This is a genomic window from Marinobacter sp., assembly GCF_041595835.1.
Lineage (GTDB): Bacteria > Pseudomonadota > Gammaproteobacteria > Pseudomonadales > Oleiphilaceae > Marinobacter.
On the sequence record NZ_JBFHJO010000006.1, the window covers coordinates 1 to 56,869 of the forward strand.

General features: G+C 53.6%; 59 protein-coding genes and 1 other RNA gene (1 of these 60 cut by a window edge). 40 read left to right on the plus strand and 20 right to left on the minus strand.

Annotated features, from left to right (window positions below; translation table 11 throughout):
* Positions 1–251, plus strand: a 251-nt coding sequence (locus ABYA77_RS03940; protein WP_407070180.1) for an FFLEELY motif protein, incomplete at its 5' end; no start/stop codon positions are given.
* A gap of 6 nt (positions 252–257) precedes the next feature.
* Here ABYA77_RS03940 and ABYA77_RS03945 read toward each other — a convergent pair.
* Complete coding sequence (locus tag ABYA77_RS03945; RefSeq protein ID WP_372964641.1) at positions 258–536, minus strand: polyhydroxyalkanoic acid system family protein; 279 nt, start codon at positions 534–536, stop codon at positions 258–260.
* 116 nt (positions 537–652) lie between these two features.
* On the opposite strand from ABYA77_RS03945, the gene ubiE reads away from it, so the two are divergent.
* The 9 genes from ubiE (at position 653) to ABYA77_RS03990 (ending at position 6,719) form a co-directional block, all read left to right on the plus strand.
* On the plus strand, positions 653–1,435 hold the full coding sequence (gene ubiE / locus ABYA77_RS03950; RefSeq protein WP_372964642.1) for a bifunctional demethylmenaquinone methyltransferase/2-methoxy-6-polyprenyl-1,4-benzoquinol methylase UbiE: 783 nt from the start codon (positions 653–655) through the stop codon (positions 1,433–1,435).
* Positions 1,435–2,076 (plus strand): SCP2 domain-containing protein, encoded by a 642-nt coding sequence (locus ABYA77_RS03955; protein WP_372964643.1) that lies wholly within the window; start codon positions 1,435–1,437, stop codon positions 2,074–2,076. The genes ubiE and ABYA77_RS03955 overlap by 1 nt, the downstream gene beginning before the upstream one ends.
* Complete coding sequence (ubiB, locus tag ABYA77_RS03960; protein ID WP_372964644.1) at positions 2,073–3,716, plus strand: ubiquinone biosynthesis regulatory protein kinase UbiB; 1,644 nt, start codon at positions 2,073–2,075, stop codon at positions 3,714–3,716. The genes ABYA77_RS03955 and ubiB overlap by 4 nt, the downstream gene beginning before the upstream one ends.
* 25 nt (positions 3,717–3,741) lie before the next feature.
* Positions 3,742–4,158: a phosphoribosyl-AMP cyclohydrolase gene (hisI, locus tag ABYA77_RS03965; protein ID WP_372964645.1), complete on the plus strand. Its 417-nt coding sequence runs from the start codon at positions 3,742–3,744 to the stop codon at positions 4,156–4,158.
* Between the two features lie 12 nt (positions 4,159–4,170).
* Positions 4,171–4,500: a phosphoribosyl-ATP diphosphatase gene (locus ABYA77_RS03970; protein ID WP_372964646.1), complete on the plus strand. Its 330-nt coding sequence runs from the start codon at positions 4,171–4,173 to the stop codon at positions 4,498–4,500.
* A gap of 86 nt (positions 4,501–4,586) precedes the next feature.
* A complete protein-coding gene (gene tatA / locus ABYA77_RS03975) occupies positions 4,587–4,814 on the plus strand; it encodes a Sec-independent protein translocase subunit TatA (protein ID WP_372964647.1) in 228 nt (75 codons plus the stop codon).
* Between the two features lie 11 nt (positions 4,815–4,825).
* The gene (gene tatB / locus ABYA77_RS03980) at positions 4,826–5,221 is read left to right on the plus strand and encodes a Sec-independent protein translocase protein TatB (RefSeq protein WP_372964648.1); all 396 of its coding nucleotides are present in this window, start codon (positions 4,826–4,828) and stop codon (positions 5,219–5,221) included.
* A complete protein-coding gene (gene tatC, locus ABYA77_RS03985; RefSeq protein WP_372964649.1) occupies positions 5,218–6,003 on the plus strand; it encodes a twin-arginine translocase subunit TatC in 786 nt (261 codons plus the stop codon). Before tatB ends, tatC begins: the two co-directional genes overlap by 4 nt.
* Positions 6,000–6,719, plus strand: a complete 720-nt coding sequence (locus tag ABYA77_RS03990) for a 16S rRNA (uracil(1498)-N(3))-methyltransferase (RefSeq protein WP_372964650.1) — start codon at positions 6,000–6,002, stop codon at positions 6,717–6,719. Before tatC ends, ABYA77_RS03990 begins: the two co-directional genes overlap by 4 nt.
* On the opposite strand, the gene ABYA77_RS03995 is transcribed toward ABYA77_RS03990, so the two are convergent.
* From ABYA77_RS03995 to ABYA77_RS04015, 5 genes are all read right to left on the minus strand, one after another.
* Positions 6,716–7,630, minus strand: coding sequence for a DUF808 domain-containing protein (locus ABYA77_RS03995; RefSeq protein WP_372964651.1), 915 nt, complete (start codon positions 7,628–7,630; stop codon positions 6,716–6,718). The genes ABYA77_RS03990 and ABYA77_RS03995 overlap by 4 nt on opposite strands.
* A gap of 69 nt (positions 7,631–7,699) precedes the next feature.
* Positions 7,700–8,923 carry an FAD-dependent monooxygenase gene (locus tag ABYA77_RS04000; protein ID WP_372964652.1) on the minus strand — a complete coding sequence of 408 codons (1,224 nt, stop codon included), beginning with the start codon at positions 8,921–8,923 and terminating at the stop codon, positions 7,700–7,702.
* Positions 8,913–10,199: a 2-octaprenyl-6-methoxyphenyl hydroxylase gene (gene ubiH, locus ABYA77_RS04005; protein ID WP_372964653.1), complete on the minus strand. Its 1,287-nt coding sequence runs from the start codon at positions 10,197–10,199 to the stop codon at positions 8,913–8,915. The genes ABYA77_RS04000 and ubiH overlap by 11 nt, the downstream gene beginning before the upstream one ends.
* 4 nt (positions 10,200–10,203) lie before the next feature.
* Complete coding sequence (gene pepP / locus ABYA77_RS04010) at positions 10,204–11,523, minus strand: Xaa-Pro aminopeptidase (protein ID WP_372964654.1); 1,320 nt, start codon at positions 11,521–11,523, stop codon at positions 10,204–10,206.
* 12 nt (positions 11,524–11,535) lie between these two features.
* Positions 11,536–12,135 (minus strand): UPF0149 family protein, encoded by a 600-nt coding sequence (locus ABYA77_RS04015; RefSeq protein WP_372964655.1) that lies wholly within the window; start codon positions 12,133–12,135, stop codon positions 11,536–11,538.
* Between the two features lie 182 nt (positions 12,136–12,317).
* Here ABYA77_RS04015 and ABYA77_RS04020 point away from each other — a divergent pair, with 182 nt between their 5' ends.
* On the plus strand, positions 12,318–12,899 hold the full coding sequence (locus ABYA77_RS04020; RefSeq protein WP_372964656.1) for a DUF2796 domain-containing protein: 582 nt from the start codon (positions 12,318–12,320) through the stop codon (positions 12,897–12,899).
* A gap of 2 nt (positions 12,900–12,901) precedes the next feature.
* Here ABYA77_RS04020 and ABYA77_RS04025 read toward each other — a convergent pair whose 3' ends face one another.
* Positions 12,902–13,417 carry a DUF3299 domain-containing protein gene (locus ABYA77_RS04025; protein WP_372964657.1) on the minus strand — a complete coding sequence of 172 codons (516 nt, stop codon included), beginning with the start codon at positions 13,415–13,417 and terminating at the stop codon, positions 12,902–12,904.
* A gap of 69 nt (positions 13,418–13,486) precedes the next feature.
* Here ABYA77_RS04025 and ABYA77_RS04030 point away from each other — a divergent pair, with 69 nt between their 5' ends.
* The 6 genes from ABYA77_RS04030 to ABYA77_RS04055 all read left to right on the plus strand — a co-directional run bounded on the left by ABYA77_RS04030 (position 13,487) and on the right by ABYA77_RS04055 (position 16,925).
* Complete coding sequence (locus ABYA77_RS04030) at positions 13,487–14,188, plus strand: ABC transporter ATP-binding protein (protein ID WP_372964658.1); 702 nt, start codon at positions 13,487–13,489, stop codon at positions 14,186–14,188.
* Positions 14,185–15,456 (plus strand): ABC transporter permease, encoded by a 1,272-nt coding sequence (locus ABYA77_RS04035; RefSeq protein ID WP_372964659.1) that lies wholly within the window; start codon positions 14,185–14,187, stop codon positions 15,454–15,456. The genes ABYA77_RS04030 and ABYA77_RS04035 overlap by 4 nt, the downstream gene beginning before the upstream one ends.
* A 124-nt stretch (positions 15,457–15,580) precedes the next feature.
* Positions 15,581–15,787 (plus strand): TIGR02449 family protein, encoded by a 207-nt coding sequence (locus ABYA77_RS04040; protein ID WP_372964660.1) that lies wholly within the window; start codon positions 15,581–15,583, stop codon positions 15,785–15,787.
* Positions 15,787–16,083, plus strand: coding sequence for a cell division protein ZapA (locus ABYA77_RS04045; RefSeq protein WP_372964661.1), 297 nt, complete (start codon positions 15,787–15,789; stop codon positions 16,081–16,083). Before ABYA77_RS04040 ends, ABYA77_RS04045 begins: the two co-directional genes overlap by 1 nt.
* Positions 16,084–16,144: 61 nt before the next feature.
* A non-coding RNA gene (ssrS, locus tag ABYA77_RS04050) (6S RNA) lies at positions 16,145–16,324 on the plus strand.
* Positions 16,325–16,328: 4 nt separating this feature from the next.
* Positions 16,329–16,925 (plus strand): 5-formyltetrahydrofolate cyclo-ligase, encoded by a 597-nt coding sequence (locus ABYA77_RS04055; protein ID WP_372964662.1) that lies wholly within the window; start codon positions 16,329–16,331, stop codon positions 16,923–16,925.
* On the opposite strand, the gene ABYA77_RS04060 is transcribed toward ABYA77_RS04055, so the two are convergent.
* Both ABYA77_RS04060 and ilvA read right to left on the minus strand, forming a co-directional pair.
* On the minus strand, positions 16,907–17,074 hold the full coding sequence (locus tag ABYA77_RS04060) for a hypothetical protein (protein WP_372964663.1): 168 nt from the start codon (positions 17,072–17,074) through the stop codon (positions 16,907–16,909). The two genes, ABYA77_RS04055 and ABYA77_RS04060, sit on opposite strands and share 19 nt — an antisense overlap.
* A 228-nt stretch (positions 17,075–17,302) precedes the next feature.
* Positions 17,303–18,853 (minus strand): threonine ammonia-lyase, biosynthetic, encoded by a 1,551-nt coding sequence (ilvA, locus tag ABYA77_RS04065; RefSeq protein ID WP_372964740.1) that lies wholly within the window; start codon positions 18,851–18,853, stop codon positions 17,303–17,305.
* A gap of 111 nt (positions 18,854–18,964) precedes the next feature.
* Between ilvA and rpiA the strand changes: the two genes are divergently transcribed.
* The 3 genes from rpiA (at position 18,965) to ppa (ending at position 21,660) form a co-directional block, all read left to right on the plus strand.
* Positions 18,965–19,645: a ribose-5-phosphate isomerase RpiA gene (gene rpiA / locus ABYA77_RS04070; RefSeq protein WP_372964664.1), complete on the plus strand. Its 681-nt coding sequence runs from the start codon at positions 18,965–18,967 to the stop codon at positions 19,643–19,645.
* A gap of 141 nt (positions 19,646–19,786) precedes the next feature.
* Positions 19,787–20,926 (plus strand): acyl-CoA dehydrogenase family protein, encoded by a 1,140-nt coding sequence (locus ABYA77_RS04075; RefSeq protein ID WP_372964665.1) that lies wholly within the window; start codon positions 19,787–19,789, stop codon positions 20,924–20,926.
* 206 nt (positions 20,927–21,132) lie between these two features.
* On the plus strand, positions 21,133–21,660 hold the full coding sequence (gene ppa / locus ABYA77_RS04080) for an inorganic diphosphatase (protein ID WP_372964666.1): 528 nt from the start codon (positions 21,133–21,135) through the stop codon (positions 21,658–21,660).
* 79 nt (positions 21,661–21,739) lie between these two features.
* Here ppa and ABYA77_RS04085 read toward each other — a convergent pair whose 3' ends face one another.
* Both ABYA77_RS04085 and ABYA77_RS04090 read right to left on the minus strand, forming a co-directional pair.
* Positions 21,740–22,792, minus strand: coding sequence for a DUF2333 family protein (locus tag ABYA77_RS04085; protein WP_372964667.1), 1,053 nt, complete (start codon positions 22,790–22,792; stop codon positions 21,740–21,742).
* A 7-nt stretch (positions 22,793–22,799) separates the two neighbouring features.
* Positions 22,800–24,800 carry an EAL domain-containing protein gene (locus tag ABYA77_RS04090; protein ID WP_372964668.1) on the minus strand — a complete coding sequence of 667 codons (2,001 nt, stop codon included), beginning with the start codon at positions 24,798–24,800 and terminating at the stop codon, positions 22,800–22,802.
* Between the two features lie 211 nt (positions 24,801–25,011).
* On the opposite strand from ABYA77_RS04090, the gene ABYA77_RS04095 reads away from it, so the two are divergent.
* The 12 genes from ABYA77_RS04095 to ABYA77_RS04150 all read left to right on the plus strand — a co-directional run bounded on the left by ABYA77_RS04095 (position 25,012) and on the right by ABYA77_RS04150 (position 38,627).
* The gene (locus ABYA77_RS04095; protein WP_372964669.1) at positions 25,012–26,622 is read left to right on the plus strand and encodes a diguanylate cyclase; all 1,611 of its coding nucleotides are present in this window, start codon (positions 25,012–25,014) and stop codon (positions 26,620–26,622) included.
* A 260-nt stretch (positions 26,623–26,882) separates the two neighbouring features.
* Positions 26,883–27,323, plus strand: a complete 441-nt coding sequence (gene aroQ / locus ABYA77_RS04100) for a type II 3-dehydroquinate dehydratase (protein WP_372964670.1) — start codon at positions 26,883–26,885, stop codon at positions 27,321–27,323.
* A gap of 27 nt (positions 27,324–27,350) precedes the next feature.
* Positions 27,351–27,812 (plus strand): acetyl-CoA carboxylase biotin carboxyl carrier protein, encoded by a 462-nt coding sequence (accB, locus tag ABYA77_RS04105; protein ID WP_372964671.1) that lies wholly within the window; start codon positions 27,351–27,353, stop codon positions 27,810–27,812.
* Positions 27,813–27,830: 18 nt separating this feature from the next.
* On the plus strand, positions 27,831–29,177 hold the full coding sequence (gene accC, locus ABYA77_RS04110) for an acetyl-CoA carboxylase biotin carboxylase subunit (RefSeq protein WP_372964672.1): 1,347 nt from the start codon (positions 27,831–27,833) through the stop codon (positions 29,175–29,177).
* A gap of 2 nt (positions 29,178–29,179) precedes the next feature.
* Positions 29,180–30,076, plus strand: coding sequence for a 50S ribosomal protein L11 methyltransferase (gene prmA, locus ABYA77_RS04115; RefSeq protein WP_372964673.1), 897 nt, complete (start codon positions 29,180–29,182; stop codon positions 30,074–30,076).
* Positions 30,077–30,149: 73 nt separating this feature from the next.
* A complete protein-coding gene (locus ABYA77_RS04120) occupies positions 30,150–31,382 on the plus strand; it encodes a DUF3426 domain-containing protein (RefSeq protein ID WP_372964674.1) in 1,233 nt (410 codons plus the stop codon).
* A 198-nt stretch (positions 31,383–31,580) separates the two neighbouring features.
* Positions 31,581–32,579, plus strand: coding sequence for a tRNA dihydrouridine synthase DusB (gene dusB, locus ABYA77_RS04125; protein ID WP_372964675.1), 999 nt, complete (start codon positions 31,581–31,583; stop codon positions 32,577–32,579).
* A complete protein-coding gene (fis, locus tag ABYA77_RS04130) occupies positions 32,576–32,893 on the plus strand; it encodes a DNA-binding transcriptional regulator Fis (RefSeq protein WP_372964676.1) in 318 nt (105 codons plus the stop codon). The genes dusB and fis overlap by 4 nt, the downstream gene beginning before the upstream one ends.
* Positions 32,894–32,994: 101 nt before the next feature.
* Positions 32,995–34,575 carry a bifunctional phosphoribosylaminoimidazolecarboxamide formyltransferase/IMP cyclohydrolase gene (gene purH / locus ABYA77_RS04135; RefSeq protein ID WP_372964677.1) on the plus strand — a complete coding sequence of 527 codons (1,581 nt, stop codon included), beginning with the start codon at positions 32,995–32,997 and terminating at the stop codon, positions 34,573–34,575.
* Between the two features lie 21 nt (positions 34,576–34,596).
* A complete protein-coding gene (purD, locus tag ABYA77_RS04140; RefSeq protein WP_372964678.1) occupies positions 34,597–35,883 on the plus strand; it encodes a phosphoribosylamine--glycine ligase in 1,287 nt (428 codons plus the stop codon).
* A 114-nt stretch (positions 35,884–35,997) separates the two neighbouring features.
* Entirely contained in the window at positions 35,998–36,966 is a 969-nt protein-coding gene (locus ABYA77_RS04145; RefSeq protein ID WP_372964679.1) for an alpha/beta fold hydrolase, read from the plus strand.
* Between the two features lie 80 nt (positions 36,967–37,046).
* Positions 37,047–38,627 carry a cation:proton antiporter gene (locus tag ABYA77_RS04150; RefSeq protein ID WP_372964680.1) on the plus strand — a complete coding sequence of 527 codons (1,581 nt, stop codon included), beginning with the start codon at positions 37,047–37,049 and terminating at the stop codon, positions 38,625–38,627.
* A gap of 12 nt (positions 38,628–38,639) precedes the next feature.
* Here ABYA77_RS04150 and ABYA77_RS04155 read toward each other — a convergent pair whose 3' ends face one another.
* Entirely contained in the window at positions 38,640–40,466 is a 1,827-nt protein-coding gene (locus ABYA77_RS04155; RefSeq protein ID WP_372964681.1) for an SLC13 family permease, read from the minus strand.
* Between the two features lie 342 nt (positions 40,467–40,808).
* On the opposite strand from ABYA77_RS04155, the gene ABYA77_RS04160 reads away from it, so the two are divergent.
* Both ABYA77_RS04160 and ABYA77_RS04165 read left to right on the plus strand, forming a co-directional pair.
* Entirely contained in the window at positions 40,809–42,203 is a 1,395-nt protein-coding gene (locus ABYA77_RS04160) for a sigma 54-interacting transcriptional regulator (protein WP_372964682.1), read from the plus strand.
* Entirely contained in the window at positions 42,200–43,261 is a 1,062-nt protein-coding gene (locus ABYA77_RS04165; protein WP_372964683.1) for a transporter, read from the plus strand. The genes ABYA77_RS04160 and ABYA77_RS04165 overlap by 4 nt, the downstream gene beginning before the upstream one ends.
* Before the next feature lie 25 nt (positions 43,262–43,286).
* On the opposite strand, the gene ABYA77_RS04170 is transcribed toward ABYA77_RS04165, so the two are convergent.
* From ABYA77_RS04170 to ABYA77_RS04190, 5 genes are all read right to left on the minus strand, one after another.
* The gene (locus ABYA77_RS04170; RefSeq protein ID WP_372964684.1) at positions 43,287–43,778 is read right to left on the minus strand and encodes a hypothetical protein; all 492 of its coding nucleotides are present in this window, start codon (positions 43,776–43,778) and stop codon (positions 43,287–43,289) included.
* A 4-nt stretch (positions 43,779–43,782) separates the two neighbouring features.
* Positions 43,783–44,475: a C39 family peptidase gene (locus ABYA77_RS04175; protein WP_372964685.1), complete on the minus strand. Its 693-nt coding sequence runs from the start codon at positions 44,473–44,475 to the stop codon at positions 43,783–43,785.
* A gap of 13 nt (positions 44,476–44,488) precedes the next feature.
* Positions 44,489–44,842, minus strand: coding sequence for a hypothetical protein (locus tag ABYA77_RS04180; protein WP_372964686.1), 354 nt, complete (start codon positions 44,840–44,842; stop codon positions 44,489–44,491).
* Between the two features lie 53 nt (positions 44,843–44,895).
* Positions 44,896–45,777, minus strand: a complete 882-nt coding sequence (locus ABYA77_RS04185; protein WP_372964687.1) for a dentin sialophosphoprotein — start codon at positions 45,775–45,777, stop codon at positions 44,896–44,898.
* Positions 45,778–46,180: 403 nt separating this feature from the next.
* Positions 46,181–47,770 (minus strand): isocitrate lyase, encoded by a 1,590-nt coding sequence (locus ABYA77_RS04190; protein ID WP_372964688.1) that lies wholly within the window; start codon positions 47,768–47,770, stop codon positions 46,181–46,183.
* 306 nt (positions 47,771–48,076) lie between these two features.
* Between ABYA77_RS04190 and ABYA77_RS04195 the strand changes: the two genes are divergently transcribed.
* The 3 genes from ABYA77_RS04195 to ABYA77_RS04205 are packed head-to-tail and all read left to right on the plus strand — an operon-like array spanning position 48,077 to position 50,314.
* Positions 48,077–49,564 (plus strand): DUF1538 domain-containing protein, encoded by a 1,488-nt coding sequence (locus ABYA77_RS04195; protein WP_372964689.1) that lies wholly within the window; start codon positions 48,077–48,079, stop codon positions 49,562–49,564.
* Complete coding sequence (locus ABYA77_RS04200) at positions 49,561–49,911, plus strand: P-II family nitrogen regulator (RefSeq protein ID WP_372964690.1); 351 nt, start codon at positions 49,561–49,563, stop codon at positions 49,909–49,911. The genes ABYA77_RS04195 and ABYA77_RS04200 overlap by 4 nt, the downstream gene beginning before the upstream one ends.
* 13 nt (positions 49,912–49,924) lie before the next feature.
* A complete protein-coding gene (locus ABYA77_RS04205) occupies positions 49,925–50,314 on the plus strand; it encodes a CBS domain-containing protein (RefSeq protein ID WP_372964691.1) in 390 nt (129 codons plus the stop codon).
* A gap of 25 nt (positions 50,315–50,339) precedes the next feature.
* Here ABYA77_RS04205 and ABYA77_RS04210 read toward each other — a convergent pair whose 3' ends face one another.
* Entirely contained in the window at positions 50,340–52,289 is a 1,950-nt protein-coding gene (locus ABYA77_RS04210) for a CASTOR/POLLUX-related putative ion channel (protein ID WP_372964692.1), read from the minus strand.
* A 23-nt stretch (positions 52,290–52,312) separates the two neighbouring features.
* Positions 52,313–54,055, minus strand: a complete 1,743-nt coding sequence (gene dauA, locus ABYA77_RS04215; protein WP_372964693.1) for a C4-dicarboxylic acid transporter DauA — start codon at positions 54,053–54,055, stop codon at positions 52,313–52,315.
* A 98-nt stretch (positions 54,056–54,153) separates the two neighbouring features.
* Here dauA and ABYA77_RS04220 point away from each other — a divergent pair, with 98 nt between their 5' ends.
* Genes ABYA77_RS04220 through ABYA77_RS04230 form a run of 3 tightly spaced genes read left to right on the plus strand, consistent with a single transcriptional unit; the run spans position 54,154 to position 56,108 of the window.
* Positions 54,154–54,342 carry a CopG family transcriptional regulator gene (locus tag ABYA77_RS04220; protein ID WP_372964694.1) on the plus strand — a complete coding sequence of 63 codons (189 nt, stop codon included), beginning with the start codon at positions 54,154–54,156 and terminating at the stop codon, positions 54,340–54,342.
* 12 nt (positions 54,343–54,354) lie between these two features.
* Complete coding sequence (locus ABYA77_RS04225; RefSeq protein WP_372964695.1) at positions 54,355–55,374, plus strand: ChaN family lipoprotein; 1,020 nt, start codon at positions 54,355–54,357, stop codon at positions 55,372–55,374.
* A 26-nt stretch (positions 55,375–55,400) separates the two neighbouring features.
* A complete protein-coding gene (locus ABYA77_RS04230) occupies positions 55,401–56,108 on the plus strand; it encodes an SIMPL domain-containing protein (protein ID WP_372964696.1) in 708 nt (235 codons plus the stop codon).
* 4 nt (positions 56,109–56,112) lie between these two features.
* Here the strand turns inward: ABYA77_RS04230 and ABYA77_RS04235 are convergent, their stop codons facing one another.
* Positions 56,113–56,869, minus strand: partial view of a beta-N-acetylglucosaminidase domain-containing protein gene (locus tag ABYA77_RS04235; protein WP_372964697.1) — the 3' portion only. 311 nt of this gene lie beyond the right edge of the window; 757 of the gene's 1,068 nt are visible here — the last part of the coding sequence; its start codon lies beyond the right edge, outside the window; the stop codon is at positions 56,113–56,115.

Consider the following 56,869-nt stretch of genomic DNA (forward strand, 5'->3'; position numbering starts at 1 on the left):
ATACCGGCCAGGAGCTAGACCGATATGTGCGCAACCGCACTCTCGGCTGGCTGCTATCAATGACCCGTGGCACCGCAGAAAGAGCTGGACTGGGTGATTTGCACAGTTTTATACACCGGGGTTACAGCGCGTTCAGGAAAATGGACAAGGTCAACGTTCTGATTGTTCGGTTGATCAGACGTGAACGGCAGGTGATGACAAATATATTAGCCGGCCACCCAGAGCCCTTTTCACTACCGGGTGACCTGTGAACAGACTCAAGTTCTGACAATCTGATCCAGCTGAGAATGAATTTCCTGTTCAATACGGGATTTGAACGGGCGCAACATCATGCCGAGCTCTAACCGAATATGCAGATCCGTTTCAGCAATATCTAAATGACCTTTCACGCCACTGCGCCTGAACTTGAGAAGATCGCCTTCCCAAAGGTAATTAACATCAAATTTCTGCGACAAATCCTTGGCCAGAGTTTCCGCTGCATCACGGGCATGAGCTTTATCCAGAGCGTGGGCACGATGAATATCAATAACAGACATGAATCAGTTTTCTCGGTGGTTTAGGTTCGGTTTTATAGTGTAAGCCGGGAATAAACTTGTAGCCAACAACTCAACGGTTAGAATACCGGATTCAGATTCTGACAGGACAATCTCCCATGAGCGAGCAGCAAGCGCCAGGCACGCCCGAAAACAACCAGGAAGAAGTGACTCATTTTGGTTTCCGTAATGTGCCCAAAAGCCAGAAGGCCAGCCAGGTAGCCGAGGTTTTCCATAGCGTCGCAGGCAAGTACGACCTGATGAACGACCTGATGTCCATGGGCATCCACCGCCTGTGGAAGCGTTTTACTATTGAGCTTAGTGGCGTTCGCCCTGGCCATCAAGTGCTGGACATCGCCGGCGGCACTGGCGACCTGACCATGAAGTTTTCCGACCTGGTGGGACCATCCGGCAAAGTCGTTCTGGCCGACATCAACGCTTCCATGTTGCAGGTAGGCCGAAGCCGCCTGACCGATCGTGGTTATGCAGGCAATATCGAATATGTTCAGGCGGATGCCGAACACCTGCCATTCCCGGACAACAGCTTCAATGTCGTATCCATCGCCTTCGGCCTGCGCAATGTAACCGACAAGGATCAAGCACTGCGAGACATGACCCGCACACTCAAGCCAGGTGGCAAACTGATGGTCTTGGAATTTTCCAAACCCACCAATCCGCTTCTGAGTAAGGCCTATGACACATACTCCTTCAGTGCTCTGCCGTTGATGGGCCGACTGTTTGCCGGTGACAGCGAAAGTTACAAATATCTGGCAGAATCTATCCGCATGCACCCGGATCAGGACACCCTGAAGGGCATGATGGAAGACGCCGGCCTGGTGAACTGCAAGTACTACAACATGACTGGCGGCATTGTTGCACTGCACGTGGGAATCAAACCCTGATGTTTCCCGGCCCCACGTTGTCGTCTGCCGCCAGTGCCATTGTTGAAATGGCATTAAGCCGGGCACTTGAGCTCGACCCGGGCGGACGTAGCGCACTACTGAACGCACTGGCCGGCCCGGTGCAGTTCAACATCACAGCGCCCGCCCCGATAAACTGGACGCTGGGCCGGGTTGGTGAACAAGTACAAGTGCGAAGCCTACCCGATGAAGATGCCGTTCTGACCATTACCGGCAGGCCTCTCGCGTTCGCTGCACTCGCACTGGGTGATGACCGGGTATTCGCCGATAACCGCCTGCAAGTAACCGGCGACACAGCCCTGGCTCACCAGCTACAACGGGCTCTGAGCCAACTGGAACCAGACTGGGAAGCCGCCATAGCCCGTCACATCGGTGATGTGCCTGCACATTTCCTGGGCAAAAGTATTCGCAATGCTGTGCAGTGGAGCAGGAATGCCTTCAATACCATGAACACCAATGTTGAAGAGTACATTCACGAAGAAAGTCGTGCCCTGCCAGGGCGCCGGGAACTGGAAGCCACGTTTCAGGACATCGATGATTTAAACCTGCGCACCGAACGCCTGGAGGCCCGGCTAAATCAGCTGACAGTTTCTGGAAGCGATAAAGAAACGGAGAACCTGTGACACGCTTGCAACGTCTGTTCCGAATTGCCTGGGTATTCTGCCGCTATCGGCTCGACACCTTTCTACCTCTTGCAGAACTGCCAACGCCCCTGAAAATATTCTTCCTTCTGGCTCCCTGGCACCTGTTTCCTCAACCAAAACTGGCCCGTGGCGACCGCTTACGCCTGGCCATGGAAGAACTGGGGCCGGTATTTGTAAAGTTCGGGCAAATCCTCTCTACCCGCCGGGATCTTTTGCCAGACGACATGGCAGAATCCCTCAAGCAACTGCAGGATCGGGTCCCCCCCTTCCCCAGCGACGAGGCCCGACAAATCATCGAAAAGTCCCTGGGCGCCCCCGTGTCGGAACTTTTTGCCGAATTCGGTACTGACCCGATGGCCTCAGCCTCTGTCGCTCAGGTACATCCAGCCACCCTGCGCAACGGCAAGAAAGTAGTTGTCAAAGTACTCCGTCCGGGCATTGAAAAGATTATTCGTCAAGACCTGGCCCTGATGTACCTGATGGCAGGCTTGCTGGAAAAATACTGGTCTGAAGGCAAACGCCTGCACCCGGTGGAGGTTGTCGCTGACTACGATGCCACCATTCACGATGAGCTGGATTTACAACGGGAAGCCGCCAATGCCAGCCAGCTTCGCCGCAACTTCGACAGCTCCCCGCTGATTTATATCCCCTATATTGACTGGGATTACACCAGCAAAACAGTACTGGTAATGGAGCGCATCCACGGAATTCCCATTGCCGACGTTGACACTCTCCGGGCGGCTGGAGTCAATATGAAACTATTGGCCGAAAAGGGTGTGGAAATCTTCTTCACCCAGGTATTCCGCGACAGCTTCTTCCACGCGGATATGCACCCGGGCAATATCTTCGTTGACGCCTCGAACCCTGCTGACCCGAAATACATTGCCATCGATTTCGGCATTGTCGGCACCCTGGCACCAGACGACCAAAGCTATCTCGCCCGAAACCTGCTCGCGTTCTTCCGCAGAGATTACCGGCAGGTCGCACAACTGCATATTCAGTCTGGCTGGGTACCACCTGAAACCCGGATTAATGAATTTGAAGCCGCTATCCGCACCGTATGCGAGCCTATTTTCGAGAAGCCTCTGAAGGATATTTCCTTCGGGCACTTCCTGTTACGCCTGTTCCAGACAGCCCGGCGTTTTGATATGGAAGTTCAGCCACAGCTCGTTCTGCTGCAAAAAACCTTACTTAACGTAGAAGGCCTTGGCCGCCAACTGTACCCTGAGCTGGACTTGTGGAGCACGGCTCAACCATTTCTTGAAAAGTGGATGCGCCAGCGCATTGGCCCCTCAGGGTTGCTCAGATCGCTACAGGAGCACCTGCCGTCCTGGCTGGAACAATCTCCAGAGATGCCTCAACTGGTTCATGATGCCCTGCTACAGTTACGGGCTAGCGGACCAACCGAAGAGCAGAATCGGGCAACGCTGGCGTTAATGAAAGAACAACAGCTACGCAGCGAGCGCCGTTGGCGCCGGGGCTTTATCGCCGCCGCACTCGCTGGCGCAGCCATTATTGGCAGCCAGCCAAATGCGCAACAACTGGTAACCGACATGCCTGTCTGGAGCTGGGTATTGCTTGCTTTTTCTGCAGGCCTCATGCTTCGTAGCAGCCGCTGAATAAAGATCTTCAGGATTCACAAAAATGCAAAACTCTTCCGCTAACATCGACCAGCCTGAATGGTTAAACGAAATTCGCTGGACCGAAGACGGCCTGGTGCCAGCCATCGCTCAGGACTCCCAAAACGGCGACATTCTGATGATGGCCTGGATGAATCGGGAATCACTTCGACTCACGGTTGAAGAAGGTCAGGCTGTGTATTGGTCCCGCTCCCGCGGCAAACTCTGGCGCAAAGGCGAGAGTTCGGGCCACCAGCAGGTACTGAAAGACATCCGTCTGGATTGCGATGCCGATGTCATCGTATTAAAAGTTGAACAAAAAGGCGGCATTGCCTGCCATACTGGGCGTAGAAGCTGCTTTTACAGAACCCTGAAAGACGGTAAGTGGGTCAGTGTCGAACCGGTACTCAAAGACCCTGACACGATTTACGGCAGCCATTAAGGAGCAAACTCTGTGAGTGATGTACTGGAACGATTAGCACAGGTGCTTGAGGCCCGCAAAGAAGCAGACCCTGAAACCTCCTATGTTGCCAGCCTGCACGCAAAAGGACTGAATAAGATTCTGGAAAAAGTTGGCGAAGAGTGCACCGAAACTCTGTTGGCTGCAAAAGACGCAGAGCAATCCGGAGATACCCGGGACGTAGTCTACGAAACTGCTGACCTGTGGTTTCACAGCATGGTAATGTTATCTCGGCTCGGCCTGAGTCCGAAAGACGTTACCGATGAATTGGCCCGACGTTTCGATCTGTCAGGCCTGGAAGAGAAAGCGTCACGACAATCTTGAGGAAATACCCCTAAGGTGTATTTCCTCCAAAGCTTGTCATTGGCGTACAATGACGCAGAACAGAAACAATTGAACGAGGACCCCTCATGGGTATCAGTATCTGGCAACTTCTAATCGTACTCGGCATCGTCATCTTGTTGTTCGGAACCAAGAAACTGCGCAACATCGGCACAGACTTGGGGGGAGCCATTCGCGGATTCAAGAAATCCATGAGTGAAGAAGATGACAAGCCTGCCGAAGCGGACACTCTGGAGAGCCAAAAAGCCGAGCAAGCCAACGCTGACGCGGCGGCTCAGGAAAAGCAAAAGAGCTGAGCACCCCCTGAATGTTCGATATCGGCTTTGTTGAGCTACTTATTTGCGGCATCATCGCACTGCTTGTCCTTGGTCCGGAGCGGCTGCCTTCTGCTGCCCGGGCTGCGGGCAAATGGGTTGGCGGTGCGCGGCGCATGGTCCGGCAGTTTACTTCCGAGCTTGACCGTGAACTCAAAGCTGAAGAGCTTCGGGAACAGCTACGCCAAGCTGGCGATGTTGGCCTGGAAGATGTGAAAAAAACCGTACAGGGCGCGCTCGACGAAGCCAAACAGTACGAACACATGATTCTTCCAGACAAAAAAACCGGCGAGTCCCAGTCAGCGTCTTCCGAAGCCAGCCCCTCAACTGACGAGGCCGACACCCAATCTGCTCAAACATCAGGAAACCCACCGGATAACCGTTCATGAGTTCAGCGTCCGACGGCCATCAGGCACCACCTGAGCAACAGGAAATGCCTCTGATCGAGCATTTGCTCGAACTGCGTAACCGATTATTGAAAATGGTGCTGGCAGTCATCATCTGCTTCGCCTTAATTTATCCATTTGCTAACGAGCTTTACCTGCTGATGTCGCAGCCGCTGCGAGATCTGTTGCCAGAAGGCCAGATGATGATCGCCACCGACATCACCTCGCCGTTTTTCGCGCCTCTCAAACTGGCCTTGGTTCTGGCCGTATTTGCCGCAATTCCCATTATTCTTTACCAGCTGTGGAACTTTGTCGCGCCAGGGCTCTATGCCCATGAGAAGCGATTAGCCTTCCCCTTGCTCTTCACCTCCGTCATTCTGTTCTATGGTGGCGCAGCCTTTGCCTATTTTGTGGTGTTTCCTCTGGTATTCGGCTTTTTCACCGCCATAGGTCCGGAAGGCATAGTAGAACTGCCAGACATCAGCAGTTACCTGAACTTTATCCTTAAGATGTTCTTCGCATTCGGTGTCGCGTTTGAGATCCCCATTGCCACGGTATTACTGATTCTGACCGGCGCCACCACCCCTAATGATCTGGCCGCCAAACGCCCCTATGTGGTCGTCGGCTGTTTCATCATCGGCATGCTGATGACACCACCGGACATCATTTCCCAGACACTGCTGGCCGTGCCCATGTGGATCTTGTTTGAGTTCGGAATACTGTTCGGCCGACTGGCTCACAAAGAGCGCAGGAACTCCGAAGAGGATGAGCTGGACGTCCGATGAACCTGGCCCTGCTGTTTGATGCAGACTTCATCGACACAAACCGGGCCCTGCTTCGTGGCCGCCGGCTGGATCATCTGCGCACCGTACTGAAGGGCGGCACAGGCGATCGTATTTCGGTTGGCCGCGTGAACGGTGAGATGGGCTATGGTGAAATACTTCGGTTAACAGACAATGAAGCGGAGCTTCAGGTAAACCTGAGCCAGCCTTCCCCCGCTGCCCTGCCTTTAACACTGATTCTGGCAATGCCGCGCCCTAAAATGTTCCGACGCGTACTACAGACTTGCGCATCACTGGGCGTAAAAGACATCTGGCTGATCAACAGCTACAAGGTAGAAAAAAGCTTCTGGCAAACGCCTTGGCTGTCAGAAGAAAACCTTCTGGAGAATCTGACTCTGGGCCTCGAACAAGCCAAAGATACAGTGATGCCAAAGGTCCACATTCGCAAACTATTCAAACCCTTCGTGGAAGATGAACTGCCGGCACTGCTGTCAGGCAAGCACGCCCTGGTTGCCCACCCGGGCACCTCTGTTGCCTGCCCGACCCACCTGAACGAGCCTGCTGCCCTGTGCATCGGTCCGGAAGGCGGTTTTACCGACTACGAGGTAGGTAAACTGAGAGAAGCAGGCTGTCAAAGTGTCCACCTTGGCAGCCGCATTCTTCGGGTAGAAACGGCCGTTCCTGTACTGGTTAGCCGGTTGTTTGACGCCTGCGCCTAACCTTTCCGCTTCTGCCAGAAGTTGATCACAGGATTCAGCAGAACCACGAGTATGGCGCCAGCCAGCAGGCCAAAAAGACCATCCCCCAGTGTAGCAATCAACACGCCTGAGAGGCCGCCAAAACCTTCTGAAAATCCCTGTATAGCCTCAGAAACAGCCGGGATACCGTGGGTCAGTATGCCACCACCCACCAGAAACATGGCTATGGTGCCCACGATAGTCAGCGCCTTCATCATGTATGGTGCCAGCCAGAGAATGCCTTCACCAACCCTCTTGAGGGGCACCGAATCTTGCTGGCTAAGGTACAGTCCGCCGTCATCCAGCTTTACAATACCGGCAACCAGGCCATAAACCGCAACCGTCACCATCACCGCGACAATTGAAAGAACCACGAACTGCATACCAATACTCTGAACCGCTACGATCCCCAAAGTGATCGCGATAATCTCGGCGGACAGAATAAAATCGGTGCGAATAGCCCCTTTAACTTTCTCTCGCTCCACCTCTTTCAGGTTCACCTCGGGTCTTTTCAGGGCCTCATGGAGTTCTTTCTTATGGGCCTTATCGTCTTCTTTGTGCAGAAATTTGTGCACCAACTTTTCAAAGCCTTCAAAGCACAGAAAAGCGCCCCCCAACATCAACAAGGGCGTCACTAACCACGGCAGGAAAAAACTTATCGCAAGCGCCGCAGGTACCAGAATGCTCTTATTGATCAGTGAGCCTTTGGCAACCGCCCAGACAACAGGTAATTCCCGTGAAGGCTTCACACCGGCTACCTGTTGGGCATTAAGGGCAAGATCATCCCCCAGCACTCCCGCGGTTTTCTTGGTGGCCGCTTTGGTCATGAGGGCAACATCGTCCAGTACAGTAGCGATGTCATCAAGAAGGGTAAGAAGGCTGGCACCTGCCATAAACAGTTCCTTTGTCTGATGGAGAGTCTGAGTCTGGGGCAAAAGTTTACGGAATAGCGCCTGGCAGTACTACCCGTTAATGCCCATCGCTTCGGCTGCAATCCTGTTTTTCAGCGGTGCCAGTTTATCGAACCAGCGCATACCGGTATTACGCAACCACCGGATGGGCAGTTCGTCGCGGGCAAACAACTGTTTAAAGCCTTCCATTGCTGCCATCATTGTCAGGTTTTCACCCTTTCGACGGCGCTGGTACCGGGCTAATACCAACTCGTCGTCCGGAGCCAGGCCCAGCTCTTTCGCACGTTCAAGCTCTTCCAGAAGAACTCTGACATCACCATAACCCAGGTTAGCGCCCTGGCCCGCCAACGGATGGATGGTATGGGCAGCATCGCCCACCAGAGCCAGGCCATCGGTTACATAATCCTTGGCATGGCGCTGACGAAGCGGGAAAGCAAAACGCCGGGAAACGTCCAGCACTCCACCCAACTCACCTTCGATCGCCGTTTCCAGCTCTTCCCGAAACGTTTCAGTATCCAGCGCCATCAGACGGCGAGCTTCTTCCGTATCCTGCGACCAGACAATAGAGCAGAAATGTTCATCGCAGGCCTCATTGCTCAAGGGCAGAAAAGCCAAAGGTCCATTGGGGGTAAATCTCTGCCAGCATGTATAGCGGTGTGATTGACGGGTACGAACCGTGCAGACAATCGCTTGTTGATCGTAATCCCATTCCCGGGTTGCCAGACCACTCCACTGACGCAGTCGGGACATGGCCCCATCTGCCCCCACCACCAGGTCTGCCTTCAACAGGCGACCGTCTTCCAGGTGCACGCCCTGGCCTCTTACCCATGCTTTGACCCGGACACCGTCGATCAACGCAACATCACTGTCGGTCAGAGATTCGAATAAGGCTCGAACAATATTCCGGTTCTCAACAATCGTACCCAGCGAGCGGGCATAAAGTTCAGCTGCGTCAAAATGAACGCGGCCAGTACCATCGCCGTCCCACACGATCATTTCTCGATATCTGCAATGCCGGCCAGCCTGCACTCGCGACCATGCACCCAGGCTCTCCAGAAGGCGCTCACTGGCCAGAGAAATGGCGCTGACTCTGGGCTCAAAACCTTCAACACTGCATGCTTCTTCCGGCTTCGCCAGCAAGCCATCCACAGGTGCACCTTCAACCAGCCCTACCTGCCAGCCTTGTCGGGCAAGCCCCAGCGCTAACGCCGAGCCAATCATGCCGCCGCCAACCACCAGGATATCGAATTTCTGAACGCCGGAATCACTGCTCATTGCGAATCGACCCCTCAGTGGCTTTTACAGTTGGAATAACCGGTTTACGATTTCCTGTGCCCATGGCTTTCCGCGCAAACCAACGCTTGGCAGATGGCACCAGGTCCAGTCCGACCAGACCAGTATCCCGAGCGATTGCCAGCGGCGGCAAGGATTGCCCGAAGACCCGGATCAGGGAGTCAGAAAACTGCACAGTTTGTTGCCAGTCCTGACGGTGGATTCTCTGATATTCACCAAGCACGGACAGGTCGCCTATGGGCATACCTTCATCCACCGCCCGTCTAAGTTGCTCCAACAGGACCATCAGCCCTCTCAGCGCCAGATTGAATCCCTGCCCTGCCACCGGGTGTAAAGCATGGGCAGCATTTCCAACCAGCGCAACGCCAGGGCGAACCGCCTCAACCACCGTGGTCAGTTTCAACGGGTAATGATTGCACTGACCAATACGGACAATACGACCCAACCGCCAACCGAAGCGCTGCTGCAGTTTTTGGCATTTGTCGTCATCGGACATCGCCAGCAGCTCTTCCAGAGCATTGTCTTCCAACGTCCAGACCAGCACCGACACATTCCCTGCACACGCCGGTGATCCATGAGGCAGCATTGCCATCGGACCTGCATCGGTGAAACGTTCGAAAGCTGTAAACTGGTGGGAGTCGCTGGTGGTCACGTTCGCTATCAGGGCATTCTGCCCGTAATCTGCAGTGCGTGGCACAAACCCGAGCTTCTCTCTCAAGCCAGAACGGCCGCCATCAGCGACCACCAGACATTGGCCTGTCAGGCACTGTTCCTCTCCGCCTTTACGGATTTTAACACTGACACCCTGCGACAGCGGTATCATGTCTACCACTTCAGCCGGCGCTTCCCATCGAACGCCTGATGCCGCCAAGGCGCGCATCAGGCATAGCCCCATCCAGCGATTATCCGCGACGTAACCCAGTGCATCCTGATGATGATCTTCGGCATGCAGCCGGGTTGCTCCAAATCGCCCGCGATCCGACACGTGAATATGCTGAATCGGCGTGGCATGCTCTGAGAGTGAGGCCCAAAGCCCCAGCTCTTCGAAAATAACCCGGGAACCCCAGGCCAGCGCGGTGGAGCGCGCATCATAACTGGGCTGGTAGTCCTCCGGCAGAGCATCCGGCGACAGCGGGAAGCTTTCAACCACTGTTACCCGAAGCTCTGGCACTATGCGTGCCACAGCCAAGGCTAAAGTGGCACCAGCAAGGCCACCGCCAGCGATAATCAGATCAGTATCCGTCCGGGTTTCAGTCACAGTGTCAATCCGCCATTAAGGCTTCAATATCAGCCACGGTTTTAGGTACACCATCGGTCAGAACGCGACAACCATCTTTGGTCACCACCACATCGTCTTCAATACGGATACCAATACCGCGCCACTTTTTGTCTACATCAGCATTGTCTGGTGCGATGTATAAGCCAGGCTCTACGGTCAGCGCCATCCCCGGCTCCAGTTCACGCCAGGCATCACCCACTTTGTAGTCACCCACATCGTGCACATCCAGCCCCAGCCAATGTCCGGTGCGGTGCATAAAGAAGGGTTTATAACTTTCCGCAGCAATCGCATCTTCCACAGTGCCAGACAGCAAGCCAAGATCAATCAAACCCTGAGTCAGTACCTTCAGCGCAGCTTCATGAGGATGGTTCCAGTGATTGCCCGGGCGCACCTCGTCAATAGCGGCGTACTGGGCTTCCAGAACCACTTCGTACAAAGCTTTTTGTTCGGGGCTGAACGTACCACTCACCGGAAAGGTACGGGTAATGTCCGAGGCATAGCAGTCAAGCTCACAACCCGCATCAATCAGCACCAGATCCCCCTTTTTCAGGGGCGCAATATTCTCGATATAGTGAAGAATACAGCCGTTGACTCCCCCTCCGACAATAGATGGATAAGCCGTTGACCGGGCACCATGATCCATAAACGTACGAAGCAGTTCAGCCTCAAGATTGTATTCGTAACCACCCTGGCGCGCGCGCTTCATCGCCCTGCAGTGCGCCTCTGCGCTGATTGCAGCAGCTTTTGCCATCACCCTCACTTCTGCTGCGCTCTTGTACAGGCGCAAGTCATGCAGCAGATGCTCAAGGGCAACAAACTCACCGGGAGGATGGGCGCCAGCCCGGACTTTACTGCGAATAACTTTAACCCAGTCCATTACCCGGGTATCAAAGGCATCATCCTTACCCAGCGGGTAGTATATCCGGCTACGGCCCTCAATCATGCCAGGCAGAATGTCGTCGATATCCGCAATCGGAAAAGCATCATCCAAACCGTAACGTTCAATCGCCCCTTCCGGGCCCACAAGAAAACCGTCCCAGAGTTCTTTTTCAGGGTTTCGTTCTTTGCAAAACAGCACAGCTTCACCGTGCTCCCGTCCGGGAATCAGAACCAGTACAGCTTCCGGCTCACCAAACCCGGTCAAGTACTGAAAATCACTGTCCTGACGAAAGGGATGCAGCACATCCCGGTTTCTCACGCGCTCCGGAGCTGCGGGCAAGATAGCAATGCTGTCGGGTGCCATCAGTGCCATCAGTTTACGGCGGCGTTCGGCAAACTCTCGAGTAGAAATCATTGAAGCCATGATATCTCCTGATCAGTGCAGGGTCGGCGTGTTGCCAGCCGGCTTTTCGGGCTCATTAAATTCGGTAAAGACCGCCAGCGCCCCCAGGCGAACATACTCTGTAATTTCCAGTAGCTGTTGCTCGCTTTCGTCGTCAGCTTCTTCATCATCCGACAACTGACTGATCGCTACCAGATCTTCAATTAACTCACGAATCTCATCGGGCGCCTGACCAAGGGCGGCCCCGGCAGCCAGCGCCATGCCTTCCAGAAAACCGCGAACCCAGGAAACCAATGCATCCAAACGCTGTTCAATGGCATAGTCATCGTCTGGCAGTAGCGGCTGAAAGCTCATCTCAGAAGACTGCAACCTTGCCAGAGCCTGCTCGTACGCCCCGTACATGAAAGGGGCCAGGTCGTCCGACTCACCCATCGCCTGTTCCGTTAACCCCATATGTTCACAGACCATGGCCAGCCACTCAGGCTCGGGTATACGAGTTCCTGCCGCCAGCTGACCACAAAGAACACCATGCAATTCAGAGGGGTGGCTAAACGCCTTATGGGCCGTAAACATATTGGCCCATTGTTCGAACTCGTCAGCTCGGGCTGCAGTTGAGGTATCGGCTTCAGACATGAAACAGCATCATCCTGTATCGGGGGAGCTCGCGCGCCAGGCCGAAAACTCCATGAAAATTTAGACCCATATCCTAGCATTCCGAGCCAGCCGTGGCACTGCCAGACCCTCAACAGTGGTTGCTTTTATACTCGAGCCAGATAAAAATGTTATAACGTATCAGATCTCGTTAGAGGCATTCTATGAAACTCCGAAGCACTTTCATCTTTTCAGGCATGCTGGCGCTGACCTTAACCTCCGGAGCCGCCCTAGCCCAACAAAGCCTGGCCGCACATCAGCACGGGCAGGCAGAATTACAGATTGCCATCTCTGGAGAACACGTCGAAGCACTGCTGCTATCGCCAGCCTATAACCTGCTGGGGTTTGAGCACCGCCCCGAAACGCCAGAGCAACACCACGAGGTGGACGCCATCGCCCGCTGGCTGGAACAAACGGCCATCGTAAACACTGTCGGCGGCCTCTGCTCTCCCGTTACATCCAGTTTGCATACGAACTGGGGCCACGAGCAAATGCACGAATCCGGAGCTGCTCACCCTCATGACCATCATCACGATGACACTCAGGACGATGAATCCGGCCACAGCGATGTGGAAGTTGTTCAGAGCTTGCGCTGCCCCGGCTTAAAAAACTCAGAGCAGTTTGAAACCAACCTGATGGCGCGTTTCCCTGCCCTGGAGCAACTACACGTGCAATGGGTTGGCCCACAAGGCCAGGGAAGCGTGCGTTTAAACCAAGGCGAAGCCCGCTTCTACCCCGGCCGATAGGCTTATTCAGCGTAGCGCTCTACCGATACAGCTTCGATAGAATAGGAAGAGGCGCCGATCTCGTTCTCAGTCGTTTCGATAACGATTTCGCCCTCAACCCAGACCGGGTCGTACAGCGCTTCAAGGGTGAACCCTTCACGGTATTTCACATGAATAATCTGATTAGGCGGTGGTGGCGGCACGTGAATGCATGCGCCGTAATAGGGCACCAGGAAAAACTCAAGAATGCGCATGTCATTGGTCGTTTTCAGCGGCACAACGAATCCGGGAATACGACCTTCGACATTAGCCATCTCAGGAACCACCCGGCCAGTCATAATTTCATCCGGGAGCAAAGGGGGGCCATCGCCTTCGTGCTCAAGTTCCGGCATGCTTTCCAGCAGAGCAAGATCTTCGGCGGGCATCAATTCAAGCCAGTCAATCTCCCGAGGCTGCGCCAGGACAATCGATGAAACAAATAACAGCAGCATCGGTCCAAGGCGTGCAATCACGGACTGGCAATTCAACTTCAAAGGCATGAAACTCAGCTCCACTATGGGTACACCACACGATTGCCACCATCATACAGCGGTACCAATGATACGGATATGAGCACCCATACAATACAAAAGTCACCTGAAGCCCTCGCCATAGCAACCCACCAACTCAGGTTTCGCTGGCCGGGCCAGAACAAATCTCTGATATTTCCTGATATCCAGCTGCAGCAGGGTGAACACTTATTTCTCCATGGCCCGAGCGGCACGGGGAAAAGTACCCTACTCAGCATACTGGCGGGCATGATGCCTCCCGAAACCGGCTCACTTCAAATGCTGAACCAAAACCTGGGCAGCCTTAAAGCCAGTGCCCGGAACAAATTCCGCGCAGACCACATGGGTGTTATTTTCCAACAATTCAACCTGGTGCCCTACCTGAGCGCGCTGGCCAATGTCGCCCTGCCCTGTCGTCTGTCTGCCCGGAGGCAACGCAATACCCAACCTGATACGGATACAGCCGGTGCCACACTTCTCCAACAGTTGGCGATTCCAGAAAATCTCTGGCACCGAAAAGTGACCGAAATGTCCATAGGGCAACAACAACGGGTCGCCGCTGCGCGGGCTCTGATTGGCACACCGGAGATCATTCTGGCAGATGAACCAACGTCAGCGCTGGATACCGATAACCGTGACCGCTTCCTGGATTTACTGCTGACTCTGGCCGAACAAAACCAGTGTTCCGTGGTCTTTGTCAGCCACGATCGGGGGCTCGCCAGCCACTTTCATCAGCAACTGACTCTGGGGAGTGACACATGAACAAAGCTCACCTCGCCCTATCCCTGGCGGCTGCCAGCCTGTGGTATCGTCGCAGGATTCTGGCCCTCGTATGCCTGACGCTGACCCTGAGTGTGACATTGCTGCTGGGCATACAGTACCTGCGCACCGAGATACGCCAGTCGTTTACGAACACCATCACCGGCACAGACCTTATCGTCGGTGCCCGCAGCGGCCAACTGAACCTGTTGCTGTATACGGTGTTTCATATCGGTGACGCCACCAACAATATTCGCTGGAGCACTTACCAGCACCTTGAGCAAGACCGTCGTATCGACTGGGCTGTTCCGATCTCTCTGGGAGACAGCTATAAGGGTTACCGGGTTGTCAGCACCAATGAGCAGTTTCTGGAGCGCTTCAGGTATGGCGACAATCACAAACTGGACATGGCTCAGGGTATCTGGTTTAACGAACTTTTTGATGTGGTTCTCGGCGCCGGTGTCGCCCGCAAACTGAACCACCGGGTGGGCAACAAGATTATCTTGTCTCACGGAGGCGGGCGCACGAGTTTTTCCAACCACACCGACCTGCCCTTTCGGGTGTCAGGCATTCTGGAAGCTACCGGCACTCCCGTAGATCAGGCCGTTTACATCAGCCTGGAAGCCATGGAAGCCATCCATGTGGGCTGGGAATCCGGCGTTGCCATCCCGGGCAGGACACTCTCAACCAGCGCGGCGGAAACACGCACATTTATGCCTGAAGCTATAACCGCCGTATTACTTGGCCTGAAAAGTCCTATCCAGACCTTTCAGCTTCAAAGGGAGCTGAATCAGTTCCGGCAGGAGCCATTGTCCGCGATTCTCCCTGGCGTTGCCCTGAGTGAACTGTGGCGGATGATGGGGCAGTTCGAAAAGGCATTGCTGGGCATCAGCATATTTGTCGTTGCGACCAGCCTGGTCGGCCTGATTGCCGTCCTGCTCACAATACAGGCCCAACGGCATAGGGAGGTGGCCATTCTTCGGGCTGTAGGAGCCTCGCCCGGGCTCATTGCATCCCTCTACAGCATAGAGTGCGTGATGCTCGCTCTGGCCTCCTGCGGCCTTGCTCTGTTCCTGGGAGCTGCGGCCATCGCAAGCCTGAGCCCCTGGTTGCTGGAAAACTACGGTATTCAGATCAGCCTGCGGGCCTTGAGTATGGACGAAGGGTTACTACTAAGCAGCGTACCACTGGCCGCGCTGATAGTTTCTCTGCTACCCGCCTGGGGTGCCTGGCGAAAAAACAGAACGCTTGGCTTTGGCAGCAACAACTGAAGTTAGTCTGCCGCCAAAGGTGACATACTTCACGGAGCCTGCGCCATGACAATGCGGTAAATTGACCGTGATGGTGCGTGCACTTATAGTTACGGTCATCTCAATTACTCATACTGAGCACGTCATGGAACAGTCCGAAGTACAGGCATTAGCGGACAAGCTGGACAAACTGATCGAGCGCTGTAAAAAGCTTGAGAAGGACAACGCCTTACTGCGCGCATCGCAAGACGATTGGAATCGGGAGCGAGCCCAGCTTATACAAAAAAACGATCTTGCAAAAAACAAGATTGAAGCCATGATTGGCCGCCTTCGGGCACTGGAGCACCACTGATGTCACAGCAGTCAACCACCGTTGAAGTCAGGATTCTCGATAAGGAATTCCTGGTGGCCTGCCCGCCGGATGAACAAGATGCTCTGCAGCGTGCAGCCAAGCACCTGGATAACAAAATGCGGGAGATCCGCTCTACCGGCAAGGTATTTGGCACCGAGCGCATTGCTGTGATGGCCGCGCTGAACATCACCCATGCCTTGCTAGAACGGGATACGATGTCTGATGCCACCAGCAACATCCTTAAGTCGATGGATAGTCGGCTCAACGAAATCCTCGGCGAACCTTCTGAGAACTGATTACATAAAGATACTGGAATCGGGCTTGCAATCGGCCCCGGTCCTGGCCCTATAATGGATCAACTTCCTGGGCTGTTCGCTGGTCGGGTACGTCCTCGAGCCGATGCGCTTTACCCAGGTGATCACTTCAGGGCATTGTGAGCATGTCCCCCGCGGGGGAAAGCCTAATATGCCACAGCGGTCACCGACCTTGAACTTTGGGTTCAAGGGCTACATCCGATAACGGCAGCCTGGGAAGCTTTATTTTGGACACCACTTCCAGAACCGAACTCCGCAAAAATTTACGCGACCTGCGCAACAACCTGACCTTCGAACAACAGCAACAAGCCTCTGAGCAACTCGCACTGAACCTGCTTCGGCATCCGGACTTGTACAGAGCCAAACACGTTGGCATTTATCTGGCTAATGATGGCGAAATTGACCCTCACCTCTACGTTAACCTTGGGCGCCGCAAAGGCATTCACTTTTATTTGCCGGTTCTGCACCCAGTCTATTCCGGCAAACTGGTGTTCAGCCCATATCTGGACGGTATACCACTCCTTCCGAATCGATTCGGCATTCCAGAACCCCCTTTCCCAGAGTCAAGGCGCAGGCCAGCCTGGGCTTTGGATGCCGTTTTGTTTCCGTTAGTTGGTTTTGATGATCAAGGTGGCAGGCTGGGCATGGGCGGCGGATTCTATGACCGGACATTTGCTTTTAGCAGGATACGGCCGGCGATGGCCCCGAAGCTGATCGGGTTAGCCCATGAGCTTCAAAAGGTGTCTTCGTTACCGATTGAGCCGTGGGATGTTCCTCTCCACGGGGTAGTAACGGATAAGTGCTGTTACCGATTCAGGCGCTGACCGGCTGGCTGGACAAAACTGGTAACAGGGATATCTCTGGCAGAGCGTTGATCTTCAGAGGCTTGAATCGTGGTGGTTAAGCCTGTGATGACCAAGCCGGCAGCAAAGATAAACACAATGGTACGAATGATGTCAGGCTTGTTACCCATTGGGCGTATTCCCGTTTGCTCTTAGCGTTAATTGGCTGGAAAATCAGTTGGCTATTCCGGACTTCAAGAATTAGACAAAAGACTAACACGCAACACGGGTTTTACAATTTTTGACAGGTTACAATTACGTAAGGGTTCAGCGGAGGCAGCCCCGAAAGACTTCCCAACCCCCGCTCTACATCAGCCTCTGGCCTGGCAACCCCTCGCAAGCTGCCTTCAAGCCTGTTTCTACTTGCCGTTACCGGCTCCAAGGAACAGCTTATAGGCCTCATTGTCCGTCATATTTTCATAACGGAAACCAACTTTCTCCAACATCTTTTCGAATTCTCTGGTTTCATCTGCATTGACCTGTGCACCAAGCATTACACGGCTATAGGCTGCACCGTGGTTGCGGTAGTGAAACAAGGAGATGTTCCAGCGCGTGCCCAGAGACATCAGAAACTTTAACAGAGCACCCGGACGCTCAGGGAATTCAAACTGATACACCACTTCGTTAGCAACGGATGGCGCGTGACCACCAACCATATGGCGGATGTGCTGCTTTGCCATGTCGTTATCAGTGAGATCAATAACTGAGTAGTCTTTTTCCCGAAGTTCTTTCACCAGCTCTTCACGCCCGAGGCCGCCAGCCTGGATTTGAATACCCACGAAGATGACGGCTTTTTGGTCGTCTGCGTAGCGGTAATTGAACTCTGTAATGCTGCGTTTATGCAAAGCATTAATAAACGTTTTGAAGGCACCGGGTTTTTCCGGAATGATAACCGCCAGGATAGCTTCGCGTTTTTCACCGATTTCGGTGCGCTCGGAGATGTAGCGCAGGCGGTCGAAATTCATGTTGGCGCCACTGAGCACACCTGCCAGACTTTCACCTTCCAGCTTTTCCCGTTCGATATATTTCTTGATGCCAGCAACAGACAAGGCGCCAGCCGGTTCCGCAATAGACCGGGTATCTTCAAAGACATCTTTAATGGCAGCGCAGATTTCATCCGTACTTACCGTAATCACTTCATCTACCGCATCTTTACAGATGTTCCACGGTTCTTCGCCGATCTGCTTGACGGCCACGCCGTCGGCAAAGATGCCCACTTCGTCCAGAACCACCCGCTCCCCCGCAGCCATCGCTGCCTGCAGGCAATTGGAGTCTTCTGGCTCGACACCGATCACTTTAATCTCAGGGCGCAGGTATTTGATATACGCCGCCATGCCAGCAATCAGTCCGCCGCCGCCCACCGGGATAAATACCGCATGTAAAGGCTGGGAGAACTGCGACATCATTTCCATGGCCACTGTGCCCTGCCCCGCGATAACATCCGGATCGTCATAAGGCGGAATGTAGGTATAGCCGTGCTTCTGAACCAGCTCATGGGCATGAACGGCAGCTTCGTCAAAAGCATCCCCTTTGAGTACCACTTTTGCGCCACGATCCCGAACGGACTTCACTTTGATGTCTGGCGTGGTCTGAGGCATCACAATGATGGCTTTTATACCCATTTCTTTGGCGGACATAGCCACACCTTGAGCGTGGTTGCCTGCTGACGCACAAATCACGCCTTTGGCTTTCTGTTCTTCAGAGAGCTGGGCAATCCGGTTATAGGCGCCACGAATCTTGAAAGAGAACACCGGCTGAAGGTCTTCACGCTTGAGCATAATGTTATTGCCAAGGCGCTTAGACAGACTAGAGGCTTCAGTAAGCGGTGTTTCGATAGCGACGTCGTAGACTCTCGCATCGAGGATCTTCTTGATGTAGCGTTGAGACATGATGGTTCCGGCTGCTGTGATGGACTTGGAAAAACGTACAGTGTAGAAACTTTGCACGGTAGCCGTCTATAAGCAGAGCTCCTGCGAGCGTATAATGCGACTAAATCCATCCGATCTTACCCGGAGCGCCGCATGACTCAGGACGAACTAAAAAAAGCCGTTGCCAAAGCTGCAATGGATTACATCGCCCCACACCTGGACCGCAAAAGTATCGTCGGAGTCGGTACCGGCAGCACCGCGAACTTCTTCATCGACTTCCTGGCGGAATACAAAAATGACTTCGACGGCGCAGTCGCCAGCTCTGAAGCCACCGCCGGGCGCCTGAAGCAGCACGGCATTCCGGTTTATGACCTGAACGCCATCAATGATCTTGAATTTTATGTAGACGGTGCAGATGAAACTAATGAACGGCTGGAACTGATCAAAGGCGGCGGCGCAGCTCTCACTCGGGAAAAAATCGTGGCGGCGGTAGCCAAAACCTTTATCTGCATTGCTGACGACTCCAAGAAAGTAGATATCCTGGGCGACTTCCCTCTGCCAGTCGAGGTCATTCCCATGGCCCGCAGCCACGTCGGCCGCGAGATCGTAAAGCTCGGCGGCGACCCGGTTTACCGTGAGGGTGTCACCACCGACAACGGCAACATCATTATCGACATCCACAATATGGATATCTCCCGCCCTATTCTTGTGGAAGAAAAGCTCAACAACATTGTGGGCGTGGTCACCAACGGTCTGTTCGCTCATCGGCCGGCAGACCTGCTGCTGCTGGGTACCAGCGCAGGCGTCAAGAGCATCCCCCGCAAGGGCATCTGACACGATTAACGCCAATGATTCCGAAGCTGGCCCTCGGGCCGGCTTTTTTATTGCCTGACCAAATGCAAACCAAGCGCTTGCTTGGTGGTCGGATTTGCGCGACACTCTCGTCCATTATTTCAAGAATAAAGGAACGTCACCGTGTCAAACTATTTCAACGAAACCCATGAGCAGGTGCGACAGACTGCCCGCAAATTTATTGAAACCCACGTACTTCCTCATATCGATGACTGGGAAGAGGCCGGAGAGTTTCCCCGTGAAATCTATCAAAAAGCCGGGGATGCCGGGCTTCTGGGCATCGGATTCCCTGAAGCCCTGGGCGGTATAGGCGAAGGCGACATTTTCCTGAAAGTAGCTGTTTCCGAAGAACTGATGCGTTCTACCTCTGGCGGTTTCGTTGCCAGCATAGGCTCTCTGGATATCGGCTTGCCCCCGGTCGCCAAATGGGCAAAAAAGGAGATCCGTGAACAGATCGTCCCTCCGGTTCTTCGAGGTGAAAAAATTGCAGCCCTGGCCGTTACCGAACCCGGAGGTGGCTCCGACGTAGCTAACCTCAAAACCCGCGCAATAAAAGATGGCGACCACTATATAGTCAACGGCAGTAAAACCTTCATCACCAGCGGCACAAGAGCCGACCACTTCACCGTAGCCGTGCGCACCGGCGGCGAAGGCCACGCAGGCATCAGCCTGCTGCTGATCGACCGCGGCACACCCGGTTTTACCAACGGAAAAAAACTCCGGAAAATGGGCTGGTGGGCCAGCGATACCGCAGAGCTGTTCTTCGATGACTGCCATGTGCCCGCTGACCGACTGATCGGTGCCGAAAACGCCGGCTTCATCGCCATCATGAGCAACTTCCTGGCCGAACGTCTGAGTCTGTCCATCATGGCCTACATGACAGCCCAGCTGGCCTTCGAAGCAGCCATGGAGTACACCAAACAACGTCAGGCCTTCGGCCGCCCGGTCTCTGGCTTTCAGGTAACCCGCCATAAACTGGTAGACATGGCCACCCAGATTGACGTGGCCCGGGAATATACCTATCGCTGCGCCGCACTGATGCAAGCGGGAAAAAATCCTGTCAGGCAGGTTGCCATGGCGAAAAACTTCTCCGTAGATGTCTGCGAAAAGGTCACCAGAGAAGCCGTGCAACTGTTCGGTGGCATGGGCTTTATGCGGGAATCTGTAGTGGAACGCCTATACCGGGACACCAAAATCCTGTCCATTGGCGGCGGCACCACTGAAATCATGAAGGAACTGATTGCCAAGCAGATCAAGCTGTAAGCGGCAGGTGTTCCTGGCAGACGCCCCTCCGAAATGTGCGCACACGAATATACTTGCCGCCTGTTTCGGGGGACGACGCCTGTACAGGCTTACCCCAAACAACGAACAGACCAAGGTTTAGTTTCGAATGGAATGAGAGTCCCGTATAATTGCGCTCACTTTTCAGGCACAGTTAAACGAATCTAACGAATCAGGAAGGATCTCTCATGCAATTCGACCAAATCCCCGCTGGCAAAAACCCGCCGGAAGACATCTACGTAGCCATCGAAATCCCGGCTAACAGCTCCCCGGTAAAATACGAACTCGACAAAGACATGGGTGCCCTGCTGGTTGATCGCTTCATGGCCACCCCGATGTTCTACCCGGCTAACTACGGTTTCATCCCCCATACTTTGGCTGACGACGGCGACCCGCTGGATGTACTGGTTGTAACACCCTACCCACTTCAGGCTGGCTCTGTGATTCGCTGCCGCCCGGTAGGCGTTCTGAACATGGAAGACGAAGCCGGCGGTGATGCCAAGCTTGTCGCCGTACCCCACGACAAACTGACCACCACCTACCACGAGATTAAAGAAGTTGAAGACCTGCCGGAGCTGCTACGCAACCAGATCCGCCACTTCTTCGAAAATTATAAAACCCTGGAACCTGGCAAATGGGTAAAAGTACAAGGCTGGGGCAACGCTGCTGAAGCCAGACAAGCCATCGTAGACTCTGTGAACGCCTACAAAGGCTAATCAGGTTTCAGATATAAAAAACCGGGCAACCTCATCAGTTGCCCGGTTTTTTTATATGTCACTACTTTTCTGTTGAGTATCAACCCCGAGACAACAAGTCCCGCATATCGCTGATCGCCGCATTCGCCCGGGACAGATACGCAGCCATCGTCAAAGAGTGATTCGCCAGCAAACCAAAGCCACTGCCGTTTAGAATAACCGGACTCCACATCGGCTCCTGGGTTCCCTCCAGCTCGATGATGATCTGTTGTACGCTCGCCATGGCATTTTTATCCTGCAGCACTTTCCGGAAGTCCACTTCCATCGCCCGGAAAATGTGCAACAAAGCCCAGGCACTGCCGCGAGCCTCATAAAACACGTTATCGATCTTGGTCCAATCAGTTTTTACATCGTCACCGCTGATCGCCTCAGACAATGGATCACCGGAATCCACATTAGACATGGTCTCACCAACCGATGCCTTGCCCACACTTTCACTCAACGTTCTGGAAAGGCTGCCCAAACGGGTTTCGAGGTCCGCCAGCCAGTTGCCCAGATTATCAGCCCTGGCAAAAAACTGCGCATTGTTCTGGTCTGGATCAGATAAGCGATCCAGGTAGCGTTTTAGTGCGTTGATACTGCGGCGGTATTCCTTTTCAGTCGAAGGAATCGCCCAGCTCTCACTATCAAAATGTAACTGAGGCTCAGCAATGATCAGGTCTGGGTCTTCTGCAGACTGACTCTGTGAACGGCTGATATCTTTGCGCAAAGCCCGCGAAAGATCCCGAAGCTGAACCAGCACGCCATACTCCCAACTCGGCATGTTGTCGAGCCAAAGACCTGGCGGAAAAATGTCATTCGAAATGTAGCCACCCGGCTTATCTAAAAGCGTCTCGGCCAACCGAATCATCGTGGCCGTTGTCGCAAAACCTGTAACAGGCTCCCGATTCATCTCTGTGGCCAGTGTTCGCGTGTGCTCCCGAACCGAAAAGCTCTCCGGCTCACTGCTCCAGATCACGCCTAATACGATGGTAACCAGCAGATACAGCACCAGCAATACCAGCACAAGCTTACCGATCATACCGCTACCACCGGCGTAATCCTGAACATCTTCTTTCTTGTCCCTGAAGTACTGTCTGATTTTGCCCGGCATAAAGCTCTTAATCTCCTGTTGGTTTTTCATCTGCCGCGAACGGTCGTCCAAGATGGTATCCCATGGCGCCGTCAATACCCAACTTACAGAGTACTGAGTATTCGGCGCTGGTTTCTACTCCGGTTGCAAACACCTGCACCCCCCGGCTCCGGGCGATCCCTATAACCGACTCTAGCCAGAACCGGTTTTCCTCATGGCTGTCCAGGCCATGGACAAAACTGTTATCGATACGCAAGGCCCTTAACGGCAATCTTCTCAGATAGCTGAAAGGCACGCCCCCCACGCCAAAACGGTCCACCAGTACTGGTATACCCAATTTCACCAAAGCCCTGATCAGCTTTCTGGCCGGCTTCCCATGGTACCGCAAGGTGACTTCGGAAATACCGACCCATAGGCGTCCGACCACTGACACGGAAGACTTGAGCATGGTCAGAATGTCATCGCAAAAAGACTCGTCCGCAACCGAAGAAGAACCAAGAGAAATTGCTAAAATTTCGTCTGAATTGTCAATCAGTCGCTCCAGCACCCGGGCAACCAAAAGTCGGTCAATATCCGCCACCAAACCAAGTTGCTCTGCCATAGGCAAAAACAACCCTGCTTTCAAAGCTCCCTCAGCCGTATTAATCCGGGAAAACACCTGGTAATGCGACAACACCTTCTCGGGGCCTTTAACCATGGGCTGCAGCCAGAGCGACAGGTTCTGCTCATGAATCGCCTGGGTGATAATCGCTCGCCAGGTTTCCATGTTGTGATGATTTCCGGCGGAGGTTTCATCTATCCAGTAACAGGATTCTTCCCGCTGCTGCGCTGCCCTCAAAGCTTCATCTGAAGCCGCCAGCAAATCACGAATGCCTGCACCAGGGAAGGCAACCGCAAGGCCTGCATGCAGGCCTTGTGCGACCGGCGCTGCCAGGTCAGAGTAAATTCTATCTAACTCCGTCACCAACTCTTGCGCCCACACTTTCGCATCCGCAGCCGAAGCGCCGGGCAGAAATACGGAAAATTCAGCACCTGTTCTGCGCCCTGCAAAAGCTCCGGCATGACGTTCTACAAATGTGTTAATGGCCGCAGCAAGTTGCCTCAACACAAGGTCTGCGTCTTCCCTGCCACGAGATCGATTGTAATCGCCAAACCGATCAAGCTGGATCATCATCAGCACTCCCGGCGCTGACTTTTCTTCAGACTCCACCTCCACTTTCAGGCGTTGATCAAACGCACTTCGGCTGGCCAGCCCCGTGACTTGATCTTCGTTATTCACCTTCCGCAAATGCTGAATCAGCTTGCCCTGGGTGTCGAACAACTGGCCCAGATCACTTGCCATCTGGTTCATCGCTTCCGTAACCTGATTCAGCTCACGGGTAGAGCGCACATTCACTCGTTTTCTAAAATCTCTTTGGCCAAGAGCCCTGGCCTGCACCTCCAGCTCTTTAAGGGGCCGGAGCAGACGACGCAGCAGCAGCCAGAGTATGAACAATCCCGCCCCGCCAATTACCAGCGCAGCCAACAGCAAGCCAATGGTAATTCGCCACAAATCGTCGTAGGCACGCCCCAGATAACTAACAACCCGCACCTTGCCTAACCTGGCCCAACCCCGAACCACTTCGGCTTCTGCCACAGGCTTGGGCAACGCTGTTAACTGAACAAACCAGGCCGGCGCAGCAGAGGCATTCTTCGACATAGTCCGGCCCGCAATAACAGAATCATCATGAGCCAGGTATTCAACCGAATAGTAACGGCCACTATCAAACACGGCATCAACCAGAGAAGCAGCGGCCACCGGATCAGAGCCGTCGATGGAATTAGAAAGGGAAAGGCCTGTTGCTGTCGCACCATCATGAGCGTGGGCCGTCAACTGAGAGGAAACATAATCACGGAAATGGTTATAACTGGTAGCAAAAAAAAACAGCAGGATAAGCACCAACAAACTGCCCGTGAACAGCAGCAATAACCCTTGCAGGCTAATCACCCCATATTGCCCACTGTTGAGTCTGTTTTGCACCCTTATCATAAGGATATAAGGCTCCGACTTGTTAGAAGAGATTAATAGTCTCTGTGATCTGTATCGCGAGTTGACAAACATTTACAAAGTGCCACCTACGCCAACAACATTAAACACTATAGACTCTACCCAACGACTATGAAGCCTCTGTATAACTTACTAAAAGAAAAAATTCGTCCTGCCGGATCGAACCACCAATAAACAGACAGGCCCGAGCACAATGAACGACGAAAGCCAGAAAGAAAAACTCAGGCAGCATTTTGCACGCCGCGTGACCACTCAAGCACGAGTGGTCCTGGACACCTGGCAGAAAATTCACGACCATACCGTTCAGCCCCAGACGCTCAGAGACGGCCTGTTATCGGCTACGGACAAACTGGTTCGCTACGCCCGCCGCTTTGAGATGGACAGCCACGCAAACGCCGGGGACCGGATCCTCGGGCTTCTGGCAGACTGGCGTCCCAATACTCCGCTCTCTGACAGCCAACGACACACACTGGAAGAGGCGATGGAAAACCTTCGCCAAAGTACCCAGCGGCGCAGTGACCAAAACGACAACACTCCGCATCCATTCCGGAGAACCCCGATATACCTTGCGTTCACGGATGAAGAAGCCGCAGCCAGAATGATCCGCCAACTGGAGTTTTTCGGTTTTCGTGCCTCGGCCTACACTTCGCCGGGCGCATTAATGGAAGCCTGCGCCCTGAACAAACCGGAAACCATCCTTATTGACGTCAATTTCGGAGGCGAAACTTCCGCTGGCATAGCCACGGTCGAGCAACTCCAGCAACAGCACGACACCCCCATTCCCATCATTTTCATGAGCGAAGAAGACGGTTCTATTGAAACCCGGCTTCGGGCATCGCGCTGTGGTGGTGAAGAGTTTTTCTTCCCGGCCGTAGACCCCGGCCAACTGATCGAAAAAATTGAGACCTATACCCACGGCAACACAGTGGAACCCTATAGGGTACTGGTTCTGGATGACTCCCGCGCCCAGGCCAAATACATGGAAACCGTGCTGAAAAAAGCTGGCATGAATGCCCACATCATCACAGACCCCATGCAAATCATTAATGCGCTGGAAGAATTCTCACCGGAGATTATTCTTCTCGATATGTATATGCCGGGTTGCACTGGCATGGAAATCGCCCGGGTGATCCGCCAGCAAGACAAATTCCACAGCGTACCCATTATCTACCTGTCTGCGGAAGACGATGTCGGCAAGCAACTGCATGCCATGAGCCTGGGTGGCGATGATTTCCTCACCAAACCGGTGGACCCCAAGCACCTGATTGCGACGTTACACAACCGGGGGCGCCGAGCCCGATCCTTGCTGGCATTGATGATTCGCGACAGCCTGACAGGCTTATTTAACCACACCCACACTCTGCACCTTCTGGAACAGGAGATTGTGCGAGCCAGACAAAAAGACCAGCCATTATGCTTTGCCATGATCGATCTGGACTACTTCAAAAAGGTCAACGACACTTTCGGCCACCCTATCGGTGACCGGATTCTCAGAAGCCTGTCCATGTTCCTGAAACAGCGGCTGCGCAAAACCGACCATATCGGTCGTTATGGCGGAGAGGAATTTGCCCTCATCCTGCCCAATACCCGCCCCAGTGACGCCCGCAACGTGTTAAATGAAATTCGCGAGCGATTTGCAGAACTGACACAGGAAGCCGGCGACCGGCATTTCAAGGTAACCTTCAGCTGCGGCCTGGCAGCATGGCAAGATGACAGCTCGCAATCTCTCTGCGAACGTGCAGACCGTGCTCTTTATGTCTCCAAAGAGCACGGCCGAAACTGTGTCACCCTGGATGAAGACTAAGCCTTCCTGGCCGGGCATTCTGCCCGGCTCATGAAACCAACGTCGAATACCAGCAAAGCTCTTCATCATCGACAATGATTGTCATCAACGAAATGTCATCGCACCAACGACAATTGCTGTGTAAGCTTTTTTTCAGGATCAACCGGCAATCACCAAGATCATTAAAAGTATTGATCTGAAGCTAACAAGCACGCACCATTTAAGTAACGTGCCGTTATCTTCGGCGATCCTGTTCAAATTCAACCAAGGCAAAATTTACCATGTCGACCATACTTGTGCTCCATGGCCCGAACCTCAACATGCTTGGTACTCGCGAGCCTGAGGTTTATGGCCATGAGACCCTGGCCGATATTAATGACCGCTTACAACAGAAAGCGGCCAATCAGGGCCATCATCTGCTCCACCTGCAATCGAATGCAGAGTATGAGCTGATTGAGCGCATGCACGAAGCCAGGGCGGAAGGGGTAGACTTTATCATCATCAATCCCGCTGCTTTCACCCACACCAGTGTTGCCCTGCGGGATGCCATACTTGCGTCAGGCATCCCATTTATAGAAGTGCATCTGTCTAATGTGCATGCGCGTGAACCTTTCCGCCATCACTCATACTTTTCAGATATCGCCGAAGGCGTTATCTGCGGGTTAGGTAGCCAAGGCTACGACCTGGCCCTGCAGGCTGCCCTGCAACGAATTAACCGATAGACCAGAGACAACGGGACTGGAATTGCTATGGATATTCGCAAGATCAAAAAACTGATTGAACTGCTTGAGGAGTCTGACGTCGAAGAGCTGGAAATTCACGAGGGAGATGATTCCGTCCGCATTTCCCGTCGTCGTGAGCATGCAGCTTCCTCAGGCCACTACGTGAGTCACTATTCGGCACCCGCACCACAAGCCCCGGCACCTGTTGCGGAAGCTGAACCTGCAGACGCACCTGCTGCGCCTGCCGCCATCAATGGCCACGCACTTAAATCACCTATGGTCGGCACCTTTTACCGATCACCTTCACCCTCAGCCCCGGCCTTTGTAGAAGTTGGCCAAAAAGTGAATGCTGGTGACGTTATCTGCATTGTTGAAGCAATGAAGATGATGAATCAAATCGAGGCAGACAAGGCCGGCACCATCACCGAAATTCTGGTCGAAAATGGCCAGCCGGTGGAGTTTGACCAACCCCTGGTCGTCATTTCCTGAATGTGGTGAGTGCTAACCATGGCTATGTTAGAAAAAGTTCTGATCGCAAACCGCGGTGAAATCGCTCTGCGCATACTCCGTGCCTGCAAAGAGCTGGGTATTAAAACCGTGGCGGTTCACTCTCAGGTAGACCGAGACCTCATGCACGTTCGGCTGGCCAATGAAACCGTTTGCATTGGCCCGAACAGCCCGACCGAGAGCTACCTGAACATCCCGGCCATCATCAGTGCTGCAGAAGTAACAGACTCCGTAGGCATTCATCCCGGCTACGGTTTTCTGGCAGAAAACGCTGATTTTGCAGAGCAGGTTGAAAAAAGCGGCTTCCGCTTCATCGGCCCCAAAGCAGAAACTATCCGGCTGATGGGTAACAAGGTCTCCGCCATCGAAGCCATGAAGAAGGCCGGAGTACCGACAGTTCCCGGCTCCGACGGCCCTCTGACGGACGACGATGACCGTACTTTGCAACTGGCTCGCCAGATCGGCTACCCAGTCATGATCAAAGCCGCTTCCGGCGGTGGAGGTCGCGGCATGCAGGTGGTCCACTCTGAAGCAGCTCTGCTCAAAGCTGTCCAGATCACCCAGACAGAAGCGAAGAATGCATTCGGTGACCCGACCGTTTATCTGGAAAAGTTCCTGGAAGCGCCTCGCCACGTTGAAGTTCAGATACTGGCGGACATGCACGGCAACGTGATTCACCTGGGTGATCGCGACTGTTCCATGCAGCGCCGGAACCAGAAAGTCATCGAAGAAGCCCCAGCACCTAACGTCAACCCCGTCTCACGGGAGCGAACCTTCAAAGCCTGCATCGATGCCTGCAAAGAAATTGGTTACGTAGGCGCAGGAACCTTCGAATTCCTGTACCAGGACGGTGAGTTCTATTTCATTGAAATGAATACCCGTGTGCAGGTTGAACATCCGGTTTCCGAAATGGTGACGGGCGTTGATATCGTCCGTGAACAGCTGCGTATCGCCAGTGGCCTGCCGCTGCAATACAGCCAGGACGAAATCGAGATTTCCGGCCATGCCATTGAGTGCCGGATCAACGCCGAAGATCCACAAACCTTTGTCCCCAGCCCGGGTAAAGTCAAGCATTTCCACGCGCCTGGCGGCAACGGCATTCGGGTCGACTCCCACCTATACAGCGGCTATACCGTGCCTCCGTACTACGACTCCCTGGTGGCTAAGCTGATCACTTGGGGTGACGATCGGGAAATCGCTCGTCGGCGCATGAAGAACGCACTGGACGAAATGTTGGTTGAGGGCATCAAGACTAACCAGCCCCTGCACAGAAAACTGGTACGCGATGGAGGGTTTAAACAGGTAGACTTCACCATTCACTACCTCGAAAAACTGATACAGGATTAACCATGCCCTGGATACAACTCCAGATTCCAGCTGATCCGGAAAGTGCGGATCAGCTGGAAGACCTCCTGATGGAAATGGGCTCTGACGCTGTTTCCATGGAAGATGCCGCCGACCAGCCTCTGTATGAACCCGACCCTGGCACAACCCCACTATGGAGCCAAACCACCGTAACCGGCCTGTTCCAGTCTGACCGGGATATTGACCAGTTGTGTTCTGATATCCGCGATGCCTGGCATCAGCAAACCCAGCAAACGCTGGCGGACATCGAAGTAACACTGGTTGAAGACAAGGATTGGGAACGCGCCTGGATGGACGACTTCCATCCCTTGCGCTTTGGTGAGCGCCTCTGGATTGTCCCCAGCTGGCACGAAGCACCCGACCCGGACGCAGCCAACCTGCTTCTGGACCCGGGTCTGGCTTTTGGTACCGGCACCCACCCCACCACCGCCCTGTGTCTGGAATGGCTGGATGGTCAGAACGTAACCGGCAAGCAAGTGATCGACTATGGCTGCGGCTCTGGTATTCTGGGCCTCGCCGCCCTGCTACTGGGTGCCAACCATGTCATCGGCGTAGATACGGACCCGCAAGCGCTGGAAGCCAGTCGGGACAACGCCCGCCGTAACGGCGTAGACGATAACCGGCTGGACTTATACCTGCCCGGCAAAAACCCCGACACCCGGGCCGATATTATGCTCGCCAATATTCTGGCCCAACCATTGATTGGTCTGGCGCCCAGACTTGCAGAGCTGACGTTGCCAGGAGGCAGCCTGGTACTGTCTGGCATTCTGTCCAATCAAGCTCGCGAAGTCATGGCAGCGTACGAACCCTGGTTTATCATGGATGAGCCGGAACAGAAGGAAGAGTGGATACGCCTCACAGGCCGGCGCAAGGACGAGTGACGAATCAAACGTTTACGTCTAAACTGCGTGATTCCTAGTAATCACGCAGTGACTAAGCGTTCAGGATAACAGCATGACTCAGAGCAGCCTGCAAACACAGTGCCCTAAATGCGAAACCCGCTTCCGGGTAACTGACGAGCAACTCAGTATCGCCGGAGGCAAAGTCCGCTGCGGCAACTGCATGTCGGTTTTCAACGCTAAAGAGCATCAGGTAAACACGTCATCGGGAAGTAAAAGCACCTCGCTGAGCGCACCATCTACCCCAGAATCTCCACAAGATTCCGTCGGCGAAAGTACCCGCAACGATTTAATCGATGACGATTTCATTTTTGCAGACAACCCGGAAGAAGATGCTGCAGAAGGACATTATGCCGGCTCAAAACTCACCTTCTCTGATGATGAGCTAAGTGACAGCTTCCTTTCTTCAAACGGTGATGATCCGTCGGGCTTCCAAGATGACGAACCGGGGCGAAAAGACCCAAAGCTTGATGAAAGCTGGGCTGAAGAAATGCTTTCCGATGACGAGCCATCCATGCCTGACAATCAGCCAGCAGTCACTCACCCCAGGCCAGAGCCAGAGCCAGAGCCAGAGCCAGAGCCAGAGCCAGAGCCAGAGCCAGAGCCAGAGAAAGTATCTGACAACCCAGAACTCTCCATCCAGAATGACGAACACCTATCACCTGCAGATCACGACATTGGCTTAAGCGCCGGGGTCGATCAGGCTGGCTCCCCGATGGCGAGCCAGACACGACCAGAGCAGGGCTCAGCCACACTCTACCAGGACTTGCGCAAAGACCCTGTTTCCGTAGGGGGCGGCAGAAGCCGTATCAGAACCGTACTTTGGAGCCTTATGATTGTGGCTCTTATTGGCGTTCTGATTGCCCAGGTTACCGTATTTCAGTTTGACCGCTTGTCTGCAATTCCACAGCTCCGCCCCTTCTATGAACGCGGCTGCGAACTTGCGGGCTGTGAACTTAAACCTCTGATCAACGTCGATGCCATACAAAGCCGTAAGCTTGTGGTTCGAACTGACCCGGACAACCGGGCCCAACTGATCGTGGACGCAGTGATCATCAACCGTGCCGGCTTCGAGCAACCCTTCCCGGCCATCGCACTGACGTTCTCCAACCTTAATGGCGACATTGTGGCCCAGAGCACCTTTACCCCGGAGGAGTATCTGGCAGGTGACGGAGAAACACTGGAAACCATGCCCGTAGAAACCCCGGTCAAGATCGCCATCAGCATTCGGGATCCCGGGCGTGATGCCGTCAACTACAACCTGACCTTCAGGCCCTGGGCTCCATAGAGCCCATAAGCGCCGGCAGCCGATAGAGCAAAAGTCAACCAAAAAGCGCGAAAAATAATCAATTTTTCGCTAATTTTCCCCTTCAATCAGACAGCCCCCGGCGGTATCATTACCGCCCTTCGGGAACCATGCGGTCAGTTTTTAACCAACCGCTAAAAACCGAACCTTGCTTAACCCGCTGTGACACGGACTCAGATCATGCTGCCAACGGCAAAAATCGGGCCGTACACCCTGCCCAACCCTTTGATAGTTGCGCCTATGGCAGGTGTGACAGATCGCCCGTTCCGACTCTTATGTCGCAGAATGGGCGCAGGTTTGGCAGTATCAGAAATGGTCATAGCGGACAGCAAGCTCTGGCATACGCGCAAATCACGCACTCGGATGAACCATCAGGGTGAACCGGAACCCCGATCGGTACAGATTGCCGGTGGCGATCCGGAAATGCTGGCAAACGCCGCCCGGCAAAATGCCGAGTTTGGTGCTCAGATTATTGACATCAATATGGGCTGCCCGGCCAAAAAAGTCTGCAATAAGGCTGCAGGCTCTGCCCTGATGAAAGACGAAAAACTGGTTCGGGAAATACTGGATGCTGTGGTAAACGCCGTCGACGTTCCCGTGACCCTGAAAATGCGTACCGGCTGGGATCGCGACAACCGAAACGCCACCACAATCGCCAGGATGGCAGAAGACGCTGGTATTCAGGCTCTTGCCGTACACGGCCGGACTCGGGCCGACAAATACACGGGCGAGGCTGAATACGACACCATTGCCGAAGTGAAAGCCTGTGTTGGCATTCCAGTCTTTGCCAATGGCGACATTAGTACACCCGAAAAGGCAAAGCATGTACTTGCGTACACCGGCGCCGATGGACTGCTAATAGGCAGAGGCGCTCAGGGCCGGCCATGGATATTCAGGGAGATTCTGCACTTTCTGGATACCGGCGAGCACTTACAGGCACCAGCCCTGAACGAGGTCGAGCAGATTCTCTCAGAGCATCTTGCCGAACTGCACAGTTTTTACGGTGAAAAGATGGGTGTGCGTATCGCCAGAAAACATGTGGGCTGGTATTTGCAGTCCCACGACGAAAGTAAACAGTTCCGCAGTCGCTTCAACGGCATCGAAGATCCCTTGGAGCAGAAAGACAGCATCGCACAGTACTTTGCACGCTTACGAAATGGAGAGGTATTCGCAGCATGACCGCTGAGACTTTGGCACACGATAATCTGAGCACCCCAGCCAACGATGATCTACATCAGTTGCACACGGTAAACGGCAGCGGCAACAGCGTCACCCTGCGCGACAGCGTAGAAGTTGCCCTGAAGAACTACTTCGCACAACTGGACGGCGCTCCGGTTTCTGAAGTTTACCAGCTGGTGCTCTCTGAAGTTGAAGCCCCCCTGCTGGAGCAGGTAATGAAATACACCCGCAACAACCAGACCAAAGCATCCACCATGCTCGGTCTGAATCGCGGCACTCTGCGCAAGAAACTCAAGCAGTACGGTCTGCTATAATCAGACCCGACCCTGAAGGGCCTCCCGGAAACTTTCGCGAGGCCCTTACTCTTTATACCCAGGCTATATCCGGCTTATCTGACCAGCGAAGAAAGTGACCCATGGCAAATCAGGCTAATACTCCCGTCCGTCGCGCTCTTATCAGCGTGAGTGATAAAACCGGCATCGTCGATTTCGGCCGTGCCCTTAGCGAACGCGGCATTGAACTGCTATCCACAGGCGGGACCTTCCGTCTGCTTCAGGAAAACCAGGTTCCAGTAACTGAGGTTTCTGACTACACCGGCTTCCCGGAAATGATGGACGGCCGTGTAAAAACACTACACCCAAAAATTCACGGTGGTGTTTTAGGGCGTCGCGGCACTGACGACGCCATCATGGCCGAGCACGGCATCGACCCCATCGACATGGTGGTGGTCAACCTGTACCCATTCGAAGAAACCATCGCAAAACCGGATTGCGACCTGGCCACCGCCATTGAAAACATCGACATTGGTGGCCCGACCATGGTGCGTGCCGCAGCCAAGAACCACAACGATGTTGCCATCGTGGTAAACACCTCTGACTACAGCCGGGTACTGAACGAACTGGACAACAACGACGGCCAGCTGACCTACAGCACTCGCTTCGACCTGGCCGTAAAAGCCTTCGAACACACTGCAGGCTACGACGGCGCCATCGCCAACTATCTGGGCGGCCGCACCCCGGATAATGACAATGCCGACTTCCCTCGCACATTCAACACCCAGTTCGTAAAAGTTCAGGACATGCGTTATGGCGAAAACCCACACCAGCGCGCAGCCTTCTACGCTGAACGCAGCCCGCGCGAAGCCTGTGTGGCCACAGCTAAGCAGCTACAAGGCAAAGAACTCAGCTACAACAACATAGCCGACACCGATGCTGCTCTGGAGTGTGTGAAGCCATTTGCGGACCCGGCCTGCGTCATCGTTAAGCACGCCAACCCTTGTGGTGTCGCCATTGGTGCCGATATTTTGCAAGCCTATGACCTGGCCTTTGCCACTGACCCGACGTCAGCCTTTGGCGGCATCATCGCCTTCAACCGCGAGCTGGATGCCAAAACTGCTCAAGCCATCGTTGATCGTCAGTTTGTGGAAGTCATTATCGCCCCCAGCGTCTCTCAGGAGGCAGTCGACATCGTTTCCGCCAAGAAAAACGTACGCTTGCTGGCCTGTGGCGAATTTGACGGCCAGCGTGCCCAAGCCATGGATTACAAGCGTGTAACCGGCGGCTTACTGGTTCAGGATCGCGATCTGGGTGTGGTTGCCATGGAAGACGTCAAAGTTGTCACCAAGCGTCAGCCGACCGAGCAAGAACTGAGCGACCTGCTGTTCGCCTGGGAAGTGGCCAAATACGTTAAATCTAACGCCATCGTCTACGCAAAAGCCGGCCGTACCATTGGTGTCGGCGCGGGCCAGATGAGCCGTGTTTACAGCGCAAAAATCGCCGGAATCAAAGCCGCAGATGAAGGCCTGGAAGTAAAAGGCTCGGTGATGTCATCTGATGCCTTTTTCCCGTTCCGTGACGGCATCGATGCCGCCGCCGCAGCGGGTATCACCGCTGTTATACAGCCAGGTGGTTCCATGCGGGATCAAGAAGTCATTGATGCCGCCAACGAGCACGGCATCGCCATGGTATTTACCGGCATGCGCCACTTCCGTCACTGATTTAGGATTCAGGAGAACAACATGAACATTCTGATTATCGGCAGTGGCGGGCGTGAGCACGCCCTGGCCTGGAAAGCAGCAAAATCTCCGTTGGCCGACAAAGTTTTCGTAGCTCCGGGTAACGCTGGCACCGCCCGTGAGCCCGGCCTGGAAAACGTCGAGCTGGACGTTATGGACCTGGAAGGCCTGGCTGACTTTGCCGAGCAAAACAACGTTGGCCTGACCATCGTTGGCCCGGAAGCTCCGCTGGTTGCCGGTGTCGTAGACAAGTTTGAAGAGCGAGGTCTGCGCATTTTCGGCCCCTCCGCCGGGGCAGCCCAACTGGAAGGTTCTAAAGCCTTCACCAAGGACTTCCTGGCCCGACAGAATATCCCGACCGCAGATTACGCCAACTTCACCGACGTCAACGAGGCTCTGGCCTACGTTCGTGAAAAGGGTGCACCAATTGTCGTTAAGGCTGACGGTCTGGCGGCAGGTAAAGGCGTTATTGTCGCGATGACTCTGGCTGAAGCTGAAGACGCCATCCGGGATATGCTGGCGGGCAATGCCTTCGGCGATGCAGGCAGCCGTGTCGTTATTGAAGAGTTTCTGGATGGCGAAGAAGCATCATTCATTGTAATGGTGGACGGCAAAAACGTACTGCCCATGGCCACCTCTCAGGATCACAAACGTGTTGGCGACGGCGATACCGGCCCTAACACCGGAGGCATGGGCGCATACTCACCGGCACCGGTCGTGACTGCAGATGTACACCAGCGCATTATGGACGAAGTGATCATGCCCACCGTCAACGGCATGGCAGCAGAAGGGCACCCCTACAAGGGTTTCCTGTACGCAGGCTTGATGATCGACACCAACGGCGCGCCCAAGGTGATCGAATTCAACTGCCGCTTCGGTGACCCGGAAACCCAGCCAATCATGCTACGCATGAAGTCAGACATGGTTGAACTGTCTCTTGCGGCCGTAGATGGCAAACTCGACCAATGCGATTCTGAATGGGATGAGCGAGCTTCTGTTGGCGTCGTTCTGGCCGCAGGCGGATACCCTGGCGACTACAACAAGGGCGACGTGATCTCCGGTCTGCCGGAAGCCGAAGTCGAGGGCGAGAAAGTATTCCACGCCGGCACCCGCCTGAAAGACGGTGAAGTCGTAACCAACGGCGGCCGTGTACTCTGCGCCACGGCTCTTGGCAACACCGTTACCGAAGCTCAGCAACGAGCCTACAAACTGGCTGAAGAGGTTGAGTGGGACGGCGTGTTCTACCGTAAAGACATTGCTTACCGAGCTATTGCCCGGGAACAAAGCTGAATTTCATAGTGGATTCAGGAGCATTGTCAGCCCGGTCATTGACCGGGCTTTTTTATAGAGTACTGTAAATTACTCATAAAGAAAAAATAACAAATGCCGCCAGGAACCCCCCAAATGTTGAAGAGATCGCCTGTTACTGCTGCCTTCATACTGTTATCCATTCTGCTTATCAGCGCGTGCTCCCGGCACGACATCTATGAAACAGCCATTGGCTGGGAGCGATCCTCCGCCGGCCTTAAGGCCGATAGCATTTCTGTCGGTGATCTGAACATCGCATACCTGAGAAACTCAGAAGCCAACAGCGGTGACACCATCGTTCTCATTCATGGCTTTGGTGCCAACAAGGATAACTGGACCCGGCTGGCCAAGGAACTCACTGGCGACTTCAACGTTTACGCTATTGACCTTCCCGGCCATGGCGACAGCAGCAAGCCACTGGACCTGGGGTATCAACTGGAAGAACAAGTCCGTCATCTCGCTGGCATTCTCGCGGCGCTGAATATTAACGAAATGCACATGCTCGGCAATTCCATGGGCGGCGCCATCACAGCCCTTTATGCCGCCACTTACCCTGAACAAATTAAAACGGCCGTCTTATTTGACCCGGCCGGCATCGTTGAACATAAAAACAAACTGCTCGAGCTGGTGGTCGCAGGCGACAACCCCCTTATTCCGACAAAACCTGGTGATTTTGAGCGTCTGATGGAATTTGCAATGGAACAGCGGCCATTTATACCCTGGCCCATGTTGAGCGTTATGGAAGAGCAGGCCATCGCGAATCAGGAAATAAACAAAGTGATTTTTACTGACATACAAGAAGCCGGCTTTGAATCTGATTTTCGTAACGCCATAACGCAAATCGAAGGTCCAGTGCTGATCGTGTGGGGCAAAGAAGATCGTATTCTTGATTACCGAAACGCCATACTCTTTCAAGAGGCAATATCAGGCTCACAACTGAAACTACTCGAAGGCATTGGCCACGCACCAATGATCGAAGCACCGGAAGAGTCCGCTCGCCTGTTTCTTGAATTTGCCAGGCCCTATCTTTCACAAGCCGACTCAGATCAACAAGCCAAACAATAGACGATGGCCGACTTCAACGAACAGGGAAAACAAGGTAGCCTTGCACCGGATAATATCCGTTCATCCTGAAAGAGCCTCTCATGCCTGAAGCTATCTGGATCTCTTTTGCTTTTGCACTCGGCCTGCTGATCAAGGGTATTGGCCTTCCACCACTGATTGGCTATTTGAGCGCTGGATTTGTACTTAGCGCCCTTGCCGCCAATCCGTCGGTGCCCATCTCCCCGGAACCAACAGAGATACTGGCCCACATCGCCCATCTGGGCGTGCTGCTCATGCTGTTTACTGTGGGGCTCAAACTCAAACTAAAATCCGTTATTAGCCCTGAAGTCATTGGCGGCAGCCTGCTGCACTTTGCCATTACGTGTCTGGTATTTACCCCCGGCATCTACCTGATTATGGATATTACCTGGTACGTGGCTTTTATGCTGGCCGTTGCCCTGTCATTTTCCTCGACCGTGCTGGCTGCAAAAGTTCTGGAAAACAAACGTGAACTCAATGCCTTCCACGGGCGAGTATCTGTTGGCATCCTGATCATGCAGGATTTGATTGCCCTCGTGGTAATGAGCCTGGCTGCAGGCCAGACACCCTCCCAATGGGCGCTCATTGTTTTTGGTCTGCCATTGTTGCGCCCCCTGTTGTACAAACTGCTGGATGCCAGTGGCCATGAAGAACTGCTGGTGTTACTGGGCATGCTACTGGCACTGGTTCTTGGCGGACTGGGCTTTCAGGCCGTCGGGCTAAGCTCAGAACTGGGCGCGCTCATCTTCGGAGCTATTCTGGCAAATCACCCTCGCAGCCAGGAATTGGCCAAGTCGCTGTGGAGTGTGAAAGAAATCTTTCTGGTTGGCTTCTTTTTGCAGATCGGTATCGGCGGCCTGCCGGGTATCGATGCCATCATCTTTGCCATTGTGGCGGCCCTGGTGCTGCCGCTTAAAGGCATTCTGTTTTTCTTCTTGATGCTGGTTTTCCGGCTACGAGCCCGAAGCAGCTTTCTGACATCTCTGGCATTGACCAACTACAGCGAGTTCGGCCTGATTGTCGCCAGTATTGCGCTACCTGAGTGGCTGGTGCCACTGGCTATAACCGTCGCGCTGTCCTTTCTGGTTTCTGCGCCATTAAACCGCCTCGCCCATCCTCTATATGAACGTTTGAGCCGTCGCCTCCTCCCCTTTGAAAGTCATCGGAGACATCCCGATGAACTGCCGATTTCTCTTGGCGACACTCGCGTTCTTGTCATGGGGATGGGGCGAACCGGCACCGCCGCCTATGACTGGTTAAGTGCGACAGAATCAAAACTGATGGCATTAGATTCCGACATGCCCAAAGTAACACGGCACAAGGCAGAAGGACGCAACGTCGTCTATGCCGATGCCGAAGACAATACTTTCTGGGAAGCACTCCACATGCCATCCGTGGAAGCGGTCATTCTTGCCATGAGTGATATAGAGGCAAAACTGATTGCCGCGAGGATGCTAAGAAAGCTTGGCTTTACTGGCTACATTGTCGCTCACACCATGTACCCAGACGAAGCTGAACGCATTCGCGAAGCAGGGGCCGACGAAACCTACCTCACGATGAGCGAAACTGGCGTAGCCCTGGCCAGTCACCTCCAGCAAAGAATTTCGGAGGTTGCCCTGCCAGATCCTAAACTGGCTAGTTGAGCCAGACTCAGGTCAGGCCCACATCCACAGGATCACGGGAACCGCTACAACAGCTACAACAACAGACAAAGGCAACCCAAGCCGCCAGTAATCACCAAAACGATAACCTCCTGGCTCCATCACCAGAGCATTAGATTGATGACCAATAGGCGTAATAAATGCACAAGACGTCCCCACGGCTACCCCCATCAAAGCAGCATCAGACGACAGATCTAATTGGTACGAAAGACCTAACGCAATCGGCGCCACCAGAACCGCTGCAGCTGCGTTGTTCACCACATTAGACAACAGCATCGAACCTACCAGAATAATCGCCAGAGCAACCCAGCCGGCCTGCCCTTCTGCCACGCTCAGTATTTGCTCAGCAATCAGGTCGGCCCCGCCGGTCGTATCCAACGCCTGGCCTACGGGAATCATCGCTGCAAGCAAAACAATCACCGACCAGTCAATCGCTTTATAGGCTTCCGAAGCATCAAGCAGCTTCACCAACACCATGGCCACAGCACAGCCAACCAAGGCCACAGGTGGCGCCAGCACGCCAGAAAGGATCAGACCAATGGCCCCCATGAACAAACTTCCCGCCAGCCACAGGCTTTTCTGCCGTCCCAGGGTTAATTCCCGTTCTGCCAAAGGCAGGCATCCCAGCGTTTGCAGAGTTGCCATCAGTGCGCTCTCGTAGGCCTGAACAAGGAGAATGTCCCCGGACTGGAAGCGGGTGTCTGACAAGCGCTGTTTCAACCGGTGTCCCTGACGAGCAATCGCCACTATATTCAACCCATACCGTTCGCGCAGATTAAAGCGGTTAGTCGTTCGGCCTATCAACGGGGAGGATGGCGTAATCACAGCTTCAGTCAGGCGGACATCGCCCGTGACAATTTCTTCTTCTTTATCTTCCCGGGATCGACCTGCTTTGCCCGGCAGCTGCGACTCACCAGGCTCATCATCGTCTTCGACCACGTTCGCCAATGTCAGGCCGGTGTTATCCACAAACTCCTGAAGGCTCTCAGTGTCGGCTTGTACCAACAGCACATCCCCTGCCCGCAACACCTGATATGGCGACGGTGCTGACGAGCTTTTGTCATCACGGATCAGGGCAAGCACCACAATACTTTTATCCTCTTCGCCGGAGGTCAGAAGGTCATGAAGAGTGCTGCCGGCATAATCGGAGCCTTCCGGCAGCTGGAGCTCCGTCACATAATCACCTACATTGAACAACTTTTCATCGCCGGCCGGGTCCTCACGCTTTGGTGTGAAGCGCCAGCCCACCAGGCCAATAAACGCAATTCCGGCCACCGTGATCGCCAGACCGGTTGGCGCGAAATCCACCAACCCGAAGGTCCCTGCTTCCCGGTAGCTGGCAATAATGATGTTCGGCGGTGTGCCAATCAATGTGATGGTCCCACCCAAGAGCGAACCGAATGCCAGAGGCATAAGCAGGAGCGAAGGAGAACGACCAGACTTCCGGGACATCCAGATAGCAACAGGCATTAACAGCGCCAACGCACCCACGTTATTTATAAAAGCAGAACACAAGGCAACCACACCCGTCAGCGTGATCACCTGAAGCACAGCATTCCGCCCGACCCTTCCTAACAGCTTGGCGATGGCATCCACAAAACCACTATTGACCAGCCCCTGGCTGATCACCAAAACAGCAGCTACAGTAATAACCGCAGGATGACCAAAACCGGCAAAAAGGTCTTCCGTTGGCACCAGGCCAGCAACCGCTATCGCCAGCAGCGCCAGCATAGCAACCACATCAAAGCGCAACCGGTTCCACACAAACAGGGCAAGGGTCACCCCAAGCACCGCAAATACCGTGCCTTGCTCAATATTCAAGGGCGACCTCCTTTTCTTAAATACTCACCAGAATACAGCAAAGCCAGGTCAAAGTTGGGCAAGAACTCGGCCCCGGCGCAGACAGGAAGCCGAAAAACGTCAGCCATTTATACAACTTCCGGCCATACAAAAAAGATGCTATTCGCAACCTTCTGTATAGCTGTCTTTATATGGTTTCTGGCACACAATCTGCCTGAACGAAAAGATAATCATGACTGCAGAATGCAGTCTCAGCGGGTCACACAGGACAGTGACCGGAGTCTTTGAAGTACCGGTTAATCACCCTAATCCTGAACGGCTGGCAGTCCTATTTCCAAGGCACCCCTCCAGTGGAGAACTGCCATGATGGAAAAGCGACCGCTTGTTTGGTTGTCAGCGGCAAACACTAACACCGGTGTACAAAAAGAACTGGAGAAAAACTGGAGCCTAACCAGTTTCAGTTTTGATCAATCGGTCCCTCTGTTAACCGCGGTCCCTGACAGGGCCAGGGTTGGCGTTCTGGAGTTCCCGGAACAAGCAGGGGCAAATATGCACTGGCTTGAAGGCTGGCTTGAAGCACTCGGGCTTACCTACTGGGTTGCTATATCCCCCCGGCGCCCTGCAAGCGGCGCTCACCCGGCTAATCTGATTGCTCGCTATTGCTCAGACTTCCATACACAACCGGTAGATTACACACGCCTTAATACTGTACTTGGGCACCTATGGGGAATGGCGTCAATTTTGGACACGACCAACAGCCCTGCCCAACACGATTATGGGGACCTGGCCCTTCAAGGACGCTCCCAGGCCATACGTCACACGCTCAGCCTGCTCCGACGATTTTCAGCCACACTAGAGCCGGTATTAATCAATGGTGAAAGTAGCACAGGCAAAGATGCTGCCGCCCGGTTTGTTCACGCCAACTCTATCCGTGCTACCGGCCCACTGATTTTCATTAACTGCGCAGCCTTGCCTGCCACCCTTACTCAAAGCGAGTTGTTCGGTTATGAAAAAGGAGCCTTCACCAGCGCGCTCTGTTCGCACCAAGGCCGCCTTGAACAAGCGAATGGCGGATCACTGGTTTTTTCCGGTATTAACGAGCTACACCTGGAACAACAGTCTGCACTCCTGCGTTTTCTCCAGGAAGGCGAGATTGAACGTGTCGGTGGCAACACCCGGATTCGGGTTGATGGCCGAATCATCACGACCACAACCCAGCCCTTACCTGAACTGGTTTCACTCGGGCTATTCCGACGCGACGTCTACTTCCGGCTTGGTAGCCTTGAAGTGACACTTCCGCCCTTAAAAAACAGACGAGAGGACATAGCCCAACTCGCTCATTCTCTCCTTGAAACAACCTTCCCGGATGCCGAACGGAAACGCCTGAGCAAAGGAGCTGTTCAGAGTCTGGTGAACCACTCCTGGCCTGGCAATCTTCAGGAATTACAGAACCGTTTGCGGCGGGGGGCGTTGCTCAGCGATCGTTCAGTTATAGAGGCCAGTGATCTTGGGTTGCGCCCGCCCGCCCCAGACACGGACCAGCCATCCAACCTCAGCCTCAAAGCCTTTCGTGACGAAGCCGATCAACAGGCTTTGATGTGCAGCCTCCGGCTGGCAAACAACAACCTCTCAGAGGCTGCCAGGCTCCTGAAGATATCCCGGGCATCACTATACCGACTCCTCGACAAGTACAACCCTCACCCACCAACTGGCCACTCCTTCAAACAAAAGCCTGACCCTACGGGAGATTCAATATGAGTATTCAGACTCGCCTGCTACTGACTATCAGCGTATGCCTGAGCCCGGTCATCGCTTTAGCGCAACCGGAACAGACGGAGCTCCGAACAGGCTCTAATCACGCAGAACAAGAGAGTGAACAAGCCTCAGAGATCGCGTCAATCACCTCTGACCGGGGCATTGTCACCCAACCAGGCCGGTTCACTATTGAGCCCTCACTTTCCCATGCACATAGCAACGCTACGCAGGTTGCGGTAGAAGGCTATACGGTGATTCCTGCACTGCTGGTCGGCCTGATTAATATCTCAGAAATTCAGCGCGATATTTTTGTTGGCGCAGTTTCACTCAAATATGGCTTTACCAGCCGTTTTGAGGCAGCCGTGCGGGTGCCATATTTGAGCATCCAGGAGGATCTGAGGGAGCGAGAGGCATTTGAAGGCACACCTGTCGATACGTTGCGGGAATCTTCGGGAGATGGCTTGGGTGATGTTGAACTTTCCGTTCGCTATCAACTGAACGATGGTCTTGAAGGCTGGCCGTATATCATTAGCTCATTTCGGGTAAAAGCACCAACCGGAGACAGCCCATACGACGTTGATCAGCAGGTTATTAATGATAGCCAAGGCAATCCCATAGGTATTGAACTGGCAGAACGGCCAACAGGTTCCGGCTTCTGGTCTTTTGAGCCGGGCCTATCATTTATCTACCCGTCAGACCCTGCAGTGCTCTATGGCAACCTGAGCTACGTTTATACCCTGAAGGATGAAAAAGGCTATCAGAACGGGAATACGGTCAACCCAGGAGACGTAGTCCGATTTGGCTTCGGCATGGGGTTCGCCTTCAACGAGCGCACATCCTTCAGCCTGGGTTATGATCATTCGGTGATCCGAAAAACGACGTATGAACGCAACATCGACCTGTTTTCAGCTAACTTCGACAGCATTCAGATAGGCTCATTATCTTTCGGGCTGTCTCAACGACTGACCTCCAGTACCAGCCTCAGCCTGACCGTCAGCATTGGAGTCACCGAAAATGCGCCTAATAGTGAGATCACGCTGAAGCTGCCAATAAGCCTCTAGGCAAAAGGGCGGATACTTACAGGAGTCAGTGTCCGAGCATCTGCAGCATCGGCTCACGCAGATTGTCCGGTAGCCGGTAACCAGACCCCAGGTTGTTCAGCTCGATATTAAGTTGCCGTACATTCCGGATAACAGAACCATTCAGATCATTCTGAATCAGCGTCATCCACCCGCCGGTTCCGGAGGTTGCGGATATGAGCGCCTGCCCATCCTGCCCGGAATGGATCAAGCTTAGCACCGCATCCACCTCGTATGGCACCGAGGCCCCGCTCACGACCTGATTCAGGTTGGGGATGTTCAGCCGATTAATCGCCAGGGTCTCACCATTCAAGGAGATCACCTGCTCCAGCCCAATCGAAATTTCCAAATTATTTAAAACAAAGCCACCTCTTTGCGCGGCAAGCTCATTGTCACTCAACGTTGGGGTCATAAAAGCACGTTCGGCCACGGCGGGAAATGTCACGCTGATCAATACAGGAGCCAGACTCCTGATAACAATTCGTTGTATGCTACCCATTGCATTACCACTCCCTCATTTGTGGCCAATGCGGCAAAGTATGGCCAAGTGGCGGGCCTTCCTGACCTTTAAACAAAGGCGCCCGAACGATCTGCGGCCAACCTCCATCGGCAAGGAAGGTCCGGCGCCCCTGCTCAAGGTGGCTGCGGATAACAAAGGCGGCGCCATTCCAGTAACGCTCAAACGCTACCCTGGAATAAACCTTTAGCCCGCGAGCTGGGTCGCCAACATAAACTTCATCGTCACTGATCCCTTTGATCACAACAAAGTGTCGAAACCCATTTAGATTCAAAAGAACAATCACCGGTAAGCTAACCTTCTTCCGTAAGCCTGATAACGGCATACGAAAGCCATCAGCCTGATAACCTTCAGATTCCAGAAACCGTTTCATGTCCAGCATGGAAAAACCTTCCATGCGCACCTTCTCCGGATCAGCCAAAGAAAACATTCCAGAGAACACCTTTTGTTCCGTGACTTCATGATCGTAATGATAAGAAAGCAGGGAGGCGATCGCCGCAGAGCCGCAACTGAAGTCGTACTGCTGTTGTATGACAGAACTGAAGCGCTGCTCTTTGAAGCTTTGTACGTCCACCTGAAGCCCGCTGCTTAATCCCGGCAGGATGACAGTTCCGGCATAAGCGGTGGACCAGAGCAACACAGCACCCGCGACACATAAAACACGCATCTGCTTAACCATGGCCCACCTCCTGTCAGCGATTGATAAGAATGTTCACCTGGGTACTATCCTGAATCACCACCTGGTTCCCCGTATTCTGAATGACCGTGGCGATACCACTCATATTCTCAAACGCATGATCGGATATCAGGTTATCTCCGGTAAACGAAGTGCCCGATAGCTTGTTGCCCGTTACCACCGCATTTTGCTGGTTATCATTGAGTTGCCACTGAAGAGGAATTCCCTGTCGCCCGCTGGCGCTCTCAAGCTGCCCGGCACTCATCGGCTGCAAACCCAACCACTCTTCAGCTGCAACACCTCCAACTAAAAATCCAAAAACAACAAACAGACATGCAGCTTTCAATGTTCCTCTGATGATGTTTGTCATGACTCGCCTCCCGGCGGGAATCGAGCCACACGAATGAGTGTGGCTCGCCTTGCTCAGTTGGAGCCGCCGCCTGCGGTCAGGTTGGACATAACACTCACGTTGGCTTGCGTCACACTTCCGACGCCTGCGTTCTGGGCGAAGGCACCTACACCCGTGAAGTTGGCAGAGCCTCCGGAGATCTCATTAGAGGCACGGGCTTCTGTGTAGGATCCATCCGCATTAACGGAACCATAGGTCACGTTAGTTCCACTCACGCTGCCATTAAGTTCAGCCTCATTCATAAACACTTCGAGCGAGAGATTCAGCTCAGTAACGCTGTTGTTCGAGCTGTCACTGTTGTCGCTGCTGTCACTGTTCGCTGTGTTATATGAGCCATTCGTGCTGTTATCCGAGTTGTCAGAATTATCCGAGTTATCTGAATTGTCTGAATTATCGGAGGCATCCGAGTTGTCCGAGTTGTCGTTACCGCTGTCAGCAATCTTGAACGAGTCGTTCACGCTGGTGCTGTTATCCGAGCTGTCAGAATTATCGGAGTTGTCTGAGTTGTCTGAGTTGTCCGAATTATCCGACATATCGTTACCGGTGTCGGAAATCTTAAACGCATCGCTCACACTGGTGCTGCTATCGGAGTTGTCAGAGTTATCAGAATTATTCGAACTATCCGAATTATCTGAGTTATCAGACATGTTGTTACCACTGTCCGCAATCTTGAACGCATCGTTCAGATCAGCGCTGTTGTCAGAGTTATCCGAGTTATTCGAATTATCGGTATTCGTGGAACTGTCATTTCCAGAGTTTGTTGCGGCGTTAGACGTATTATCCGCGTTGGTGTTTGGGCTTCCATCACCTCCCTGGTCATCCTCAGCCAGTGCTGCTCCTGAGATTCCCAGAGCCAGGGCCACAGCAATCGCTAGCATGCTTTTTTTAGTATTCATGACATCAATTCCTTTGAGGTTGTTGGCTTGTCAGGGATCCCGACCCAACTCATTCGCTGCAAAAGCCATCAGGGCTAAGATCCACACCTCAGGAAGGGAGCGATTCTCGTGCCAGCCTTATAAAAAAAACCACAGGCAACTGATTATTAGCGATTTTTATCAACAATAACGAAGGGGCTAAAAAACAAGGGCGAGGCAAATCTGTTTCAGAAATGGAACACTATTTTTAACAAAATTGTGGCATTAAGGGCTTTCCCTCTGTGCTTCAGGGACATAAGCCACAAACCTGGTGTAAAAGCTCAATACTGCAGCAACACTTCCAGAGCAGGCACAAAAAAGCCCCGCCATCAGGCGGGGCTTTTTCCCCCGGGCTAGCCCGGGAGTGACAAACCAGACCGTTCGATTAGAACTGGTTCATGGTGTTGTCGGCACCACCGGCTTTCAGCGCAGCATCACCTGCGAAGAACTCCTTGTGGTCGTCGCCGATGTTAGAACCAGCCATATCCTGGTGCTTAACAGTAGCGATGCCCTGACGGATTTCTTCACGCTGTACACCTTTAACGTAGGCCAGCATACCTTCGTCACCGAAGTAGCCTTTAGCCAGGTTGTCAGTAGACAGAGCTGCAGTGTGGTAAGTCGGCAGAGTGATCAGGTGGTGGAACACACCAGCTTCACGAGATGCGTCGCGCTGGAAGTTAGCAGTCCACTCGTCAGCCAGCTTGCCAAGTTCAGTGTTATCGTACTCAGCGCTCATCAGGTTAGCACGGTCGTATGCAGATACGTCCTTACCTTCAGCCTTCATTGCGTCGAATACTTGCTGACGGAAGTTCAGAGTCCAGTTGAAGGACGGGCTGTTGTTGTAAACCAGCTTCGCGTCAGGCACAACTTCCTTGATACGGTTAACCATGGAAGCAATCTGGCCAACGTGAGGCTTCTCGGTTTCGATCCACAGCAGGTCAGCGCCGTTCTGCAAAGAGGTGATGCAATCCAGAACAACACGGTCTTCACCGGAGCCCGGCTTGAAGCAGAACAGACCAGAAGGCAGACGCTTCGGCTTCAGGAGCTTGCCGTTGGATTTAACCACAACATCGCCATTTTCGATCTGGTCAGCGCTTTCAATGTACTCGCCATCCAGGAATGAGTTGTACTTGTCACCCAGGTCGCCCGGCTCATTGGTTACAGCGATCTGCTTGGTCAGGCCAGCACCCAGAGAGTCGGTACGAGCAACGATAACACCATCGTCCACGCCCAGTTCCAGGAATGCCAGACGTACAGCATTGATCTTGGCCAGGAAGTCGGCGTGAGGAACAGTTACTTTACCGTCCTGGTGACCACACTGCTTCTCGTCAGAAACCTGGTTTTCGATCTGGATGCAGCACGCACCCGCTTCGATCATCTGCTTGGCCAGCAGGTAAGTTGCTTCAGCGTTACCGAAACCGGCGTCGATGTCAGCAATGATCGGAACAACGTGAGTTTCGTGGTTGTCGATCTGCTTGATCAGTTCAGCAGCCTTGGCGCTGTCACCAGCTTTCTCAGCGGCTTCCAGGTCACGGAACATGTGGTTCAGTTCCCATGCATCCGCTTGACGCAGGAAGGTGTACAGTTCTTCGATCAGACCAGAAACAACAGTCTTCTCGTGCATGGACTGGTCAGGCAGAGGACCGAACTCAGAACGCAGAGCAGCAACCATCCAGCCAGACAGGTACAGGTAACGACGCTTAGTGCTACCGAAGTGCTTCTTGATAGAGATCAGCTTCTGCTGACCGATAAAACCGTGCCAGCAACCCAGAGACTGAGTGTACTTGGAGCTATCAGCATCGTAAGCAGCCATGTCTTCACGCATGATCTTGGCAGTGTACTTAGCGATATCCAGACCAGTCTTGAATTTGTTCTGGGCGCGCATGCGAGCAGCGTGCTTAGGGTTGATGGCACTCCAGGTCGGGTTCTGCTTCACGATGGAAGCGATTTGATCGACGTCTTGCATGTAGGGCATGATCTCTATCCTTTCTACGTTTGTGTTCAAAAGGTGCGGAGGCTGCTGCCAAGCAGTATCCGAGGCCAACCTCAGGCTCAGAAAACAGGCCTTGGCTGACGTTGGACGACACTTTAATGCTTTCGAATTTATAATTGAAATTTATATTATGTATTTTCGGCATTCATCCAATGAATACCAATAAACATCAATGCATTGCCTGCGCCTATTTAACCGACTTCACCATTTCAAGCTCGCTCCAAAGTGCTATGATTCAATCACTTGATCACTCTAACGGGTGCTATAGCCCTAATTCAGAGGTTACCAGTGTTCTACATTCGGGCTTTTAGCCTCTCCCTGCTTCATGCCCTGAAAAATCTTCTGCCCATTATCGCGGTCGTGATTTTTTTCCAGCTGGCGATTCTTCAGCAGGTACCGGATAACACCCTGAGCATGACCTTCGGCCTTCTGATTGTCGCGGTCGGTGTCGCGCTGTTTCTTCAGGGGCTTGAGCTCAGCATTTTCCCTGTTGGCAAAAGCCTCTCCAATCAGTTTGCCCGCAAAGGCTCTGTTCCCATCCTGCTTTCCTTCGGCTTTGCCATGGGATTCTCCGCCGCCATCGCGGAACCCGCCCTGATCGCGGTTGCCGAACAGGCTCAGCTCATCAGTGAGGGAAGAGTTAATGCACTCACTTTAAGGCTTCTGGTTGCCATCTCGGTGGGGGTTGTCATCGCTTTAGGGGTGTTCCGAACCATCTTTGGTTACCCCCTGCACTGGTTCATGATCATAGGTTATGCCGCCGTAGTTACGGTTACCTGGTTTGCTCCCCCGGAGATTGTCGGGCTTGCTTACGACTCTGGCGGCGTGACAACCAACATCGTGACAGTTCCGCTGATTGCAGCCTTAGGTATCGGCCTTGCGGCGTCTATTCGCGGCCGAAACCCACTGACTGACGGTTTTGGTCTGGTTGCACTGGCAGTGATGGTACCCATGATAACCGTCCAGCTTTACGGAGCTATTGTATACAGCGGAGCTGCAACAGAAGGCGCGACTGCAGTGATTCAGCAAGCTAAAGCGCAGCCCCTTTCAGGCCCGTTAAAAATGCTACTGGATCTGGCCAGCATGATCCGCGACGTTTTACCCATCATCATCACCATTTTGTTTTTCCAATACATCGTGCTGCGTCGCGGACTATCTAATCCGCCAAAAATTCTGTTCGGTTTCCTTTTGGTTATTCTCGGGCTATATGCGTTCGTTGTCGGCCTTAAACTAGGGCTATTCCCTATTGGCACCAGCATGGCAGAACAACTCATAGAGCTGGAGCAATTCGGTTTCATTTATCTATTCGCCTTTATGATCGGCTTTGCAACCACCATGGCAGAACCTGCGCTGCTTGCCGTAGGCAAGCAAGCCGAAGAAGCGGCTGCAGGGCGCATCAATGGCAATGCAATCCGTTTGCTTGTTGCTTTTGGGGTCGGCATCGGCATTAGCATCGGTGTACACCGGATCATCGTTGGTGACTCGATACACCACTACATCATCGGCGGCTATACCCTGGTTATTCTTCTGACCGTCATGGCTCCCAAATACATTGTGGCTCTGGCCTATGATCTCGGCGGGGTCACGACATCAGAGGTCACCGTACCTCTGGTCACGGCGCTGGGCATCGGGCTGGCGTCCAACATAGACGGCCGGAGCGTTCTTATCGATGGCTTCGGATTGATTGCTTTCGCTTCCATATTCCCCATTATCACTGTGATGCTATACGCCATTCTCATGCAATGGCTGGCGGACCGTAGAGAGGTGCACCCATGAAGTTTTCCGCGCTTGTCGCTATTGTTCCAGAAGAACAAGAACAGGAATGTATAGATGCTGCCAGAGAACTAGGTGCTGGCGGCATCACGCTGGTGTCTGGCCGGGGTATCAGTAATACGTCGAAAAAAACATTCTTCGGGCTCACTTATGATGGTAGCCAAAGCGTATTGTTGATGGTTCTTGAAAAAGGGCTGTCTCTGGACATACTGAAGGCACTGCAAAAAGTGATTATGCCTGACCCTAAATGTTCCCAGGGGCTGATTTTCACAGTCCCACTGGAACACCTGGCCGGCATTGACATAGCTCAGGTCGAGAAATTCGAACAACACATGAAAGATTCACTCTGATCGGAGATAGCCCATGAAGTTGGTCAAAGATGTGATGGTATCCAACATCATCAACATTTCACCGTTCGCTACCCTGCGCGAAGCTCTGTCACTGATGAAGCGTCACAACGTGAAATCTCTGGTTGTAGACCGGCAGAATGAGAATGACGCATGGGGCCTGATCACCTACACCAACGTGCTTAAATCCGTTGTTGCAGATAGTGGTGATATTGATCTGCTGAACGTTTATGACGTGTGCGCCAAACCGGTAATCAGCGTGGGCGAGGATCTGGCACTCAAACACGCCGCCAGCCTGATGATAGAGTATCGGGTCAAACGCCTGCTGGTACTTTCGAACAACGAACTCCGCGGGTTTGTGGTGATGGACGACATTATGGACGCCCTGCTGGACACCATCGATTAATTCCACCAGCCAGGTCCCTTGCGAGTCAGCTCTGGCACATCACCAGTAGCTGATCGCCTTCCTGCAAGTCCAAATATTGTTTGCGTGGAGGGTTCATCTCCAAATGCCGGCCGCGCTCGTTTGCCACTTTCCGGCGTACACCCAACGCAATCTCACCGTTTGCCGCGACAATTTTCTCCAGCAACTGAAAATCTGCACTGGCCGGCAAGGGGTAGTCTTGCGGATCACGAAACTGAATCTCTGCGCCGCCTGCCGTAAACAGTTCATCCAATACCACTCTTAGCTCCCGGCGCAGGGCTACCTGGGCCAGCACATGACTGAGAATCATCGGGCTGATCAATATTTCACTCTGATGACCATACATCAGGTGACGGTTATCCGGGTCGCTCAGCTCCAGAGTAACCTGAGGTCGTACTGAAGCTTCCGCCAGGATATCTTCCAGTTGCAGATAGCCCACCATGGCTCGGGCATCAGCTTCCTCGTCTGACCCTATGCGATCACTGCTCAATAACATAACAGTCTGGTAAGAGGACGGATTCAGCTTTCTGAGCTCCTCTTCATCCATATAATCAGCCTCAAGCAAACGGCCGTTTATTTTTTCTAAATCAACACCGTAACGGGACATTTCCCGATGACACTCATCCAATGGCGTGGCAGACGCGATATCCAGTTCAAACTGTCGCCCAGGGTAGCTCCCAAACTCAGAAGCCAGGCTTGGTACTCGTCGGTTCCATCCCAGTACCAGTACCCGATGCTTGCCGGAAGTTACGTGATGTGCCGCTGGCATTGCCATTCGGTTTATCGGAGCCAAAGGTACCGTTTTCGGGTCTACCCCTGTGTGCTCGTAATCTCTCGCCAACAGCACGACACGATCGTCGCGTTGAATAACGGTGTCAGATGGCGCCAACAGATTCACTCTCCAGCCGCCCGCTTCAACCGGGTGCAGGAGCCCCAACACAATCGCGTGAGGCCGCTGTGTGGCCAGCTCTCTTACCGTCAGACCTTCAGCAGTTTCACCACCTCGGACAAAAATTTCATTGCCCTCGGCTGCGGCTGTCAGCAATTCGTTATAAACCTCGGATAGATTCGGGTGAAGAACGTTCTGAACCATCAAGCGACTGATCGTGGCATCACCGGCAACCACTTCAACAGCTCCGGGGTATGCCCGCTCGATCACAGGCAGCTTGCGCATATCCTGGATCTCTGCGACCACAAATGGCAGCGGTGCATTGAAGTGACGAGCCTGAGCGGCAATGGAAAGAAGCGCCTTAACGGTCTCAACATCCGAGGTTACCAGGCTGTCCGCATTATGCCCCTGGCTAGGCACAATCACCGCTGCAGCATCCAGGCAAGCCACGCGGTGCAGGGCATCCGGCTGAATGGCCGAGCCACTTCGCAAAATAACCTCTCGGGCGCGGCGGCCCACACCCGGTTCGCTTCGCAACTCATATAACTGCTCTGCACCCGCCTCTTCCGCCAGTAAAACGAGCCGAAGCCTTTGAGTATCATGCTTTTCAAGAAAACGCCGCATCCGGCCTGACGAGCCAAACAGCTCAGCCACCAGAGGAGGCGTTTGAGCCGTCCAGCCCAGAACCACCATATGGTTTTTCAAGGTGACAGGTGTGAGCCCTCGTTCCAGATCTGACATTTTTGCGATCAACCAGCGGGTCAGAATCGCCACCAGCGTACCCATGAACACCACATAACCAAGGATGGTCAAAAGAGTTGAGACGATACGTTGCCATGTGCCCACATCATCGCCCAGGTAACCCGGGTCCGTCAGGCGTAAGAATGCCCACCAAATAGCCGCAGCAGGATCATCAAAATCGCCGCCCTGGGGTACGACCAGCAAGCCTCCCACTAATGAAATCAGCCCAATAAAAAGGCCGACAACCAATAATTGGAAGCCGGCACCTTTTACAAGTTGGCGTTCTACTATGAATTTAACTCGATCGACAATCCGAAATGGAAGCATGACAGCCCTCTTTTGAAGGCAGTTTAACTCAGATTCTCACGAGTGCCAGAAGATGCTGCCTCCAGAGCCGCAGCCAACGTGGGGTAGAAACTGCTGACACCGGGCTCCGGCTTCACTCCGGCGCGTGCCAGAGTCCGCAAAGGCTGAAACTGAAGGTCAGCAATAAGAATTTCGGTCCTGGACTCGCGGCAACTGGCGATCAATTTGTTGAGTGCCGACAACCCACCGGCATCCAGTACAGTCACACCATCCATATACAGCACAATACCGCGAGCCTGTTGAGATAATGCCGCCATCTCCCCAAACACCCGGTCGGCTGCCGCAAAGAACAACGGGCCATTGATTTTAAACACCTGCCAGCCTTCAGGCAGACCTGCCTGCGCCACCCGCTTATTACCGGAAATATCCGTGACTTTTGTCATCTGTGCCATTTCCCGCATAAACAGCACGGCCGCCAGCAACACCCCGGTGGTGATAGCAATAACCATATCCAGCGCAACCGTCAGGCTGAAGCATGCCAGAAACACCAACACATCCGCCCGGGGAGCGGTCTTCAGAAGATGAACAGCCTTAGGAGCTTCACTCATATTCCAGGCTACCATAATCAGTAAAGCCGCCATTGCTGGCATGGGCAGATACGCAAGAACCCCTGCCAGTGACACCAGCGCCAGCAACACCACCAAAGCATGGATCATGGCCGATACGGGCGATTCAGCCCCGGCCCGGTAGTTGGCAGCAGAACGGGCAATAGCTGCGGTCGCAGTAATACCACCAAAGAACGGCACAACGATGTTACCAATGCCCTGCCCCATCAGCTCACTATTGGCGCTATGGCGCTTGCCGGTCATGCCATCCAATACTACGGCACACAACAAGGACTCAATTGCGCCAAGCATGGCGATGGCGAACGCTGCAGGCAACAATTCCTGAACCATACTCCAGGACAAACCAACCGGCTGACCCTCCGCGTTCAGTTGTTGCCAGGGCCAGGAAAATTCCGGCAGGAACGGAGGAATGCCGGCTCCCGTGCTGCCGTCCGGCAACAGGTAGCTGAAGCGGGAACCAATGGTTTCAACGGCCGCGCCGTTCGAATTAAACCAAAATGCTAACAGGCTGCCGATGACCACCGCTGGAAGGTGCGGAGGAACAGGAGTCTTCAACTTAGGCCAGAGCAACATAACTGCCAGGGTAGCCCCGGCTACCAGCGTGCTCATACTGTCCATTGCAGGCATTTGCTGAGCCAGCACCGCCAGTTTGTCCCAGTAATGCTCAGGCATACTCTCAACCGACAGCCCAAAGAAGTCTTTCACTTGCAAAGTGGCAATCACCACCGCAATGCCGCCGGTAAATCCAAGGGTGACTGACTCGGGTATATATTCAATAAACCGGCCCAGCCGCATCAGAGCCATCATGACCAGCAACACGCCAGACATCAGCGTGGCCAGCAACAACCCACCCAAACCATAGCTTTGGGCAATAGGATAAAGAATGACAACAAAAGCCGCCGTGGGACCGGAAATACTGAACCGGCTGCCGCCAAACAAAGCGATAATGAAGCCGGCAATGAAGGCTGTATACAGACCATACTGGGGCGCCACACCACTGGCAATCGCCAGCGCCATAGCAAGAGGAATCGCAATAATGCCGACGGTAACGCCGGCCATCAAATCCTTCAGAAACCGGCCACGAGTGTATCGCTCATCAATACAGGCTTCACGGACTGCGTGGGCAAATCTCAAAGAAAACAGATGAGCACGGTGTGACATGAACCAACTCCCGGTTGCGAAGACATCTTCACAATTATATGCTCATTAAAATTACATTCAATGTTAACCTGATTAACATAATAAGAGCGTTTTGAACCATGACAAAAGAGAATCGCACAGCCCGCCTCACCCTTTTAATCGACCCGGATAAAAAAGCCGCGTTTGAGGAACTCTGTAAACAGGAAGATGTCACGCCCTCACAGAAAGTCCGGCAATTCATCCGCGAGTATGTGGAACAAAAACTAGGGGAAAACTGGCGTGAAAAACGCGCTGAAAACCTCGATTAAACAGGCAGCACCATGCCCACGATGAAATACTCTCTGGCAACGATCACCTTTGCCCTGCTCGCTACATCAGGCTGTTCGCTGATCCAGCCGCAGCCTGATTTTAGTGCCACCAAACCTGAAACGCTCTACGATAGCGTAGTGATAGACGCCAACAGTCGCCAGCCTGTTTCTATTACAGCGACAGCTAATGCCTTATCGAAGGCCGATGTCGTAGTTGTCGGAGAATATCACGGTCATCAGGCCTCCCATCTTCTGCAAACCCGTTTGCTCCAGCACCTGTTCAACCTCAACCCACGTCAGATCCTTACCATGGAGCAATTCAACCTGGACCACCAGAGTGCTCTGGATGACTACCTTGAGGGCGCCACCGGTGAGACGGAGATGATGGAAGACGCCGATGCCTGGGATAATTACCGCGGATCTTACCGACCGCTGATTGAATTTGCGCGCCGCCATAAGCTCCCGGTTATCGCAGCCAACGCCCCAGCGGATGTCGTACGCTGTATCGGCCGTGCAGGCCCCGACTACCTCAAAAGGTTGCCCGATGATCAGCGCGAACAACTCCCCGAACAGCCGTTTATGGACACCCCGGCCTACCGGGGAAAATTCATTGAAGCAATAACCGGCAGCCACGGCACCAGCGATTCGGCCATCTCTGAACAGATGAACAATATCTACAAAGCTCAGCTCATTCGCGACAACACCATGGCTACGCGTATTTTGAGGGCCAGGGAATTGTACCCTGACCACCAGGTCCTGCACCTCACCGGAACCTTTCACAGCGAAGAGAAACTCGGTACCGTTGCCCTGCTGAAAAAGCGCGCACCAGAGCTTTCCATTGTTGTTTTAAGCCCGGTACTCTGGTCAGCCGAAGAATCTTCAGCAGCACTGGAAGACAAACTGAATAAAGGCGATTACCTTTACCTGATCCAGCCATTGCCTCAGGAATTTCGTGACAGTGACAGGCAAAAGAAAGCCATGAAAGAGCGTTTCAGCAAGCGCTCAGATGCCCACTGCACTGCTGAACAATGAGCAATACCGAAAAAAGGAACTGAAGTATGAAAGTCATCGTTGCCCTCATCCTTGGCCTGAGTGTCATTTTCTCAGCCTCATTATTGCGGGACGGACTGACCGGCCTGAAAACAGGAGATCGTTATGTCACAGTTAAAGGCGTGGCAGAGCGGGAAGTAGAAGCAGATCTGGCTTTATGGCCCATTCGCTTTGTTGCCACAGGCAAGACTCTTGAACAAGCCCAGGAAAGAGCCCGTGGCAGCCGCGAAGCCATCATGGCATTCCTGAAGCTTCAAGCCATCGAGAGCAGTTCGGTAGAACTCCAGCGGCTGGATGTTACCGACACTCGCGCCAACCCCTACCAGGTCGAAGGCGAGCAAAAGTTCATCATCAACCAAACGCTGATGGTTCGCAGCACACAAATTGAACGTATTCGCCAGGCCGCCCAGAACGTCAGCGAGCTGGTAGACTCGGGTGTGCTTTTGTCCTCTGATTACGGCCCCGGCGGCCCGACTTATTTATTCAGTGGCCTGAACGACATCAAACCGGACATGATTGCCGAGGCCACCGAAGCGGCCAGAACCGCCGCCTCACAGTTTGCCCGAGATGCCAACGCCAGCCTTGGCGGCCTGCGCAGGGCTAACCAAGGTGTCTTTCAGATTCTGGCCCGGGACCAGGCCCCCGGCATCTCCGAACAGCAACAACCCGTGAAAACCGTGCGCGTCGTTTCAACCTTTGATTACTACCTGGATTAACCCGTCACTGGGTTTGCACCATTTCATCGGTCACCTGATAATCCCCAGCCAGCCAGCGCATGATTTCACTGGCTGCGGGATGATCATAGGCGTCATAAGTGTGGGCCAGCGCTTCCCGGCGCTCCTCACTGAGCCTCCATAACCCGGCGTCCTGAAGGCTCAGTATATCCCTCCGAATCTGGCTCGCCAGTTCGTCACCGAGAAGTTCTCTGGCCGCATGCTCAAAAGCCTGTCCGTATTGGTAGTCTGGCCCCAACCGGTAAGATTCCGCCAAGGTGAGCGCAGGAATCGCTGTCAGCACAGGCTGCAACGCCGGGTTGATAGCATGGCCGGCCAGGTATGCGGCGTTCGCGGCAGGTCGCCCGGTAAATCCACGCAAATGCAGGTGTCGGGACATTCGGTCACCATCATTCACCGGATAGTTATCCCACAGCACCGGCTTGCGCCCCAAACGATCCCCCACCCGCTTCAGGTGGCCGGGGGATATTTCCCGGGAGCACACTTCCTCACCGGTCCAGAAAACCCGGACATCGTTATCAAGCTCAGCACCCAGCGTTTCAAGATAATCCGCCGGACGCTCACCAAACACTCGATCCAGCACCGGGTCATCCGAATAATAGGTAGGGCACATGCTGAAGGTGGTTGCACCACTATGAGCTTTAACCCAGCGCAGAATCTCAGCCTGAGTGCCTGCCAGTGACGTTGTTTCCGGGCGCATATCATCAAACAGAATAGCCAGTTCCTGAACGCCTATCCGGTCC

Bases quoted from the DNA above. Each gene is read 5' to 3' on its own strand.
- ABYA77_RS04180 (WP_372964686.1), bottom strand. From the start codon at position 44,842: ATGACAAACATCATCAGAGGAACATTGAAAGCTGCATGTCTGTTTGTT.
- ABYA77_RS04020 (WP_372964656.1), top strand. From the start codon at position 12,318: ATGAAACTCCGAAGCACTTTCATCTTTTCAGGCATGCTGGCGCTGACC.
- tatB (WP_372964648.1), top strand. From the start codon at position 4,826: ATGTTCGATATCGGCTTTGTTGAGCTACTTATTTGCGGCATCATCGCA.
- ubiE (WP_372964642.1), top strand. From the start codon at position 653: ATGAGCGAGCAGCAAGCGCCAGGCACGCCCGAAAACAACCAGGAAGAA.
- ABYA77_RS04090 (WP_372964668.1), bottom strand. From the start codon at position 24,800: ATGATAAGGGTGCAAAACAGACTCAACAGTGGGCAATATGGGGTGATT.
- ABYA77_RS04145 (WP_372964679.1), top strand. From the start codon at position 35,998: ATGTTGAAGAGATCGCCTGTTACTGCTGCCTTCATACTGTTATCCATT.
- accB (WP_372964671.1), top strand. From the start codon at position 27,351: ATGGATATTCGCAAGATCAAAAAACTGATTGAACTGCTTGAGGAGTCT.
- dauA (WP_372964693.1), bottom strand. From the start codon at position 54,055: ATGTCACACCGTGCTCATCTGTTTTCTTTGAGATTTGCCCACGCAGTC.
- ABYA77_RS04035 (WP_372964659.1), top strand. From the start codon at position 14,185: ATGAACAAAGCTCACCTCGCCCTATCCCTGGCGGCTGCCAGCCTGTGG.
- ABYA77_RS04190 (WP_372964688.1), bottom strand. From the start codon at position 47,770: ATGCCCTACATGCAAGACGTCGATCAAATCGCTTCCATCGTGAAGCAG.
- ABYA77_RS03990 (WP_372964650.1), top strand. From the start codon at position 6,000: ATGAACCTGGCCCTGCTGTTTGATGCAGACTTCATCGACACAAACCGG.
- ABYA77_RS04225 (WP_372964695.1), top strand. From the start codon at position 54,355: ATGCCCACGATGAAATACTCTCTGGCAACGATCACCTTTGCCCTGCTC.
- rpiA (WP_372964664.1), top strand. From the start codon at position 18,965: ATGACTCAGGACGAACTAAAAAAAGCCGTTGCCAAAGCTGCAATGGAT.
- ABYA77_RS04230 (WP_372964696.1), top strand. From the start codon at position 55,401: ATGAAAGTCATCGTTGCCCTCATCCTTGGCCTGAGTGTCATTTTCTCA.
- ABYA77_RS04045 (WP_372964661.1), top strand. From the start codon at position 15,787: ATGTCACAGCAGTCAACCACCGTTGAAGTCAGGATTCTCGATAAGGAA.
- tatA (WP_372964647.1), top strand. From the start codon at position 4,587: ATGGGTATCAGTATCTGGCAACTTCTAATCGTACTCGGCATCGTCATC.
- dusB (WP_372964675.1), top strand. From the start codon at position 31,581: ATGCTGCCAACGGCAAAAATCGGGCCGTACACCCTGCCCAACCCTTTG.
- ABYA77_RS04160 (WP_372964682.1), top strand. From the start codon at position 40,809: ATGATGGAAAAGCGACCGCTTGTTTGGTTGTCAGCGGCAAACACTAAC.
- ABYA77_RS04030 (WP_372964658.1), top strand. From the start codon at position 13,487: ATGAGCACCCATACAATACAAAAGTCACCTGAAGCCCTCGCCATAGCA.
- ABYA77_RS04205 (WP_372964691.1), top strand. From the start codon at position 49,925: ATGAAGTTGGTCAAAGATGTGATGGTATCCAACATCATCAACATTTCA.
- ABYA77_RS04165 (WP_372964683.1), top strand. From the start codon at position 42,200: ATGAGTATTCAGACTCGCCTGCTACTGACTATCAGCGTATGCCTGAGC.
- hisI (WP_372964645.1), top strand. From the start codon at position 3,742: ATGCAAAACTCTTCCGCTAACATCGACCAGCCTGAATGGTTAAACGAA.
- ABYA77_RS04060 (WP_372964663.1), bottom strand. From the start codon at position 17,074: ATGGGTAACAAGCCTGACATCATTCGTACCATTGTGTTTATCTTTGCT.
- ABYA77_RS04120 (WP_372964674.1), top strand. From the start codon at position 30,150: ATGACTCAGAGCAGCCTGCAAACACAGTGCCCTAAATGCGAAACCCGC.
- purD (WP_372964678.1), top strand. From the start codon at position 34,597: ATGAACATTCTGATTATCGGCAGTGGCGGGCGTGAGCACGCCCTGGCC.
- ABYA77_RS03945 (WP_372964641.1), bottom strand. From the start codon at position 536: ATGTCTGTTATTGATATTCATCGTGCCCACGCTCTGGATAAAGCTCAT.
- pepP (WP_372964654.1), bottom strand. From the start codon at position 11,523: ATGGCTTCAATGATTTCTACTCGAGAGTTTGCCGAACGCCGCCGTAAA.
- ABYA77_RS04210 (WP_372964692.1), bottom strand. From the start codon at position 52,289: ATGCTTCCATTTCGGATTGTCGATCGAGTTAAATTCATAGTAGAACGC.
- purH (WP_372964677.1), top strand. From the start codon at position 32,995: ATGGCAAATCAGGCTAATACTCCCGTCCGTCGCGCTCTTATCAGCGTG.
- ABYA77_RS04220 (WP_372964694.1), top strand. From the start codon at position 54,154: ATGACAAAAGAGAATCGCACAGCCCGCCTCACCCTTTTAATCGACCCG.
- fis (WP_372964676.1), top strand. From the start codon at position 32,576: ATGACCGCTGAGACTTTGGCACACGATAATCTGAGCACCCCAGCCAAC.
- ABYA77_RS04185 (WP_372964687.1), bottom strand. From the start codon at position 45,777: ATGAATACTAAAAAAAGCATGCTAGCGATTGCTGTGGCCCTGGCTCTG.
- aroQ (WP_372964670.1), top strand. From the start codon at position 26,883: ATGTCGACCATACTTGTGCTCCATGGCCCGAACCTCAACATGCTTGGT.
- ABYA77_RS03995 (WP_372964651.1), bottom strand. From the start codon at position 7,630: ATGGCAGGTGCCAGCCTTCTTACCCTTCTTGATGACATCGCTACTGTA.
- ABYA77_RS04200 (WP_372964690.1), top strand. From the start codon at position 49,561: ATGAAGTTTTCCGCGCTTGTCGCTATTGTTCCAGAAGAACAAGAACAG.
- ABYA77_RS04175 (WP_372964685.1), bottom strand. From the start codon at position 44,475: ATGGTTAAGCAGATGCGTGTTTTATGTGTCGCGGGTGCTGTGTTGCTC.
- accC (WP_372964672.1), top strand. From the start codon at position 27,831: ATGGCTATGTTAGAAAAAGTTCTGATCGCAAACCGCGGTGAAATCGCT.
- ABYA77_RS04170 (WP_372964684.1), bottom strand. From the start codon at position 43,778: ATGGGTAGCATACAACGAATTGTTATCAGGAGTCTGGCTCCTGTATTG.
- ABYA77_RS04015 (WP_372964655.1), bottom strand. From the start codon at position 12,135: ATGTCTGAAGCCGATACCTCAACTGCAGCCCGAGCTGACGAGTTCGAA.
- tatC (WP_372964649.1), top strand. From the start codon at position 5,218: ATGAGTTCAGCGTCCGACGGCCATCAGGCACCACCTGAGCAACAGGAA.
- ABYA77_RS04000 (WP_372964652.1), bottom strand. From the start codon at position 8,923: ATGAGCAGTGATTCCGGCGTTCAGAAATTCGATATCCTGGTGGTTGGC.
- ABYA77_RS04150 (WP_372964680.1), top strand. From the start codon at position 37,047: ATGCCTGAAGCTATCTGGATCTCTTTTGCTTTTGCACTCGGCCTGCTG.
- ABYA77_RS04025 (WP_372964657.1), bottom strand. From the start codon at position 13,417: ATGCCTTTGAAGTTGAATTGCCAGTCCGTGATTGCACGCCTTGGACCG.
- prmA (WP_372964673.1), top strand. From the start codon at position 29,180: ATGCCCTGGATACAACTCCAGATTCCAGCTGATCCGGAAAGTGCGGAT.
- ABYA77_RS04085 (WP_372964667.1), bottom strand. From the start codon at position 22,792: ATGCCGGGCAAAATCAGACAGTACTTCAGGGACAAGAAAGAAGATGTT.
- ABYA77_RS04095 (WP_372964669.1), top strand. From the start codon at position 25,012: ATGAACGACGAAAGCCAGAAAGAAAAACTCAGGCAGCATTTTGCACGC.
- ppa (WP_372964666.1), top strand. From the start codon at position 21,133: ATGCAATTCGACCAAATCCCCGCTGGCAAAAACCCGCCGGAAGACATC.
- ABYA77_RS03955 (WP_372964643.1), top strand. From the start codon at position 1,435: ATGTTTCCCGGCCCCACGTTGTCGTCTGCCGCCAGTGCCATTGTTGAA.
- ABYA77_RS04040 (WP_372964660.1), top strand. From the start codon at position 15,581: ATGGAACAGTCCGAAGTACAGGCATTAGCGGACAAGCTGGACAAACTG.